Here is a 57,671-nt window from a genome sequence, read left to right as displayed (position 1 = left end):
TTCAGATTGCTGTATTTGGACCATTTAATCATGGTAAGTCAACTTTACTAAATGCGATGTTAGGAAATCGGACTTTACCCATTGATTTAATTCCCACAACGGGTGCAGCAATTACTGTTAAATATGGGACAACTGTGCGGAGTCGGATTATGTTAGTAGATGGTACAGAAATCTATCGCAGTGGTACAGAAGTTTTACAACAATTTGCAGTTTTAGATGGTAATAGACAGATGCGAAAAGATGTTGCGTCTGTTGAGGTTTTTTGTCCTCATCCTTTTTTAGAAACAGGAATTGAATTTGTTGATTTACCGGGAACTAATGATAGAGAAGCACAGGATAATTTAGTAAAAGATAGATTATTCGGTACAGATTTAGTTATTCAATTATTAGATGCACGAAAACTCATGACTTTAGGAGAAAGAGAAAATCTCCGCGATTGGTTATTACATAGAAATATTAAAACAGTTATTTTTGTAGTGAATTTTCTCAATTTACTCGAACCGGAAGAACAAAAACAAGTCCACAATCGGTTACTATTTGTCGCTGAAAGTTTCCGCGCTGATTTACCTCCTGGTTTCAGTAATTTATATCGAGTTGATGCTTTACCTGCTTTACGCGCAAGATTAAAAGGTGATGTTGCGCTTGCAAATAGTAGTGGTTTAGTTGCTTTTGAAACTGCTTTACAAAATTTAGTCGGGATTTTACAGCAAAATTCTGGTAATGTGCGTTTACCAAGATTGCAAACTATATCTTCTCAATTGCAAACTTTATTAGTTGATAAAATTAATAAGTCTGATCAAGAAATTAAAATATTTGATGATAAAGAAAAATCCAAACTAGAAATTAAACAAAAAGCCCAAAATCTAATTTATCAAGGTTTTAAAACCAGTATTGATGAATTAGAAAGTTGGTTATCTTTACCTAATTTAATTACAAAATATCAAGGTGATATTGCAGTCGCATTTGCGGAAAATAATTTACAATCTTGGCAAATAGGAACTTTAAAAAAAGACTTGACAGAATTACAAAACGCTGTCATAAAATGGCTATATCAAGCTTATGATTTTTTCAAATCAGAACGTCCAGAAGATTTAAAAATTCCCTTTCCCAATCCACCACAATTAACCTTACCTGTCAAACCAAATACTATTAATAGTAATGATCTAACTGACCCGGGTTCTGTAGCTGTTGGAGGTGGAATTGGATGGTTGTTGGGTGGTCCTGTGGGTGCTGCTGTGGTGGGGAGTATTTCTTATGTTTTAAGTAAAAATTTGCAAAAGCAGGATGAAAAATCAGTAAAAGAATCTTATCATCAACAGGTAGCAAAAATTTGTATTGATGCGGCTGAAAATTATTTATCTAGTTTTAGCAGTCAAGGTTTATCTATATTAGCTGCATATCAACGCAAAGCCGAAAAAATAATTTATTTTACAGCTAGTCAAGAACCAATGGAAATTACTCAACAAAGGGAATATCTACAAAGATTGCAAAATCAATTTAATCAGTTATTAGCAGAGTTAACAAAAGCAAATATTAACAGTAAATATCAACCTTATCAATATCAACCTAAACCTGCAAATCCTCAAATACCAAAACAACAAGTTTATACATATACACCTCCCAAACAAAATACTCCTCGAAATCCTCCCCCAAAGGTAGAAACTCCACGTCAACAAGTTAACACCCCACCACCAAACCCCGCAGAGTTAGAAGCAAAATTTCAAGCTTGGGAAATGGAACAAGAAATCGCAGAAATAAAAGCTAATATGAAATCATCTGGTTCAAGTCAAAAAGCACAAACTCCACCAAAAACTCCGCCGAAAACACCAGCACAAAAAGATAAAATTGCTGACGCTTATAGAGTGTTAGGATTACAACCTACTGCTGCTTTTACAGAAGTTAAAAAAGCTTATAAAACATTAGTCAAAAAATGGCATCCTGATTTATTTGTTAATCAACCACAAATGCAAAAACAAGTGCAAGAGAAAATGCGGTTAGTTAATGAAGCTTACAATATTTTAAATGATCATCATCATCAATAAGATCCCCGACTTATTGGAGAAGTCGGGGATCTAAATCTGACATTATCCGATTCTATTTCTGATCCTTTCTGGACTACCTGTAGGAATTGCAGCGATTAGTTTTTGTGTATATTCTTCTTTTGGTTCTAAATAAATACTGTCAGATGTCCCTGATTCCACTATTTTCCCTTGATTCATCACTAAAATGCGATCGCTCAAAAATTTGACTACACTTAAATCATGGGAAATAAAAATGTAAGTTAGTTGAAAATCCGCTTGTAATTCTTTCAATAAATTTAAAACTTGCGCTTGTACAGATACGTCTAAAGCTGAAACTGACTCATCACAAATAATAAACTTAGGATTTAAAGCCAAAGCGCGAGCAATACAAACCCGTTGACGCTGACCACCGGAAAACTGATGAGGATATTTTTTCATATCATCCGCACTTAAACCCACCCGTTCCAACAGTTCCACTACCCTAGCTTGTCGCTGTTGTTTCGACTTACCGACACCATGAATTAACAGCGGTTCTACAATCGCTTCCCCAATCTTAATCCGGGGGTTGAGGGAACTAAAAGGATTTTGGAAAATAATTTGCATTTCCCGTCGTAAGTGCTGCAAAGTTTTCCCAGTCAAGTGAGTAATATCCTGTCCATTAAATAATATTTTACCGCTCATCGGTTCGATTAATCGCAGCAATGTTCTACCTAAAGTAGTTTTACCGCAACCAGATTCTCCCACCAATCCCAAGGTTTCTCCCGGAAAAACATCAAAGGAAACCCCATTTACAGCCTTATGGTAACGTTTTGTGCTGCCAAATACCCCCCGGACTGGAAAACCGACTTCTAAGTTACTAACTGTCAACAGAGGTGTTTGTGAACTAATATTTGCTAATCTTGCGTTAGTCTCGTCCCTAGTAGTTTCTGCTGGTTGTGCAGGTTCTTTACTCTGAATTGTCACTTTTCCAAATTCATCTTCTGTCACACTCATGTAGTCAGAAACAGTCAGCAGTTTGTGGGGACGACGATTCAAACTAGGACGACAAGCTACAAGTCCTTTGGTATAAGGATGTTGGGGGTTATTGAAAATTTGTGCAGCAGCACCATATTCGACAATTTTACCTTTATACATCACTGCTACTTGGTCAGTAATTTCCGCAATTAACCCCAAATCATGGCTAATAAAAATCATTGCCATATTGCGACTCTGTTGCAGTTCATATAACAATGCTAGAATTGTCGCTTGCACAGTCACATCTAAAGCTGTAGTCGGTTCATCAGCAATTAACACAGATGGATTGCAAGAAATAGCCATGGCAATCATAACTCGTTGCAATTGTCCTCCAGATAGCTCATGGGGATATCTTTCCAACATAGCTTCTTTGTGTTCTTTCACCAACTGTGCTAATTTAAAGCTACCTGATGCAGATAAATTATGATCAAGATACTGTTCCTCAATTTGTTCATCACTAGCTAAAAGTTTAACTTCTTGTAAACCCGCGATCGCAATTCTTTTCGCTTCAATTGCATTTACATTCTGATGTCGCATAATAGCTTCTTGCAACTGAAACCCGATAGTATAAACCGGATTTAAAGAACTCATTGGTTCTTGAAAAATCATCGCAATATCACCACCTCGATAAAGCTGCATTTCTTGAGGTGATAATGCTAATAAATCCAGCGGTTGTCCACTTGTCCGAGAAAAGAAAATTTCCCCTCCACTAACTTTTCCTGGATATTGCAACAAACCCATGATTGCTAAAGCCGTAACCGACTTTCCACTTCCCGACTCTCCCACTATTCCCAAAGTCTCACCCTGATGTAGCTGAAAACTAATATCATCAATAGCTTTTACTTTACTGCTGTCACTGATAAATTCAACTTGTAGATTGCGAACCCCTAAAACTGTTTCTTTCATATTACCAATTACCAATTACCAATTACCAATTACCAATTACCAATTACCAAATTACAACTTAGGTAAGACATTCGGCAATAAATGTCCTGGAAGCTTAGATAAAGCTAAATTTTGTCCTTGAATTCCTAACTCATTGTGAAAAGCCCGAATTGTGCTAATAATATAGCTGATTGTTGTTTGATAATTTTCTGTTTGTCTATCAAATCCACTTAACGCTTGTAAATGATTTTCTAAAGCGGCTTCTAACTGTTGAGAAAGCATTTTTTTATCACCATTAAAAGACAGATTTATCACTAAATAATAATGGGCTAATCCTAAATTATTGTGTGTCATCCATAAATCAAAACTTAAAGGTAGACTACTAAGTGAGTGAGCCGTATTCACAGCTTCTTCATAAGCATTAATACATAATTTTACGAATTTTTGTTGATCTTCTTTTGTTGTTTGTGGCTGATTTGCTAGATGCCAGTAAGCGATACCCAGATTATTTTGAGTAGCAGCATAGGATTGAGGAACATCCACAGATGTTCGATATTTTAGGGCTTCATTATAAACCTGAATTGCTAACTGGAGATTTTCTATTGGTTGTTCATATTGGGAAAGATTCCAATAAGCCGTACCCATATTATTTTGAATCATCGCATATTTTAGGGGATCATTTGTCTGTTGATAGTGAACGACTGCTAACTTATAAGCATAAATCGCTTTGGTGAGATTTTCTACAGGTTGCTCGTACTGCCCTAGATGCCAATAAGCTGTACCTAAATTGTTCTGACAAGCAGCATATTTTAAAGGTTCTATTTCTTCTTGTCGGTAACGAATGGCTTCATCATAAGCAATAACTGCGGACTGCCAATTTTCTACAGGTTCAGCAAATTTTGCTAAGTCACCATAGGCAGTACCCAGGTTATTTTGAATCCGCGCATAAGTTTCTGGCTGAGTATCACCTGTAATTATCTTGAGTGCTAATTTATAAAAGTCTACCCCTTGTTGCATATAAATTTTTGCTTCTTCAGAATTATCAGGGATGCGGTGCAACATCCAGTAAAGTGTCCCCAAATCATTCAAAATATCTGGAAGTTGTGGAGAACTTTCATCATAATTAACTGCTTCCTGATAAGCTAGAATTGCTATCATCAAATTTTCCACAGTTGCTTGTCCTTGCTCAATCTGCAACCGATAGAAATTACCAAGATTCTGATAAGCTATCCCTAACTCTTCTCCCTTAGCTGTTTGAATATGTAACTGTTCAATTTCCCAGAGTAATTGTTGAATTTGATCACTATCATCAGCATTTATTGTTGCCTTAATTAATCCTTGCAACTCCTGGTTAATATGAGATAAGGAAGGGAAATGCTGATTAGTTGTTATTTGAGGAGATTGAACCGGAAATTCATCTGTTATTTGTGTTAAATCTGTGGTTGAAGTTAAAGGCAAATCAAACTTATTTGTTTGTTTGATGTCTTGAGAAACTTCCTCTTCATTAACAACTAAATGCTCTAAATTTTCTTGACCTAAATTATAGGAATCTGCAAATTTTTCTGGATAACCTCTATTATCTATAGTTGGTGTCGGTTCTCCTGCAAATACAAATACGCCGGTTCGACAATGCCAAAATTTTGCTGCTGATTGCTGAATCGCAGACAACCAAGGACGAGAAACCCAAAATAAAAGACTAGATTCTACAAAGTGACTAGATTCCTGACTTGATAAATGCTGTTCACCTAAACGGAGATAATTTAAAAATAAACGTTGTACTGCTACTGGTTCTTTAGTCAGCATTTCTACCCCGACAATCTGAAATCCCGGCATTGGTAAGGGACGGCCAGGATTATCTGTTGATCCTCCCACCTTCGGGGGTGGATAATTAGCTAACCATTGATTGATTTGCGCTATAGGATTAGGATCACTTAAATTTAGACGCAGAGTGACTAATCGCGGATAAGCTGGCGTGCTAAAATCTCCCACATTAGCTCGCTGATATATGACCTTACCCACTGGATAAGCTAGAGTGGAGTGTAACCGCGCTGCTATCCGATTTCTTAAATGTAAATTATCACATATAGCAAATAGGATTTGTCTACGTAAACCCAGACTCAGAGCAAGTTTTAGGCGTTGATATACTTGCCGATTCAAACTAATGTTTTCTGTATGTACAGTTTCATTCACGCTTGTATTTAGTTGAGTTTTAGCCCTATTTTCTGTATACATCCTGACTGAATAAATTAAATATTAATGTCACATCTTATAATTTGGATTTTCAGGGAGATGCTTTCTTTTTCAGGACGAATCAAGTTTTGTGGGCTAGAATATCAAAAAAAGACGATAATTATACTTGCATTTTTTTATTCTAGCAAAAAATCAGGCTCTTGATCAAAATAAGAACCTGAAATCAGGAAAGGCTATTAAAGGGCAGTTTTCCAATTAGCTAACATTAGAGACAGTGAAAGCGACAAAAATTACCCCTCCAATTAAAAGCATCGCTGCAATTCCTAAGATAATATAAGTACGCTTTTGGGAGTTTGTTGGTGGTTCAGCTTGATAAAGCTTGGGTTCTTTAGCAAAGTTATTGAGAAGACCACCCTCTTCGTTTGTGTAAGGCATGAAGTGATTCCTTATTATCTTTCTTGACTTAATGTTACATAAATTTTACATCACTCTCATAAAAATAGTTACATTAATCAAAGTTTTTGGGATTTTGGCTGCTGTCTTGACAAAATAGACAATTTATGTTTAATTTTGTGCTATTCTATTTCACCTGAATGCTAATTCAGGAAGAGAATTCATTCCTAATTAAGCGCGAAGTTCAGTTACATGACTATTTGCCATCAAATTTTTGTTACACTGTTCATAGTGATTTATATTTTTGAATCTCAATCAAAACATCATAATTATGCAAAGAATATCTATAGAAAATTTTGGACCCGTTAAAAAATTTGAGGCTGATGTTACAGATGTTATGCTGTTAATTGGACCCCAAGCAAGCGGTAAAAGTACAATTAGTAAATCTATTTTTATATTCAAATCTATTAAAGATGAAATACTTGATTATATATATGCTAACGATCTGACTTCTCCTAAACCTCTCTTAGATTTATTAAGTCATCTGGTAGTTAATTTTTTAGATAATTTCAATCTTTCATTGGATTGTGAATTATTTAGAGTCGCATATCAATATTCACCAACAAAACAAATAGCCATTTACAAAAATCAATCTAAATCTTTTGTTATTCCAAAAATAAAATTAAGTAATATTCTAGAAAACGAATTAAGTTTGCTAATTACAGAAATTTTAAATTACAAAATAATTTCCAAAGAACAACAGCATAAATTTAAATCATTAGAAGAATTACGAGAATTAGAATCAGACAGAAGATTGCAGTTTAAAAATTTTAAATCGCGCATTGATAATATATTTGAGGAAACACACTCTCCTGTATTTATTCCTGCTGGTAGAAGTTTGATGTCTACATTAACAAATCAACTACAAGATATCAACAATCCAAACATTTTAGACTACTTTACACAATCTTTTGTAAAGCGAATTAATTTATTGAAAACTTACTTTACAGATGATTTAAATACTCTTATTCAAAATAGAAATATTGCTGTTGATTTAGGTTCTAACTTACTAGATTTATTAAAAAAAATCCTCAAAGGTGAATATAGATTTAATGCTGATATTGATAAAGAAAGAATTTATTTTAAAAATAACCAATATGTTAAACTACAATATGCGTCTTCAGGACAACAAGAGTCTGTGTGGATTCTATTGCTGATATTTCGATATATTTTAGATGAAACGAGTGTATTTATGGTGTTTGAAGAACCGGAAGCACACCTTTATCCAGAAACCCAAAGTGATGTTGTCGAACTGATTGGTTTATTAGCAAATGTTTATAATAATCAAATAATTATAACTACTCATAGTCCTTATATTTTATCTGCTTTCAATAATCTTCTATATGCTTATCAAGTAGGTAAAAATAAAATTGGTGATGAAAAAGAAGCAGTAGAAAGTATTGTGAATAGTAAAAGTTGGATTGATCCAAATCGCATTTCAGCTTACTTTATTTCTGAAAATGGCTATGAATCAATTATTGATGAAGAATTAAAATTAATTCAAGCGGAAAAAATAGATAGCGCATCCAGTATAATTAACGACAAGTTTAATGATTTGTTCAACCTGGATGATTAACTATGTGTAACGATTTCTTTAGAAAAAGTGAATGTCAGGAATTTTGTGATTCAAGAAAAACCATAGTTGTCAAAGATTCTGGGAATAAACAAGAGTATAGAGTCACCAATAATAACGGTAAAGAGATTTGTAAGATTAAGGTTGATGGTTGCTTAATTAAAGAAGGTGAAAGATGTGATTACCTAATTTTAGCCTGTGAAGACAAATCAGCGTTTTTTGTAGAGTTAAAAGGACATGATTTAAAAAAAGCAATAGGACAAATAGATTCATCTTTAACTAACCTGATAACTGAAATAAAAGAATTCAAAATTTATGCACGCATTGTCTTAAATAGAAATCCAACTCCTGATATTAATAGTTCTGTAGAAATTAAACTTAAGAACCGTCTGAAAAAACATAATGGTAAAGATTCTGGTGATCTGATCAAGTATAAAAGCAAGGTCTTAGAAGAAAGTATGTAAATAGCGAAAAATCAGATCCCCGACTTCTTCAAGAAGTCAGGGATCTAAGTAAGTACAAATTAGCCCGTAATAGTCCCCGTTAAAGGAGAACTAGCACTAGCGTAATCCTTCATAGGCATTCTGCCGGCTAAATAAGCCATGCGACCGGCTACCGTTGCTAAATTCATCGCGTAAGCCATTGCTGGGGCATTCTCAGCCAGGGCGATCGCACTATTAATTAATAACGCATCCGCCCCCAATTCCATCGCCTCAGCAGCCTCAGAGGGCGCACCAATGCCGGCATCTACCACCACCGGAATATGGGCATTTTCAATAATAATCTGAATATTGGCAGTTGTTTGCAGTCCTTGTCCCGAACCAATAGGGGCAGCCAAAGGCATAACCGTGGCACAACCCACCTCTTCTAGTCGCTTGGCTAACATGGGATCAGCATTAATATAAGGCAATACAGCAAAACCCTCTTTTACCAACTGTTCCGCAGCTTGTAAAGTGCCAATGGGATCAGGTAGTAAATATTTAGCATCAGGTATTACTTCTAACTTAACAAAATTATTATCTTCCTGTCCCAATAACTTCGCCATTTCCCGTCCTAACCGTGCCACTCGCACCGCTTCTTCTGCGGTTTGACAGCCAGCGGTATTGGGTAACATCCAGATTTTACTCCAATCTAGTGCCTCTGCTAAACCTTCATGTCCTGGGGCGTTGGTTTGTACCCGTCGCACAGCTACCGTGACAATTTGACAACCACTAGCAGCGACACTTTGCTGCATTTCTCGGATATTGCGATATTTACCGGTTCCCGTCATTAACCGAGATTTGAAGCTTTTGCCGGCAATAATTAAGGGTGAATCTGGAACAATTAAATCTGATATTTCTGGGTTACGGTGTCCGTTAGTGGCAGGAGTCGCGTGAATTAACATTGGTGTAGTAGTAGATGACACAGTAGAAAAGCGAGAATAATGAAAATTAGCTAAAAGAGGATCTGCTTTTTGTTCACAAATCAAATCAGCAATTAATGTGGCTGTAATTGGTGCTAGTAAAATTCCATTACGGTGATGACCAGTAGCCAAGGTTAAGTTACTACAATAACTATGACCCAAAATAGGTAATTCATCGGGAGTAGCGGGACGAAATCCCCACCAAAGTTCTTGTAGAGGATAATTCTCTAGTTGGGGATATAGTCGTATAGCTGATTGTAATAAACTTTGAATGCCCCCAGGGGTATTATGGGCAGTAAATCCTACATCTTCGCTAGTTGCACCAATAATGATAGAGCGATCGCGGCGGGGAACAATATAAATATTTTCACCAAACAACACCCTGGTTAAAGGTAATTCAGTCACAAAGTCCGGGACTCGCACACTCAACATTTGTCCTTTGCGGGGACGCACTGGTAAAGGTAATAATTGATTCGTCCAAGCACCAGCAGTTAAAAGATAATGATCAGCGCGAAGTAACCCAGTATTAGTTTGTACACCAATAACTTTTCCCTGTTGTTGAGAAATCGCTTCTACGGTAATTCCATCTTGGAAAACAACACCCAAAGAGGTAGCCGCAGTTCGCAGAACTTTCATTAAAGCCCTGTTATCAACTTGCCCATCTTCAGGATACCACCAGCCACCAACCACATCTGCACCCAAACCTGTTTGATATTGGTTAATCGTATTTTTATCTAACCAGTTAGCGTTTTTGTGTTCCCGGTTTTCAGGTTGTTGATACAATGGTGCGAGGATACCGCAAGGCCAATAACCTGTATTGTTTAAATCTTTTTTGGCGGTTAATTTTGTTAATTTTTCCGTCCAGTCTAAATATAAATTACGCGATCGCCGACATAAAGACAACATCGCCTCATTAGTAATATTTTCCGCATCAGGCGCTAACATTCCCGCTGCGGCATGGCTGGCTGCGGCAGTAAAATCACGGCAAATTACAGTTACATTTGCACCCCGTAATTTAAGTTCAACACCGCAAGCCAACCCGATAATACCACCACCAATAATTAAAACATCATTAGTCATTAGTCATTAGTCAATTAGTTATTAGTAAATAACTAATAACTCATAAATGACTCAGAGGGGGTGGAAATTGGTCATTGGTCATGAGTTTTTTAATTTTGACCTTTGACCTCTAACTAAATTTTTCCCTAGTTACCACAAAGCCCGAATTGGTTCTTTGTTTTGATTGGTATTACTACCAGAATTTGAATTACGTTCTGTAGTAGAAGTTTCATTGGCAGAACTGGAACTATCATTGTTAGAACTGGAACTGTTCGTACTACCACTTGTTTCTTGTGTAGTATTAGCAGAATTGTTGGTAGTCTCTGTAGAACCATTACTTTGAGCTACACGGGTATTCCGAGGGTTTTCACTGGCAGAATTAGAATTGTTTCGGCTGGAAATTTCTGACTCATTACTACTAGTATTTTCCGAATCATTCCCATTCGTAGCACTATTAACATTAATATTAGCGGGAAGAACGCTAGATTCTTTGCGTCCTTGGGGAACATTAGCAGTTTGTTGTCCGCCCATAGGAAAATTAATTCCCAGTAACGTACCTAGCAAAATTGCTACGCCGCCAGCCATTAAAATCAAGGGTGTCCATCTACCCATCTTGTTTCTCTCCTTGTTAACCTTCTGGTATCTAAACTAATTGAGAACCTTGACCCCAAAACCCATAAAATCTAGTTACTTTGACATCACCTAAAACCTGAATTTGGCAAGTTAAACCCAGGCCGTTTGTAGGAGAATGGGAAGGAAGCGATTCCTAGATTGTGCTAGTTCCCTCCGGGACGCTTTGCGAACGCTATCGCTGTGTTTGCTTAGGCTAACTCACTGCGGACACCTCACTTTCTACTGTAACCGCATAAGTACCATAAGTGCCAATGCCTCGACAGTTGATCATCTCTCTGTCCCTTATCCCCAGCCTCTTCTTTACACTCAATTAATTTACTTGGCCTTACTAACTGAGGGATATTGAAATTACCGAAATAGCGTTTTGTTGTATATTGGCACATCGCCGCAAATTTGTCTCTCAGGTGTCAGTGTTGAACCAACGGTTCACCCAATTTTTATGACCACAACTCCCTCAAATCAACTTTGGATCTATGACACTACTCTCCGCGACGGAACTCAACGAGAAGGACTGTCAGTGTCCATAGAAGATAAGTTACGCATTGCTCACAAACTTGATGAATTGGGTATACCCTTTATTGAAGGTGGTTGGCCGGGAGCAAATCCCAAAGATGTCCAATTCTTCGAGCAACTTCAAACAAATCCCCTCAAACAAGCAGAAGTTGTCCCTTTTTGTTCCACCCGTCGTCCTCATACCAAAGCAGTAGATGAACCCATGCTCCAAGCGATTTTGGCGGCAGATACGCGCTGGGTGACAATTTTCGGTAAATCTTGGGATTTGCACGTTACAGCCGGACTCAAGACCAGTCTGGCGGAAAATCTAGCCATGATTGGCGACACAATCGAGTATTTGCGTTCTCAAGGACGGCGAGTAATTTACGATGCTGAACATTGGTTTGATGGTTATAAGCAAAATCCTGATTATGCTTTACAGACGTTGACAGCAGCAGTCACAGCAGGTGCAGAATGGTTAGTTTTATGTGATACCAATGGTGGGACTTTACCTCATGAAGTTTCGCAAATTGTGTCAGTTGTCAGTGGTCAGTTGTCAGTTGTGAGTCAGCGCGGTCTTGGGGGTTTCCCCCATGAGCGACTGACGAACCCCGAAGGGGTTAGTTGTCAAGAAAAAATTCCCCAAATAGGAATACATACTCATAATGATTCAGAAATGGCGGTGGCGAATGCCTTAGTGGCAGTTATGGCTGGAGCTAGAATGGTACAAGGAACAATCAACGGTTATGGGGAACGTTGCGGTAATGCAAATCTGTGTTCTGTGATTCCCAATTTACAGCTAAAGCTGGGTTATATTTGTATCGGTGAACACCAGCTAAATCAGCTTACAGAAGCTAGTCGGTTTGTCAGTGAAGTTGTTAATCTCGCACCTGACGAACACGCACCTTTTGTGGGACTTTCGGCTTTTGCTCATAAAGGGGGAATTCATGTCTCTGCGGTGGCACGGAATCCTCTAACCTATGAACATATTCAACCGGAATTGGTGGGAAATCACCGCCGGATTGTCATTTCTGAACAGTCTGGTTTAAGTAATGTCTTAGCTAAAGCTCGCAGTTGTGGGATTGAATTAGATAAGGATCATCCCCAAGCTAGACAAATTCTCCACCGCATGAAGGAATTGGAAAGTCAAGGCTATCAATTTGAAGCCGCAGAAGCTAGTTTTATTCTTTTGATGTATGAGGCTTTATCCTGTCGTCAGCAGTTTTTTGAAGTTCAAGGTTTTCAAGTCCATTGTGATTTGGTGGAAATGAAGGAATCTACTAATTCTTTAGCAACTGTGAAAGTCGCTGTTAATGGTAAAAATATTCTCGAAGCCGCAGAAGGTAATGGACCAGTAGCCGCTTTGGATGCCGCTTTGCGGAAGGCTTTAGTGAATTTTTATCCCCAAATTGCTGATTTTGAATTGACTGATTATAAGGTGAGAATTCTCAATGGAAATACGGGAACATCTGCTAAAACTCGCGCTTTGGTAGAATCAGGTAATGGTCAACAACGCTGGACTACTGTAGGAGTTTCTAGCAATATTTTGGAGGCTTCTTATCAAGCTGTAGTTGAAGGTTTGGAATATGGATTATTGCTGCATTTCCAAGCTGAAAAGGCGTTGAAAGTTTAGAGGTTGATAAATTTTGGTAGAGATGTTTAATGTCTCTACCTGATTCTGACAAATAATTACGAACTCATTTCTAACAACACTTTTAAAACTCCTTTAGTTTTGGCTTTCTCAAAAGCTGCTAAACTTTGAGAAAGTGGATAATGACTATCAATTAAAGATTGAACATCTACCTTTCCCGTCGCTAACAATTCCAATGCTGGAACAAAGGGACCACAACGAGAACCAATGAGGGTGATTTCATCTACCACTAAAGCAGAAGCATCTAAACTGAGATTTCCCGCATAGGTGCTTTTTAAGATTAATATACCACGAGGACGTAAAGCCCGACGAGCAATATTAAAACCTTCAGGATTTCCTGTACAATCAACAGAGATATCAAAGTATCTATCAGTGACGCTATCAGCGAAACCAGTTTTAATTCCTTTCGCTGCTAAATTTACTAATTTATCTTTATGTCTTCCAACTACTAATAATTCACAACCTGTTAAGGCTAAAGTTTGGGCTATTAATTGTCCCAGTTTACCATCTCCAACTACTAATACTCGGTCATCTTTACATATTTGTATTTGTTGTTGAATTTCCAAAGCTGCGGCTATGGGTTCAGTAAAAGTTGCGGCTGCTGTAGATACATTTTCAGGAACAAGATGCAAATTCTCAATAGGTAAAGATAGATATTCTGCAAATGCACCATGACGGTTAACAATTCCTAAAACTGTCCGATTTTCGCAATGTGTTGGTTGTCCCCGCCGACAAAAACGACAATCACCACAAGCAGCGTTAATTTCACCAACCACTCTTTGATTAATTAACTGTTTGGGACCTTGTTCAACAACACCAACAAATTCATGGCCGATAATGCCAGTATAAGGATAATAACCTTTAATTAATTCTAGGTCAGTATTACAAATTCCCGCCCGCAAAACCCGCACTAAAGCCTCTCCTGGTGGTGGTTCAGGAATAGGAATATTGGTACGTAATTGTAATTGATTATTTTCTAACCAAAGTCCTTTCATAATTTTTTCAGTTGTCAGTTGTCAGTTGTCAGTTGTCAGTTGTCAGTTGTCAGTTGTTAGTTGTCAGTTGTTAAAGTTTTGCACTTTCTAGAAATGGTGTAAATATCGGAACTATATCGGAATTACTCACAACCATTGTGGGAAAAGAGCGATCGCTATAATCCATTCCCGGCGATAATGGAAAAGACTCAGAATTGAGCGATACCCACGTCCCACCCGCAGCTTGGACAATGACCCAAGCGCCAGCAATATCCCATACCTTGGGTGTGGCTTCAATTCCCCCCAAAACCGCACCAGTTGCGACGGAAAGAAAGTTATAACTAGCAACTCCTAACATCCGAATTTTACAGGGGAAACCCGGTTGAATAATGTCGGTACTGCGAGAACAAAGGTTAAAAAAGTGGTTTTTGCTGGGAGCATCTTTACTGGTATGAATGGGATGATTATTTAAAAATGCTCCCGTTGGCGTTGTTAAGCCTGACGAACCCGCCCAAAATCCGTGAAAGGCTTGATTTAATGGTGGCGCGTAAACATAACCAAAAATGGGCGTTCCTCGGTAAAGTAACCCCAGAGAAATAGACCAAATCGGAATTCCTCTGGTAAAGTTGGTTGTACCATCCAAAGGATCAATTACCCAACACCATTCTGCATTCGGAAAAGTTTGATTACTTTCCTCGCTCAAAATGCCGTAACCGGAGAAAGTAGAAACAATAGCATCTCGAATTTCTTGATCTGCCCATTTATCTGATTTTGTTACCAAGCTACCATCAGCTTTTTGTGAAGCTTGGACTTTACCAAAATCCTGCATTAATTGTTTTCCCACTCTGATAGTAGTGGTTTCTGCAAACTCTAAAATCGTATTCCAAAAATCGTTCATTTGTTAGTTGTTATTAGTCGGTTGTCATTTGTCAACTATTAACCAATTTTATCACATTTCTCCTCAGCAAAAGCCTAAAATTTTTCACTTAAAAGCAGAGCGAATTTATATCATTAGACAGATAAAGACGTTTTCTCATCTACTCAATCCTCAGCATAAGATATATTTATGTATATATTCCTTTATGCTAACCTGGGGTAAAAACTTATAAAGAAATTGTTAAAAAGTCTAGTACAATAGCAAAATTAACCAATAAGTATTTTTTCCTATTGACATGATAGCGGCTCAATTTCCCTGGCTTACCGCAATTGTCCTATTTCCACTTTTAGCATCCTTTTTCATCCCTGTATTGCCTGATAAAGACGGCAAACTTGTCCGTTGGTATGCACTGGGTATAGGTATTGCTGACTTTATTTTGATGTGTTACGCCTTTTGGCAACATTACGATGCTAGTAATGCGAATTTTCAACTGGTAGAAAATTATGTCTGGATGTCTCAGATAGGACTAAACTGGGCAGTTTCTGTTGATGGTATTTCCGCCCCCTTGGTACTTTTGGCGGGATTTGTGACCACACTGGCGATTTTTTCAGCTTGGCAAGTTGACCGCAGACCAAAGCTGTTCTATTTTCTCATGCTTGTGTTGTATTCTGCACAGGTTGGGGTATTTGTTGCCCAAGACTTGCTGTTATTTTTCATTATGTGGGAAGTCGAATTAATCCCCGTATATTTACTAGTTTGTATTTGGGGTGGACAACGACGACGCTACGCAGCTACAAAATTCTTACTTTATACCGCAGCAGCTTCTATATTTATCTTGGTGGCAGCCTTAGCAATGGGGCTATATGGCGGCGGAAATGTCACTTTTGATATTGCAGAACTCGCACAAAAAGAATATCCCCTCACTCTGCAACTGCTACTATATGCTGGGTTGTTAATTGCCTTTGGCGTAAAATTGGCGATTTTCCCCTTGCATACTTGGCTACCTGATGCCCACGGTGAAGCATCTTCTCCCGTATCCATGATTTTGGCGGGTGTGTTGTTGAAAATGGGTGGATATGGACTAATTCGCCTGAATCTTGACCTACTTGCCGATGCTCATTTTTACTTTGCCCCCGTTCTCGTCATTCTCGGTGTTGTCAATATTATCTATGGTGCGTTAAATTCCTTTGCTCAAACGAATATGAAACGGCGTTTGGCTTATTCGTCCATTTCCCACATGGGTTTTGTATTAATAGGAATTGCCTCTTTCACCGATTTGGGTATCAACGGGGCAATGTTGCAAATGATCTCCCATGGTTTAATTGCTTCCGTGTTATTCTTTTTGGCTGGTGTAACTTATGACCGTTCCCGCACAATGGTCATGTCAGAAATGGGTGGGATTGGTCAAGCTATGCCCAAAGTATTTGCTCTATTTACAATGGGGGCAATGGCATCTTTGGCTTTACCGGGAATGAGTGGCTTTGTCGGTGAACTTTCGGTGTTTGTCGGGATAACTACTAGCGATGTTTATACTTCCACATTCTGCACCGTTACCGTTTTCCTAGCGGCTGTGGGAGTTATTCTCACACCTATTTATCTCCTTTCTATGCTGCGTCAAGTATTTTACGGTTCTGGTGCGGCACTGATCTGCGATATTAACAATGCTGGGTTGGAAAATCAAGAAGACGAAGGAACGGCTTGTTTTGGTACAGATTGCCTTTTACCAACGGAAACGGTATATACTGATGCCAGACCTCGTGAAGTGTTTATTGCTGCCTGTTTTCTGGTGCTGATTATTGGCATTGGTTTCTACCCCAAAGTAGCCATGCAAATGTATGATGCGAAAACTGTGGCTGTCAATGCTCATGTTCGCCAATCTTATACGATTATTTCCCAAACCAATCCTCGTGTTTATGCTAGTGGATTATTAAATCCGCAGATTCCAGCGACTGAGTTAACACCTGTTTTGGGAACTTTAAAATAGGTAACTGACGACTAACACAAAGTATGGAGAATATATCCTCTAGCGTTAGTTGGGGGATTTTTTCCTCTGCTTTTTGAATGGTTATCGCGTGACTGACTTTATCTCTAGGACAAAGAGAGTTAAGATACACAAGGTTTCCCAACTTTTTCTATAGAATTATTGCACTAATTAAACTCATGAATGCTGCTCCTTTAATTCGCTTCACATTTTTATCACTCATAGCAGTTTTGGGTCTGCTGTCACCTGCTTATGCTCAGGGGAAAAAGTTATCAAATCCTGTTAATCAAGCCAAACCCGCTAATCAAATCAAACCTACGGAACAACCAAAACCTATTAATACAGATCAGCCTAATACCCTCAGCCCCACAGGAATAAGTAATAATCTTTTAAGTATAGAGGGAGGCGATCGCTTGATCAAAGAATCAGCCCAAGCAGTTGCTAGTCAAGATTACCCTCTGGCTGCCAAAAAACTCCAAGAAGCCCGCCAAGTTTATAATCAATTATCAAGCTTTTATCAAGACCTAAATTCTAGTTTTGCGGGTATTGACATTCGTGCCGCTGATGCCCACCGTAAAAATGCTTTAGCAACTGCCCAAAAGCGAGATGAAGCCACCTATCAGTTAGCCTTAGTACATAGAGCGCAAAATCAGCCAGAATTAGCCATCCCTTTGCTAGTGCAAATCATTAAAAGTCAAAACCCCACCAGAGAATTAGGCACAAAAGCATACCAACAATTATTTGAATTAGGTTTTGTAGATGTCCCCTTTCCGCGTCAAGGTAAAAAATAATCGGCAAATGCTAACAGGCAACAGCCAACCGCGACATATCTGTTAATAATAGAGAAGTAAGTTTTTTCAGGAATTGCGATGATAAGTCCGCAACAGGTAGAGACAATGATCAAGGCACAAATGCCAGATGCCCAAGTGCAAGTACAAGACTTGACAGGTGGTGGTGATCACTATCAGGTAACAGTAGTTTCATCGCAGTTTGCAGATAAAGGAATGGTGCAACAACACCAACTAGTTTATGGCGCATTGCAACAAGCTATATCCAGCGAAGCGATTCATGCTTTAGCACTTAAAACCTACACTCCCGAAGCTTGGCAAGCAACAAACTAATTTTAGATTGAGGATTTTGCATTAAGAAAACAAAATCTAAGATCGTATCAACTCTTGAATTTCAGTAACATAAGGAAATAACTAATCATGACCCCAGAACTTAAAGAAAGAATTGATACTTTGGTAGAAGAAAACAAAATTATGGTTTTCATGAAAGGCAATAAATTAATGCCCCAATGTGGTTTTTCTAATAACGTTGTCCAAATTCTCAATACATTAGGAGTTCCCTTTGAAACCCTTGACATACTTGCAGATCAAGAAATTCGTCAAGGCATCAAAGAGTATTCCAACTGGCCAACAATTCCCCAAGTATACATTAATGGTCAATTCGTTGGCGGTTCTGATATTTTGATTGAAATGTACAACAAAGGTGAATTACAAGAATTGGTAGAAGTAACACTAGCTTCTTAATATCAACTAGAAGATCCCCGACTTCTTAAAGAAGTCGGGGATCTGATCCTTATTAATATTACATTATTGATTACTAATATTTTTTACCAAAACTATGAATAATAAAACAAAGATAGAAGATTGTGGTTATACGTTTATAGGTTCAGCCGTTGATAATTTAGTTCGCCATCTTGAAGGTCAATCATCCCTCCAATTATATCCTGAATTTCGAGAACGACGAGAGCGTGCCAATGAATTATTATTTGATTTAGTTGGTAAACAACCAGGCTTGTTTTATATTCGTCGTCAAGGAACTGCAAAAGAACCAGGAGAAGAGATTTGGGAACTAACTATAGCCACAGATCAAGAAAACTTTCAACTACCAAAAAAACTGAAAAAGCTAGGAAAAACTTTAGCATTTAAAGCTGCTATTCGTCAAGATGGACATGGCGGATTTAAAATTTTATCAGCTTATTTATTACATGAATTGCGGGGAAATATTGACGGCTATGCTTTACCCTATTGGTTGCGACTAAGCCCCAATCATCAACATCGTTTGGATATTCCCAAACCATTATTGGCAAAAATTAAAAATATGCCAATTTGCGGAAATCATGTCCCCACAGAAGATCAACTTAAAGCCTGGAAAGCATTTTTAAAAGTTGAAGAACGCATTGCTAAATCCCGGCAATTTTGTGTATCTTTCCGAATTTCTCATCATGGCTCAAATTCTCGACAAATCGCTTTAGAAGTTAAAGTTAATTCAGCTACCCTTAACGGTTCTGAAGAGAATATTTTAGGTGTAGAAAACTTTTGGGAACGGGTAAGAAAAGCCAAAAATCAAGAAGTTAACTTTTTAGATTCCGTACCCACAGACAGAAATCGTCGTCACAGTCGTCAATTAGGAACTATTGAAAAAATTGATCAAAAACATAATTTTATTCATGTTCGATTAGAACGAGAAATCATCGAATATATAGCCAAAGGTAATTATCAACTTCCCAAGAATGGTTACTTATTTTTTGATGCTGCTGGAGACATCAAACAAATTGAACGGAAAGAAAAAGCCTTAGAACAATTAAAACAAGGACGCACTCAAAACCCCTATTTAGGTAACTTTCTCTTTGACGCTTCCCAAGCCAGACCGATTATCAAAAGGATTAAACTTAACTCAAAAGACTTATTATTATCTTCTGCAAATGCTGGACAAAAAGCCGCAGTTGAAAAAGTCCTGTCCGCAGAAGATTTAGTGCTGATTCAAGGACCACCAGGTACAGGAAAAACTACCGTAATTGCGGAAATTTGCTATCAAGTAGCTTTGCGCGGGGGACGCACATTAATTACCTCACAAGCTAATTTAGCCGTTGATAACGCCCTCAGTCGCTTAGTTCACAATCCCGTTATTCGTGCTATTAGAAAGGGACGAGCCGAAAAAGTTGGGGAAGAAGGACAGCCATTTTTAGAAGATCAAGTAATTGGTACATGGCTACAAAATACCGCTACTGACTGTGAAAATAATCTCAGTCAACGTCACGAAAATATTAGAATTATCAATCAATTATTACTATTATCACCACGATTTACAGACTATTTTCTGGCAGAACAAGAAGTAAATCAGCAACAGAATGAACTCAAAAATGAAAAAGAAAATTTAGAAATATCTCATCAAAATCAAGAAATTGAATATAATCAAACTTTAGTAACTAAAAAAGAAATTGAATTATTAATTACTGGGTTAGAAAATATTCTCAAAAATGCCACAAATATAGATTGGGAATCTTCAGAAATCAACAGTTTTTTACCACAAATTAAACCTTATACAGAAAATAATCAAGAAGTACAGAATTTTCGAGAAAATGTGCGTCAAGCTATTAAATGTATTGAAGAACTTGGTTTTACTCGTCCGGGATTTGGTGGATTTGGGTTAGCAGTTTGGTTGCAGAAAAATATCACAACTCATATTTCTGCATTTAAGCCGGGATTAAAAGATGCTAATGATGTCGGTTTAGCTATTTCGGAAGTAGCAAAATTAGTTTATATTTTCCAGCAGCATTCTGTATCTTTGGAGAAATTAGAAACAGATCATCAAAATTGTCATAACCAAAACGATTTACGGACAACAATTCAAATTTGGGAAAATCGCAAACGGGAAATTGATTATATTGTTGAAGCAATTGTTGAATGGAAATCTACAGCTTACAATAACTTATATCAAGCATTGAAAGAATGTCAAGAATCTGATTTTGAATTAACAGAAAGTATGGTAGGTTTACCATTAGGTTTATTGATGTTTGCCAAAACATTAAAATTAACTATTGTTCCTAAAAACTATCAAATCAGTTTACCAGATTGGGGAGTATTAACAAAAGCCATATCTTATGAAATAGCGGGTAACTTTACCGATAAAAAAGGTAAAAAACATGATTTTAGTTATTTTTTACAAGAAAGTTTTAGTCAAATTCCTATAGTTTTATCAAAAATTGATCAAATTCAATGGCAAACAACCTATCAAAAATTCCAAAATTATCAACTCCTCAATCCTAAACAGCGAAAATTGCTAGTTGAAAACACTCAAGTCTTTTTAATTAGATTGGAAAAAACATACAGTAAGTCCTTTGAATGGAATAACATTGAAGCTACTCTTGCCCGCATTACCCAAGAATTACTAGATATTATCTTAGTTCATGCGCGTCAATGTGTTTTAAGAGTTAAAACTGAAGCTGAACAACAATTAGAAATTTTACAACAGCAATTTCAGGAACTTCCGGAAGATGAAATTTCATCAGCACAAATATCTGAAGCTAAATCTCAGGTAAAGAAAACTAAAGAAGCTGCTAATTTAAAACTTGCAGAAGTTATCAATAACTTACAAGCACTTCATAAACAGCAAAATATCCCCCTACCACTACGGATTTTAGCAGAAAAATATCTGACTAGACAACCAAATATTTGGGAAAAACCCCAGGAATTTTCCCAACAAGTCAAGTTTTGGGAAAATCGTATTAATGAAATGGAAACTCTGATTTTATCATTAGCACCTTTTACTGTTTTAGAAACAATTAAAGACTCTTTAAATCAAGAGTTCACAAATTTCCAAGCAGAAGCTGATATTTATCAACAAGAACTTGCAGAATTACAAATAAAAATATCTGATTTAGAACAGAAATCACAATTACAGTTATCAGCTAGTTTAATTAGCGAACGGAATTGGTGGCAGTCAATTTGGCAAACAATCCCAGATAAATTAAAACCAGAATTATCTAATAATGATTTATTAGATTTAGGATCTTTATGCAATATTCAAAATAAATTTAAATCATGGAAACGACAGCTAAAAAGTGAAGAAAATTATTTGCACAAATATCAAAATTTTGTGCAAGATTGGGTTGCAAAACTTCGTCAACCCTCAGAACAAGATAGTAAAGACCTAAGAGGGATTTATTTAGATAATGCTAACGTTGTTGGTATTACTTGTGTTCAAGCTGCAAATTATAATTTCTCAGAAGAATTTCAATCTTTTGATGTTGTGATTATTGATGAAGTTAGTAAATGCACTCCTCCAGAGTTACTAATTCCGGCTTTGAAAGGTAAAAAATTAGTCATGGTAGGAGATCATCGGCAATTACCACCTATGCTTGATACTAGCACTGTGGAAGAAGTTGCGAGAACAATGGGGAATACGAGGGAAGAATTACAATTTTTAGAAGAATCATTATTTAAAAGTCAGTTTGAAACCGCTGATAAAAGCATTAAAAAAATGCTGAATACTCAATATCGAATGCACCCGATGATTATGGGCGCAATTAATCAGTTTTATCATGGTAAATTGGAATGTGGGATTTTAGAACCTGACACAAAACGCGCTCATAATTTAGCAGGGGAAATCATTCAATCTTACCATCATCTCTGCTGGGTAAAAATGCCCAGAGAAAATGAATTTCAAGAAGAACGCAATGGAACTTCATTTTTGAATATTAAAGAAGTTGATGTGATTGAAAGTATCTGTCAGCAATTTGAGCAGGTTTGGGTGCATAAAGTAGCAAATGGAGAACCAAAAAAAGAAATAGCTGTAATTACATTTTATGGCGCTCAATTAAGAAAAATTGATGAACGCTTACAATCTGAACTTTTCCCTTCTTTGCAAATTAGAACAGGTACAGTGGATAGATTTCAAGGTATGGAAAGACCGGTGGTAATTGTCAGTATGGTAAGGAACAATCAGCAAGGAGATGTGGGATTTGCCAATAAACCAGAACGGGTGAATGTGGCTTTTTCCCGCGCACAAGAATTATTAGTAATTGTTGGTTGTCATGATTTATTTACAACTAAACCCGGTACAGTAGGTAATATGTATTCCGAAGTTGCCAAAACTGTTAATTCTCATGGAGGTTTTATTGATGTTTCCTGTTTCTGTAATTAAACCAATTGATGAAAATCTGAAATATATAGTTGAGAAAATTGAAACTGAAACTTCCGGTTTAACAGTTTTAGCAGCGCGTCAATTTGGCTATACTGTAATTCAAAATTCTTTAGAATTAACCATTAAAGAACCCCGCAAATTTAATGTTTTAGAAGAGTTTATTATTCGTGCTGCTATGGAGTTTAATCCTCCTCCTACAGCTAATGATTTAGCATCTATCTTAGGGCTGGATTCTGTATTTGTTAAAAGTACCATTGCTAATTTGCAATCTTTACAAACCCTAGCAGATACACCTCAAATTACTGTCACAGCAGAGGGGAGTTTATTTTATGCACAGGGTTCTGTCCCTAAACCTCCATACTCTGTGTCAATTTATGCGATTACTGATAATTTAGCAGGGAAAATTACATTTCAATATGAATCATTAGAAGATGTTGTAATTAAGCAGCCAGATTTAGCCGAATTTGTGAATATAGAAGCGAAAATTCCCGCAATTTCTAGTTTACAACTTGCAGATATTCAGGAAATTATTCAATCTTCTAATTTACCTCTTCATGTTCCAGCAGAAGGTAAATTTGTGACTGATTCTAAAGTCAAAGGGATTACACAAACTATGGATAAAAATATCTCTCTGTTTGTGATTTATGATGGAAATCAAGATAAATTAAATATTCAAATCAGAAGTGGTAAGGAAATTTTAGAAGTTGCTACACAGAAGATTGAAGAATTGTACAATTCAGAAAAGATATCTCTAGAGGAATTGTGTCAATTATCTCAAGAAACTATCAATTTACAGCGGGAAGAAATTATTAATCAGAACTGAAAGGTTAAATGTAAATTCAAAATTTATGTAAAAAATAATGTTTTATTAACCTGTCTTTAAACATAAAATGTTTTAATTATTTTCTAAGGTTGACGAATAAACAAAAAAATTCCCCTTGTTGATGTAAAACTAAGGGGGTTGATTTCATATCAATTGCAGTATTTCCCGAATTTCGTCCCCTATACCCCATTGACGAATGCAAAAATCGTGCTATAATCGTCAGCGGTAATAGGCTAATCAGCAAAATCAGATAGCACCTTTAGTAGTAGCCATGTTGTTTCTCAGGTTCCGGCTGAACCATTGCGAAGTTAGATACATCATGCAAATAACGGCTGGCTTCCTCTTCTAAGCGATGAATCCAATATGGTTCCATGATGTTACTATGTCGAAGTGCGGCAAGGTATCCATCCAAATACATCCGCATATCATCCATACGATAACCGCGATTCCATAATTCGACGAAGGCGTCGGTAAGTCTTTGGTAGTAGCGGATGGCTTGTGTGTCTTGGAGCATAACTGCTTTATTAATCTCTTTGCAATGAGAATTGTAGATGATGATTCACGCTTAATGAAGTATCACTTCCCTCTTCTGTATTAACTCATCAGTTAATATTTTCACCTTGGGTGAGACCCCCCAGCAGCTAAAAACTTAATTAGATCCTAACGCCAAAAAATTGGAAATATGGTGATTTTGTCAGGTATTTTTACGATTTTTTGTCAAAAATTTGATCTGATAGCTTGGACTTAGCTATCTATTTGTAACCACAAAGGGTAATTGATTTTTATCCAATTTTTTAGACGCTTCTCACCGGGAATACAAATCTAGCTATTAGTGCATAAATTTGTAAAATCAAGTTTGAGAATTTGTTAGCTGTTTCCGGGATAAATAACAACCTGTCTCTACCTTTGGTTGTAATCAGGTGTGATTTTTGTGCTACTCCCTTTGATAAATGATTGTTCTATTGAGTTTACCATATCTCTTCAGGAGTAGGACAGATTGCCAAAAATAAACTTTAATGATAGGGGTTAGGAGTCACCGAGTCAGGAGTCAGGAGGAATAAAAAGAAGAAGAAAAGAAGAGAAGAGAAGAAAGTAATAGGTTATATGGCTTTTTGAAGTAAATTTTGTAGCTGATTCTAGTTCATACCGCTACAAGTAATGGGGCAGTAATTTTATTTACCTATTGCCGTTGTAAAATGGATATAATGTAAACGTAATAAAAATTTAATAAGGCTACTAGCCTGGCTGCAAATAAAGTAAAAAATAAATTTTCTGCAAGGTTTTTTGAGGAAAATGTGAAGAATATGTCTATTGAAGTAACAAAAACTACAAAACCTTGACCATGAGATTGTTAATTTGAGATTCATCAACGCTAAGGGGTCTTACCACTGTGGGTTCGGTTTGTATAGAAATTGTTGAGGGGAATCCCCATCTGAGGTCGTTGTTGGGTTGGCACTTGCAACAACTAGAATACCGAGTTCATCAAGCTGCCAGTATTTATCAAGCAAAAGAAGTGTTTATCAGCCATCAACCCACTCTAGTCATTCTAGATGCGGATTTGTCAGATGGTGATGGGGTGGAGTTTTGCCGCTGGTTACATCGTCAACAACAGCCTTTAATTCTCATGTTATCTGCTCGTACTAATGAAGCCGATATTGTAGCAGGATTAAAAGCGGGGGCGGATGATTATTTGAGCAAACCTTTTGGAATGCAAGAATTTTTGGCTAGGGTTGAGGCAATTATCCGCCGTAACCGGACACCTACTGCACCAGCTTATTTAGATTATGGCAGTTTGCAAATTGATTTAGTCCAGCGTCGGGTGCGGTTTCAAGGGGAGTTTATTGATTTAACGCCCCAGGAATTCAGTTTATTGTACGTTTTAGCACAAGCTGGAGGAGTACCTTTAAGTAGATCGGAATTATTACGTCGTGCTTGGCCTGATGCTATTGATAATCCCCGCACTATTGATACTCATGTTTTATCGTTGCGGAAGAAGGTGGAACTTGATCCCCGTCAACCCAGTTTAATTCAAACTATCCGCAATGTTGGATACCGGTTTAACATGGAAATTTTGAATGTCAACATTCCGCAAACACACACAAAATTACCAAAAGAGAGATTTACTAATCAACTTCCTGTACTAACTACTCAAAGTTCTTGAAATGGTTAATGGGTAATTGATTAAGTCCATTCTGTTAGTGCTTGAGTTTCGGCTTGCTTGAGGCTGGCTGCTAAGTTGTCCCAGTCTGTATCAGCGGCAGGTTGATTGAGAACTATTTGACCTTGCTGAAGATGTAACAGGTGGGTACAAAATGCTTGAGCTAAATCAATTTGGCGATTTACCATTAAAATTGCCGAGGAATGGGGTTGATTTAGGTGAGTGAGTACACTTATTAAATGAGTGGATGTGGGAGTGTCTAAGGCTGATGTAGGCTCATCTAGGAGTAAAATCTGGGGTTCGGTAACTAGGGCGCGAGCGATCGCAATTAACTGTCTTTGTCCAGCAGCAAGTTGCACCTCGGTTCGTCCTAACCATTGTTCAGGAATTTGCAGTTTTTCTTGCCAATAACTGACTTTTTCCTGAATAGTTTGCTTAGGTACACCGCGCAGAATTAAAGGATAAGCTAAGGCTTCCCCAACTGTCATCCCCAGCAGCTTAGATTCTTGTTGGACAAGCATTACCTGTTGACGCAGTTGGATAACGGGAATTTGGCGATATTCCTGATTTTTGAGATAAATTTTCCCGCCGGTGGGTTCGTTTAGGCGGTTAATGAGGCGTAATAAGGAAGTTTTACCAGCACCAGATTCACCAATAATTACCAAGCGATCGCCTGGTGATACATCAAAGGTAATATCCTGTAAAATCGGGTATTGGTGTTGATGTTGTAAACGTTTATAAAAATTAACAGATTCTAGCCTGAGCATAGGGAATAGGTGAAAATTGTCAATTATCAACCATAGAACAAATCAGATAAAACGCACAATATCCCTGACTTCTTCAAGAACTCAGGGATCTGTATATTCCTATTTCAAAATATTTCTTAAAAGTCAGAAATTAAACTAGGAGAAGTAATTACAAAGACATCCATGTTTCCTATACCTGAATTTTGGGGTTTTATGGGAGTTGCAAAATGGAAAAATTCACGATCATTTACTAAAATTATTTCTCCAGGTTGCAAAACTTTGTTAAAAACTGGCTTTTCTTTTTTAGCAGTGTATAAATGGGTTTCTCCTCCTTGAATATTATCTCTATCTACAAAAAAGATGCCAATAAAATCACTACCATCTCGGTGAATACCTTCAGGAGCAGGATGTCCTAGATTGTTCGGTGAGCAGGTAATTCTAATTTGATGAACACCGATTTCTGTTTCTGGATGTAGTTTACAAGAATCATAGAATGCAAAAATCATATTCTTAAAAATCGCCAGTTGTATGAGTGCATCATCTAATTCTGCAAACTCTCTTTTAATATCTCCTAATAAGGGATTATATTTTCCACTTTGTAGTAGATATCCGTGAGGGAGTTTCACCAATTTATCTCCAGAAACTTTAAATCTGGATAATCTGCGTGAGCGATATTCACCTTTAACATAAGGGTCAATTGGTAAATCTTCAAAAAATGGCTTAAAACCTGCTGTATTAATGGAGTTTACTTTTCTGAGAGTGAACAGAAAAGCATATTCTAATTCCGTATAGAGTGAGACTTTTTGCATAGGATATTTCTCCTTGCATTGGTAAATACTACCATACTTATCTAAGTGGTAGGTTTGTTATATCTATTATATTCAAGTCGCATAAAAATATCGTAAATTTGACTACAAAAATTACAAAAAAAAAGGAAACTCCAGAAGAGGTGTTGGGCGGCTTTACTTTTCGTTACATATTACTGAGAAGCCGCTCCGCGTCTACGGTTTTTTTCTGTTCACCTACTTGTATGATTAAATTTTCATGAAAATCAAGGTACATTAAGGTGGTGTGCAACTTGTTATGAGAGGATAAATTGCCAAGACTTCATCACAGCTATTTATAAAAATGATTGATTGGTTATATAAATACCCAAAACTATATCCTGGTATTTTACTCAAACGCTACAAGCGGTTTTTTGCTGATATTCAATTACATTCTGGAGAGGTGATCACAGCACATTGTCCGAATACAGGTCCAATGACGGGAGTTTCTACCATTGGTAGTGCTGTACAAGTTTCCAAAAGTGATAATCTTCAACGCAAATTAGCTTATACCTTAGAGTTAATCCAGGTCAATGATCATGCAACAACTTGGGTAGGTGTAAACACTGCTTTACCTAATCGGGTGATTAAATTGGCTCTACAGCAGCATTTATTCCCAGAATTAAGTGAATATGACCAGGTTAAGGGTGAAGTAGTTTATGGAAAAGATCGGAAAAGTCGGGTGGATTTTTATTTAACGGGAAGTTCTCAACAGCGCCCAATTTATTTAGAGGTAAAAAATACAACTTGGTCACAGGGGAGTTTAGCGTTATTTCCTGACACCGAAACCACCAGAGGACAAAAGCATTTACGGGAATTAATGGAAGTTTTACCCCAAAGTCGATCCGTAATGCTGTATTTTATTAACCGAGGTGATTGTTTAGAGTTTGCACCTGGGGATAGTAAAGATCCTGTATATGGTCGGTTGCTACGGGAAGCAATTCAACTAGGTTTAGAAGTTCTTCCTTGTCGCTTTGATATATCTCCAGAAGGTATCCGTTATTTGGGTTTAGCAACAATGAAAAGCCAATGCAATGACCTTAAAGAGCCAGTTGACACTGTAATATCTTGATCAGAGTTCTCAATAACGGATATTTAAATGCGGTTAGAAACCTTGAGGAGTAGAGGGTGATTGAATGCGAGCATTTGTAACCGGGGGGACAGGCTTTATTGGTTCTCATATAGTGCGATCGCTGTTAGAGTCAAAATACCAAGTTACCGCTTTAGTTCGTCCTAGTAGTAACCTGGGTAATTTACAGGGTTTGGCTGTAGATATTGTCAAAGGTGATTTAAATAACCCAAATATCTGGAAACAGATGCAGGGTTGTCAATATCTTTTTCATGTCGCAGCCCATTATTCCCTGTGGCAAAAAGACCGAGAATTGCTTTATATTCATAATGTTGAAGGTACAAGCAACATCTTGGCCGCAGCCGAAAAAGCCGGGATTGAACGCACTGTTTATACTAGTTCCGTTGCAGCCATTGGTGTCGGTAAATTTGGTGAAATTGTGGATGAAACCTATCAAAGTCCGGTAGAGAAATTAGTAGGAGATTACAAAAAATCAAAGTTTCTGGCTGAACAAGTGGCAATATCCGCTGCTAATCAGGGTCAAGATATTGTGATCGTTAATCCTAGTAGCCCTATTGGTCCATTAGATATTAAACCCACTCCTACAGGTGATATTATTCTGCGGTTTTTACGGCGACAAATGCCTGCTTATGTAGATACAGGGTTAAATTTTATAGATGTGCGCGATGTAGCTAAGGGGCATTTATTAGCTTTAGAAAAGGGAAAATCAGGCGATCGCTATATTCTTGGTCATCAAAATCTTACCCTCAAACAACTCCTAGAGCAACTTTCCCAAATCACCAATTTACCCGCACCGCAAACATCTATACCAGCTTGGATACCCCTAACTGTAGCTTGGATAGACGAAAAAATCCTTGCCCCTCTAGGGAAAACTCCCACAGTTCCCATTGATGGAGTCCGCATGGCACAGCAACCAATGTATTATGATGCTTCTAAGGCTATCCGCGAATTAGGTTTACCTCAGTCCCCTCTGAATGTAGCCCTCAAGGATGCTGTGGATTGGTTTATAGCTCAAGGTTATGTAAATTAGGTGAAAGTGAAAGTTCATTATTTTACCTCTGATTTTGTAGGGGTTTAGCATTGCTAAACCCAAATAATGATTTTTGAATTCAACCTGTGGTGTAATTAAAAGAGGAGAACGATTAAATGGCAATTAATTTACAACAAGCAATAGATATTGGCAAGTATTTAGTTACACAACGGTTATTAGGACGGAAACGCTTTCCCCTGGTCTTGATGTTAGAACCGCTGTTTCGGTGTAATTTAGCTTGTACTGGTTGCGGTAAAATCCAGCATCCTGTAGAAATACTCAAGCAAAATCTTACCCCAGAACAGTGTTTTACGGCAGCGGAAGAATGTGGCGCACCAGTGGTTTCTATTCCCGGTGGAGAACCTTTACTACATCCCCAAATAAGTGAAATTGTTGAGGGTTTAATTAAACGCAAGAAATATATTTACTTGTGTACTAATGGTTTATTACTAGAAAAGAGTCTTGATAAGTTTAAGCCTTCTCCTTATCTAACTTTTAGTGTCCATTTAGATGGAATGCGGGAATGGCATGATAAATGTGTAGACAGAAAAGGCGTTTTTGATACTGCTATCCAAGCGATTCGCGCGGCTAAAGCTAAGGGTTTTCGTGTCGCTACCAACACAACCATTTTTGCGGGTTGCGATATCCAAGAAATGCAGGGATTCTTCGATTTTCTGGAAACATTGGGTACTGACGGGATGATGATTTCTCCTGGTTACAGTTACGAATGGGCGCCAGATCAAGATCATTTTCTGCAAAAAGAACAAACCCGCGCTTTATTTAGAGAAATTCTCTCACCTTACACATCTGGAAAGAAGAATTGGAACTTCAATCACAACCCTTTATTCTTAGATTTTCTCATTGGTGAGAAGGACTATGAATGCACTCCTTGGGGTAGTCCTAGTTACAGTGTTCTCGGTTGGCAAAAACCTTGTTATTTGTTGAATGAAGGTTACTATGCAACCTTTCAGGAGTTGTTGGATAAGACTGATTGGAGTCAATATGGCGGTGCTAGTGGTAATCCTAAATGTGCTGATTGTATGGTACATTGTGGTTATGAACCCACAGCAGCAATGGATGCTATGCAACCGAAAAATATTGCTCGTTCTCTAACTACTGTGTTTGGGAAGTAATAATCTGAAAATTGTCTGAATCAGGATGCTCAGGATTTGAGGATTTACAGGATTAAATACAGCATTTTCCGGCATTAATCTTGTAATCCAGTAAATCCTGATTCTGATGATGAAAACTTTCTGAATTATTTACACACCCACCGGAACTTTAGTTGCTGCTGGTTGTTTTTTACCATCTGGTTCTACTGCTTCTCCTTCAATAAATGAACGTAACATCCAAGCCATTTCTTCATGTTTTTCCATCAACTCAGTTAAAAAGTCAGCAGAACCTTGATCATGAAATTCTTGACTACACTGATCTATATGATTTCTTAAATTGCGAATAATCTGCTCATGATCTTCCACCAATTGAGTCACCATCTTGGTTGCTGTAGGAATTTTATCGCTATGTTCTTTGAGAGTTGCAAGACTTAAAAATCCTGCCATTGTACCTGTTGGATAACAGCCCAAAGTCCGAATCCTTTCAGCTATTTTATCAATATTTATTGTCAGTTTTTGATAGTGTTCTTCCCAAAGTTTATGCAAGGTACGAAACTGAGGCCCGACAACATCCCAATGATACTTTTTTGTTTTTACTAGCAATACATTGGCATCTGCTAAATCTTGATTTAACAAATTCATCACACCGTGACGCTGTTGTTCTGTTAAACCAATGTTTATGGTTCTACCGTTCCCCTTATGATCAAACATCCTTTTAATATATCCAAAACCATTGTTTTGAAAATATTAAAACCTCAAATCCAATCGGTGTAGGGGTTTCAGGGATATTTTACCGAAAATATCATAAAGGGAGCGGTAGAGCCATGTTTATTTTATGTATGGTCATTATTATTAACTCCGATTATTACGTAAACACCTTACATATTCTCAAAATACAGACATGATCCACATCAATCAAAGGTAAGATTAATGTTCAGTTACTTTTATATATTTAGGAATATGCTGATTATTTTCTTTTGTAATCAAGCCAAAGCTGAAAATCATCCATATTCCTAAATTCTCACGATAGCTTGCATCTTTTTTCTTTACTAACATTGCTTGTGGGTCTTCCTGATGCTAAAATATAAAATACACTACACTTTAATCAGGTGATTAAGATGACACAATCTACACCCCAAAGAGTTGTCCGTCATGGTCGAGTATTTCCCGAAATTCAGTGATTTACTGAGTTTTTAGCGATGAATGGTGAAGATAGGGTAAGTTTAGAGTTAATTTAATTAAGATTTTTTATTAATAAAAAGGTGGATTGCGGGTTATATCTAGAAACTATCCGTTTTTAGTATAGCTAACAATGGTTATTTCAGCTAATACCTAAATTCTTGGCAATTTGCTATTATTAAAAATAACTAGCTACAATGTAATTTATGTGTACTAGTATTACGCTGTTCTTTAGGAAACTCACAATATGCAGGATATAAATTTAGGACCATTAGGGGAAACGGAATTCACAAAATTGTGTCTTCAGGTTGACTTAACAATTCAGAAATCTCAAATGGATAGAACAGGATGGGATTTCCTTGTAGAGTTTCCGTGGAAGCCGGATAATATTTCTCCTCAAGATATTCTTCCAGCACCATTAGAGTGCAAAATTCAAGTTAAATCAACGAATGAGCAAAGGAAGAGAGAATCAATCACTCTATCTAATTTACATAGACTTATTAAGGCAAAAATACCAGCCTTTTATTGCTTTATTGAATTTGATGGAAAACCTGAACCGCAAGCTATTTATTTAGTTCATGTCGGAAAGGAGATAATCGAGAAAACTTTAAAGAGAATTAGAGAGCTAGAAAATAAAGAGAATGGATATCAGCTAAATAAGCACACGCTTGATATAACTTATGGAGATGCTGATCGTTTGGTAGATATAACTGGACAGAGTTTAAAACATGAAATTGAGAAACATATTCCAGAGGGTATGGAAAAGTATATTGAGAATAAAAATCAGCTATTAAAAACTCTAGGATTTGAAAATGGTAGATATGAGGGTACTTTCACTCTAGCTAGTGATGATCCTATTAGAGATATTTTAGATTTGTCTTTAGGAATTTGCAAAGAACTTGATATAGATAACTCAATTATTCATGATAAAAGATTTGGAATTTTGTCTAAAACTCCTTACATAGAGCGCGATGGAGGAATTTTATCCCTTAAGGTCAAACCACTAGAAGCAGAATTAAAATTCAAAGAGTATAAATTCTCTCCGGGTATATCCTTTCCTGCGAACTTATATATCTCTCCCTTTAATGAATTCATTCCAGAAGAACGTATAAAAATTAGAGTAGAATCTAGGTTTTTTGAATTTATTATTGAATCAAATCAAAACATAAACTTTTCGATTCGCTCTTACGCTGAAGGTAGTTCCCTGAAGGAATTAAAAAACTTTCTTCAGGTTATGACTATACTTGAAAAATCATCCAGTCCCATTATAGTAGAAATGAAGTCTGAGATTTCAAGTTCATACCCTATTAGTTTTAGTTTAGAAGATTTGCCTCAGTCGTTATTTGATCCAAGCATTTTTAATGATCCAGCATATAACTGGAGTAAAGTTCATGAGCTTGCAGAAATGGCTATAGAAATATGTAGAAAAATGGATATTCCAGAGAATGAAGTGCTGATCAATATTGAAGAATTGATAAGAAGTTTTAGGACATCTGGTAATATCCAATTACTCTATCAAGCACTGTCTGGAAATGTTGAATCAGTAAATCTTCTCTTTTCAGTTGAACCACCAGGGTATCAACAGGGTGCTAAGGCGGCAATTATTTTTTTTGTAACTTTCTATATTGGAAATTATATTATTGGTTGTTGTTTAGCACTTATTGGCTCTCTATCTATACTGGGTGAACAACCTAGTTTGACTGGTGAGAAGTTTCTTCGGGGAAGGCAGTTCATAGGAACTGATAAAACTATTCTTATTAAAGAAAAAGAATCAATTGATCTAGGTTTGAATGAGTTAAAAGAAGAGTTACAAAATGAAGAATTAGCATTTATTCATATAAAGTCATAAGGATAAAGAAGTAGGCAAAATTAATGCCCAGAAAAATTCGGGAGTTAAAAGCTGAGATAAACTTTGATCAATCTGGTAGAAAAAGCAGATGCGGCCAAGAGTCGAAATCTTTTAGAATTAGTAGAAAGAATGCTGGTTTACAAATTTTTATCCTATAGCCGTCAGGAGTTAGAAGCAATGTTTGGATTAACAGAATGGCAGCAAACCCGATTTTATCAAGAAATTGAGGAAGAAACGAAGTTAAAAACAGAGTTAGAAACTAAGTTAAAAACGATTCCTAGACTGTTAAGTGAGGGGCTAACTGTAGAACAAATTGCTCGGATATTTGAGTTAGATATCGAAGTAGTGAAAACTTGCAATCAAACAGCAAAGTAGTAAATAGACATTTGATGAATAAATCTAGGGGCGATTCAGCTTGATTAGCTATCGCCCACAGTATTATAGTAAAACCCTAACCTTTCACAGGTGTACCGCAGGGATAAGTCGCTGCTTTTTCCTGACTACCCTCACTTACAGGCTTGTCTTTAGCTGTTAAATAATCTTTTTGCAAAGTATCTAATAAAGCTTCACGTCCATCATACAGCCGCTTCAGGGGGCGTGGTGGACATTGATTCAGGACATAAGCTGTTACCAAAGGCAGAGCGATCGTACTATCGGTATAACAAACAATAGCGCTAGGTAACTCATCGGGGTCAATTTTCCCCCAACTCACAGCTTCAGCAGGAGTCGCCCCAGACAAACCACCAGTATCAGGACGGGCATCAGTAAACTGAATAAAGAAGTCATGTCCCCGTTCTTCCAATCCTAAAACCTCGTGAAGTTGCGGTTGTGTTTGTAATAAAAAGTTCTTAGGACTACCACCACCAATAATTACCGCTGCACTTGTACCGTCGTTTTCTCGCGCCCCATAGACGATAGCTGCGGTTTCATTGACATCAATGGACGGATCTATTACCAGCTTTGAACCTTCTAAAGCCAAAGCAGCCACATTCATCCCAATGGAACTATCTCCAGGAGAAGAAGTATAAATAGGTACGCCACATTCATAAGCTGTCGCCAATAAACAGGAATTTTTGACACCCAATTGCTTTTCGATTTCCCACACGCACTTACCCAGTAAATGATGAAATTCCGCTGTTCCCATGCGTTTTTGGAAAGGTTCAGCTTGGAGAACTTTACGAATAAAAGCGTCCGTTTCTAGCAGTACATCGTAACCAAAAATAATGTCATAAATTCTGATTGTTCCTTCTTCCCGTAATTTGACATCATCTAAAAAGGGACTACCCGCAAATAGTTCAAAACCCAAACCATAGTGCATATCATGGTAAAGATTCGCACCTGTGCAAATCATCCAGTCAATAAAACCATTGCGAATGAGGGGCGCAAGGGCGGAAACGCCAAAACCGGCTGGTGTCATCGCCCCGGACAGGCTAACTCCGACGGTGACACCCTCTTGAAACACTTCCTTAGTTAGCAGTTGACAGGCTTCCCGCAACCGGGCTGAGTTGTAAGCAGTAAAATAGGTATCAATCAAGTCAACCACGCTAACATTGTTAGACATGGGGATAGGTGCAATTTTTTTACCTGGCTTTTGTGACATTTTTGGGAAATCCTGAATAGTAAATATGCCGAATACAATGTTATCGTATTCAAATGTACGGAAGTTGCTAAAATGTTATGCAGCTATATAAATTAGCGGCAATGCTGAAGATAATACTTCGGAAGTCATCCAATTTTCTATTTCTATTTGAGCAAATCCAAAGGTATATCTCAACCAATATTTGCTATTATTAAACATAACTAACTTGTTATTAATTATGGCACAAGCGTTAGTGAGTCTCTCTGAAGGAATCGCATCCGAACCTGCACCATTGGAATTTACCACTGATGGTGTCATTAGGATAGGCAAAACTCGTGTAACACTAGATACGGTAATTGCTGTTTTTAAACAAGGAACAACAGCAGAGGAAATTGCTTACCGTTATCCATCCCTTAAACTTGCTGATGTCTATGCTACCATTGCCTTCTACCTCAATCATCAACAAGAAGTGGAAGTGTATCTACAGCAAAGACAGCAACAAGCACAGGAAATTCGCAGGATGAATGAGGCAAGATTTGACCCCCAAGGGTTGCGTGATAGATTGTTGGCTCGGAAAGCAGAACGGGAAGTATGTTGAAACTGCTTGCTGACGAAAATTTTGATAATACTATTGTGAGGGGATTGTTGCGACGTAACCCAAATATTGATATTGTCAGAGTCCAAGATGTTGGTCTTTTGGGTGAAGATGACCCAACTATCCTAGCATGGGCAGCCAAAGAAGACCGAGTGTTACTTACTCATGATGTCGCTACAATTACAAACTATGCCTATGAACGGATTACACAAGGTCAGCCCATGCCAGGAGTGATTGAAGTTATTACAGATACACGAATTGGGCAAGTAATAGAAGATATTTTGCTTCTGATAGAGTGCTGTTTAGAGGGAGAATTGGCAGGACAAATTTACTATCTTCCTCTGTGAAAATCACAATTAATTAGCTGTTAACTTAAGTTAGGTGGTTGAAATGTACGTAAATATTGAACAGTACAATCCCAATGAAGGGTCTTCTGGAAAAATAACTGAAAAAGACCTACATGAAATATTGGATATTCTCAATTCAGAACAATATATGCAGAGAGTATCCGCATCACAAGAACTTGATGATTCCGATCTAAAAGAAATACGGAGTGAACTCGATAATGAAGCTGAGGAAAAATTCTTGCAGGGTGAGATCAGTTCGTTCTTTAAGCGATTACTAGGTTGCGCTATCTCTGTTCTTTCGGTAATGTAAGGGATACGAGACGCGATCGCTCTTTTTGGTTTACAATAAGATTATCCCAGAGGATTAACTCGGAAACCGATGCCAACCCTCACAGATATTTCTACTTTTTATTAAGATCACAGCTAACAGAATTTATGTGATTTCTGGTCTATCATAACTAATGAATTTGTCGAAACGGAAAAATTATACTTCATGCTCTTAGTCTTAACAGTTATTTATCAACAGGATTTATGAAAAGCGACACACCAGAAGAATTACATCCAGATTCAGCAGATCAAGAGATTTCCCGGTTAATTGATGAGGTAATATCAACATCGCAAACTGATGAAAAATACCGTCAAAAAATGCAGCGACGGAAAGAAGTCCAAGATCAACGCATAGCTAAAGCCATACCGGAAAAAGGCTTAATTATCGTCAATACTGGTCATGGTAAGGGTAAAACTACTGCGGCTTTGGGAATGGTTTTGCGATCGCTCGGACATGGACATAAAGTAGCTATAGTGCAATTCATTAAAGGCGCATGGGAACCAGCAGAAAAACGCGCTTTTAGTCATTGGGAAAACCAACTCGAATTTCATGCAATGGGAGAAGGCTTTACATGGGAAACCCAAGATCGGGATCGGGATTTGGATAAAGCTGCTGCGGCTTGGGAAAAATCCCTAGAATTTATCAATAACCCAGATTTTAAATTAGTCCTCTTAGATGAAATTAATATTGCTCTGAAACTGGGTTATTTACAGGTTGAAGAAGTATTAGCAGGTTTAGCCCAAAAACCAGCGGACAAGCACGTAATTCTCACGGGAAGAGGCGCACCGCCGGCATTAATTGAAAGGGCTGATTTAGTCACCGAAATGACATTAGTTAAGCATCCTTTTAAGGATCAAGGTGTGAAAGCTCAAGCGGGAATTGAGTATTAAAAAAGAGGTATAGGTTACTTATACATACCGTTAGCTTCCTGTTTACACATATTCAACATTTCTCTATCATTAGCACTCAAAGAGCTTATTTGATCATAGTCTTGCAAACTTATTGAGTGAGCATAACTTGTTGATTCATCATCACTAATTTTAGGGATTGTACTTGTTGTAGAAACTTCTATCGCACCAACTTCACCAGGGGAACTTCTCACTGTCATTGCTAATTCTCCTGACTTAGCCAAAGTTCCTTGAAAACAACTAAATTCAGAGTGAGGAACATACAAAGCGCCAATAATTTTACTTTGCTGTTTTTGAAAGAGGATGTAACCTTGTCCTAATTGATTTGGTGTAGATGATTGTCCATAAAGATAAGTTCCATCTTGTTCTGGAAATTGGACTTGTCCTTTTTTTCCTAATTCTCTCGTATTTGTAGATAATGCTATGATATTTTCCGTCAATTTATCAGTAGAGATTTGACGAGAAATATTAACTGGTGATTTTTGAATGCTTTCCTCTTTTATTTCTTGGAGTCGTGATAAAAGAGAAGAATCGGAGTTAATCTGACTTTGATTAATAGGGACTACATAATTAGTAGCTAAGGCTGTTGATGAGAGAAGTTTGTAATGTTGTTGACTAGAATAACTAATACCTAAAACACCAGCCGAAACAATCAGTCCAACGATGGGAAATTTAAATTGGCTAGAAGTCATTAATTTGGAAATATGATTAAGCATCGGATTTTTCCTGTAATAAAGTTAACTATTGTTGTTTCCTGGATTCCTGCAATAATAACTAAATACTAATTACCTAAGATTCCCTCAAAAGTTTTATCTATATATTTAATTTAAAATTAAGCAAAAACTCCCTATTTATATAATTTTGGGGAATAATCTGAGATTATAATTATTTAGTAACTTTATACTTTACTTCAAAAAATCATCCAGTTGGGGGATGTAAAATTGAGATTGGCGATTTTTATACTTTGTCATTGTCATTGTGTACTTTTGGGAAATATCTAATCTATTGAATTTTGGTGTTGACCCATAGATACATACAACTTCTAATTCACAGATTTCGCAAAATAAATTAAAATAAAAAAATTGCCCCCTGTTTTAAAATCAGGAGGCTCATCACCAAGAGGGATGTTTTGAATTACACTGTTGCGTGTTCACATTCCTAGCTGGCAATGTATTCTTTAACATTAGCGCGGCGACGACGTAAATGTGCAAGAGCTTGATGCTCTAATTGACGAACTCGTTCCCGACTGAGGTTCAAACGTTCACCAACTTTCGCTAAAGAGAGTTCATTTCCATCTTCTAAGCCAAAGCGTAAGGCTACAACTTGGCGCTGTTGGGGTGTTAGTTCTGCAAGCAGGTTATTCAAGTCGTGACGCAAAAACTCCTGAGTCGTGTAATACTCTGGTGATGGCCCGTCATCTTCCAACATTTCTTGCAATTCGGTATCTTGGTTTTCACCGACGCGCACATCTAAAGAAACTGGTTGACGCGCCATATTCAGATATTCACGAATTTGAGCGGGTTCTAACTCTAGTTCTTTGGCGATTTCTGTAGGTGTGGGTGATCTTCCTAATGTTTGCGCTAATTCCCGTTGAACTTTTTTAATTTTGTTCAGTTTTTCGGTAATATGGATTGGTAGACGGATTGTCCGACCTTGTTGGGCGATCGCTCTGGTAATTGCCTGACGAATCCACCAATAAGCATAGGTTGAGAATTTGTAACCCCGCATGGGATCAAATTTCTCCACACCCCGTTCTAATCCCAAAGTTCCTTCCTGGATTAAATCCAGAAATTCCATATTCCGCTTTTGATATTTTTTCGCAATAGCTACAACCAAGCGCAAATTCGCTTCAATCATTTTTTGCTTGGCTCGCTTACCCTGCGTCATCAAATGATTTAGTTCTGTTTCTAATTGATTAACACGGGCAGCCCATTCTGATAAACTAGGTTCATGGTCAATTTCTTTGCGTAAAGCTTCTTTAGCTTCTAGCAACGCCATCATTTGCTGTACTTGTTTACCGTAGATAATTTCTTGTTCACGGCTTAACAAAGGTACACGGCCAATTTCTCGCAGATAAGTTCTTACCATATCAGCGGTAAATTTGGCATTGACATTCTCTGTATGATTTTTAACTGTAGCCATTGGTGCTTTTATCCTCTACTCTTTAAGCATAATCAATATTTTTTTTAACAAAGGCAATTCGTAAGCTGACAATATACACCATTGAACACGGAAAGCTACCATCAAAAATTACACTAATTAAGCCTTTATTAAGATGTTGCTAGTCTAAAAATGTGTCTCGTTACCCTCTCTTAATTTTGGAGTTTTAGCAGAAATACATTGGGTTGGTTGCTAGAATTCTTTTTTTAAGTTATCTAGTAGTCGGTTTAAAAACCGGAGTCAGTATGAGTTTACTTTGATTTTATGTTACGACAAACAGAGTCAATAGTAAAGTTCCCAGATGATAAATATTTCAGTAATCAAGGCAAAAAGTTGATCACTATTTTTCTTTAACTTCCAAAAACTGTGTTTATACACTCATGGTGACGCGAAAACTCCCTCTAAAGTTGCTTTCAAGTAGCCGGATAACCGAACTTGAGTTCCTTGGAAATGGAGGGATGTTACGAAGTTGTTAGTTGTTAGTTGTCATTTGTTAGTTGTCATTTGTTAGTTGTCATTTGTTAGTTGTCAGTTGTTAGTTGTTAGTTATTGATTTAAAACTAGAAGCCTAAGTCTGCTTTTGCTAGTTCAGCAGCGGTAAATACTTCCTCGTCTGTTTTTTCTTCCCAAGCGATCGCGCCAATTTCGGCGTAGAATGTGGAATCATAGGGACGAGTCCGCACAACCACTGGCATAGGAACAGCATGACCTAAAATTAAGGCCTGTTGTTTAGAGTCTAACTTAGCTAAGACTGAGCGTAAACCACCCGCACCAGATACACCCGTAAAAATAGCATCAATATCTTTTTCATCATTGAGCAAAGCGGTGATCCGAGTCCCGATCTGGGACATGACTTCATTATCTATGCCTGATGGACGTTGATCAACTACCAAAAGCGTGACAAAATATTTTCGCAGTTCTCTAGCAATAGTTCCAAAAATCGTACTTTGGACAACTCCTGGGTCAAGAAAGCGGTGCGCTTCCTCTATTGTAATCATTAATGGTGTCGGCCGATCTAAAGGATTTTTACTTTGGAGAAATTTATCAGCTTTTTTGACATAATGCTCATGTATCCGTCTGGTGATCATATTTGTCACCAACATATATGAAAGCATATTTGACTGGGAACCAAATTCAATAACTACGTTTTTTCCAGCTTCTAGACATTGGACGATGTTTTTAATATAATTTTGCGGACAAGCACTACGCATATACTTTAAACTATCTAAGCGAAAAAGTTTCCGCTGTAATGCCATAATTGAGCCTTTGTGTCCGCGTTTTTCGTCACAAAACATCTCAATATCTTCGTTACTCATATTTAGTAACTTAATAATCCAAGATTTACCCAACTCTGTAAAGAGGATATTGGCATTATCTAAAGCCGCTTCAGAAAGTCCTAAATCACGATTACACAATTTAATATCTTCAACTTCAACCTGTTCATAGCTGAGATATAGTTCTTGTGCGTCCCGAACACCTCGACGCTTTGTTGAATCTGGATCAAGTGTGTAAACCTCAACTTGTCCGGGAAATAACTGTTTTAAGCCTTTAACAGTGTTGACGTTTTTTCCTTCTGCGACTGCTTCCCAACCATATTCTGAGTGCATATCAAAAATCAAGTTGACAGCAGCATTCTTACGAATTACACCAGCTAAAATCAAGCGCGTCAGGAAAGATTTTCCAGTTCCCGATTTCCCAAAAATCCCGTTACTCCGTTCCACAAAGCGGTTTAAATCAATGCAAACCGGCACATCCATATCTAAGGGTTTACCGATAGAAAAGTTTTTGCGTTGAGGATCATCTTCCCAGCCAAAAACTTTCCGAAAATCCTCTTCCTTGGCTTCGTAAACTTGGCTAAAGTGACTAGGAATAGTTTTAACAGGTAATAATTCCATCGTCGTACTGGTTTGGGGTTGAAAGGATGCTAAACCCGTAGACGATGGTATGAAAGAATTGGGGGATTTACCATTACTAGAAAAGCCAGATGCTGGAGATTCAGGGGTAAACATCAGCATGGGTGCTAGGTTGATCATCCCATAAGTACCGCTACCGGCTAATACTTCGCGCAAGAAACTATCATCCCAATTGGGAGGACTAGCTGTAATGCGGTCATTTGCCATACCCAAGGATACATCTGTTAGCATACAGAAAAAGCGCGATCGCATTCCCTGTACCACGAGAAATTTACCTACCCGCATATCTTCTACAGAGATATCTGGGTGTAATCTGACTTCTAAACCTCCAGTCAGAGAACCTTCAATAACTGAACCTAATGGTAATCCCAAATTCATTTTTGTTCGTTGTTCGTTGTCAGTTGTCAGTTGTTCGTTGTCAGTTGTTAGGGAACAGGGAGGACAGAGAAAGAAATTCTTACCCATTACCCATTACCCATTACCCATTCTTTAGTCAATTTGAATACTTGTTGGTGAATTTCCTCCGGGTGGTGTGATTCCTGGTAATGGTTTTCTAAATTGTGAATAGATGCGATCGCGCCAAGCGAAAAATGCTTCATAATCAGGATTATTGGCTATGCTGGACAATCCTTTCCCTCTCAGAGATACTGGTAAATCCAAATAAGCACCATCGGGAAACTTCAAAAGCATTGATAAACTAGCAACTGTTAAATCAGCTAAAGTTGGTTCATCACCTGTTAAATAAGGACTACCTACCAACAATTGGGTAATAATATCCAAATCTTGTTTTAAGCTAGTAACAGCCGCATTTATCACATCTGGGGTCAAACCTACACCAAAACCCAGCGCTGACAGAAAATCACCAGGAACACCTTCGATAACACTTCTGAGAATATCTGGAGTGGAAACTGGTAACAACGACTTACGAAAACTCTGATCTTGACTAATAGCTGCAAATAGAGCCTTTCTACCTTTAACACCGATTGACTCATCAGCCCAATCTTCCAATAATAAAGTCAAAGCGCGTTTTTTGGGATCTATCGGTATCAGCAGACGATCTGGGTATTCTGAATCTAAATATTTAGCGATTTCTGTAGAATCAGCAATATATCTATTGCCATCTTTTAACACTGGAACTTGTTTTTGTCCAGTCAAGCGAAATAATTCTAGCTGGCCAATTCCTGGTGCAACTTCGATTTTGCGATACTCCAGTCCTTTATAATCTAGGAGTAAACGAACTTTTTCGGAAAATTGAGATAGTTCCCACTGATATAGTTCTAGCATATTGTATATTTTGCAACTTGTTTAGTTGTTAATTTTATAATTGTATCCTTAATTCTTAGCATTTTTCCTGTAAATTTATCATTTTCTGGGTTGAGTTGTTGCCCATCAAGTTGAAAGTTACTCGAATTTGTGTGATAATTAAACTTGGATTGTTATGCCTGTCAATTGATTGAGCATTTTTCCAGATACTTGAGATATTCAAAATAGTTCACAGCATAAAATTGTTGAAATTGTTGGATATTATCAATATTCCTACTTCTGACTACCGACTTCTAAATTCTTTGATAACTTTACCTAAATTTTTACAAAAAATCTTGTTCCTCAGTCAAGAACCTTTTTAGTTGGCAGAATGTGATAAATCTTGATATAACTTGTATGCAATCAATACAAACAGAATTTATGAACGCTAATTACAGCAAATTATTGACCAAAATTACCGCAATCATGGGATTAATGAGTATCGGTCTTTTGACTACTATCCCATCTCCAGCGAAAGAAGTCCGCAATCCCAATTCCAGACCAAGTATTTTCAACGAACCGCTCTACAATCGTGGTAAAAAGCCCAGTGAAACTGCACCAGTTACCACACCCAGACAGCCAGAAACAGAAGTTCCCACTGTTAAACCCACCCCAACAGCACCTCTAACCGAAACAAAACCAACTAAAAATTTAGTAGTTTTGGCCAATGAGAATGGATCTTTTACAATCCTTATTAAAGCTTTAGCAGCAGCAGGACTGACAGATACTTTACAGGGAGAGGGTCCTTTTACCATTTTTGCTCCCACAGATGCAGCATTTAAAGAATTACCAGCAGACGCATTAAGGGATTTATTGAAGCCAGAAAATAAGGAAGTATTGGTGAAAATTTTAACCTATCATGTAGTCCCAGGTAAGGTACTCTCCACTGAATTAAAATCTGGGGAAGTAAAAAGCGTAGAAGGGGGTGCTATTAATGTTAAAGTTGATCCAAAAGCAGGTGTAAGTGTCAATGATGCCAAGGTAACTCAGGCAGATATCCAAGGTAAGAATGGTGTTATTCATGCAATTGATAAAGTGATCCTGCCTCCTGATTTATAGATTTTTAGTATTTGATTGATCAAAATCCGTAAGTTAAAATCCCCGAATTTATCAAAAACTGGGGATTTTACTATGGGAAAAGACTCAGTTTAAACTGGACTTTTTTGAAGAAATAGCCATCAAACTAACGAGCTTTAGCAGTAGCCTTAGCTTCAGTTTGCTTCGCTTCTTGAACTAACTGCATCATCAACTGTTCCAGCTTTTGTGCTGTCTGTTCTTCTTGGTGTAAGTTTTGCTCTAACAACTGGACAACTTGGTTTTGTCCCATTTGTTCCGCTACCTTAATTAAACCACGATAACAAGCTATTTCCAATTGTTCAATCTTACTATGCCATTCTGCCAATCCTAAGTCGATAATTTTGGGATTATCGGCAGCTAAAAGGGCAAATTTTTGACCTTCACTAATTAAACCAACCGCAAGATCACAGGTAATTCGTTGTGGTTGCTCTCCTAAAATAGATAAAACCTGTTTCAGGTTTTCGATATGCTGTTCAGTTTCTGGAATATGTGGCTCAATCACAGCTTTCAATTTACTATTTTGACAACATTGCCACATCATTTGCTGGGCTTCTAAGAAGCGATTTTCAGCATCGTACATGATGTTCACTTCATAGATAAACTGCTGTTGTAAGCTGGTGATTTTTTTCGTCCCTGGACGCTCGCTAACTAAAACCATGATGATTCTCCTAATGGTATTTCGCTGCCTTTAACAGTCGTTCCATTAACCCTACGTCTAGTCCGACCAATTCTCTTCTTACTAAAGACAGAGTAAGGGTGTGAAGTTTAATTGTGATTACAGTGACAATATCAGACAAAAGTCTGAACTATGATTTATGTGATTAATTTGATTTAGATGATTTATAGATTTATTAGCCCAAAAATCATTATCCAAATCACAAGAATCACAAGAATCACAGTTTAGACTGCTGAAAGCTGCTGTATCCACTACTTAAGTGCTATTGAGGAAATTTCATTTTAAAGCTTCCTTCAACAAATCCCGATGTAAAAAAGCTCCATTTATTAAAGATTGAATTTTATGAGGTGACAAAGATTCACCATGATAATAATAATTAATCCAACTTTTACTAATTAAATGTATATCATCTGGTAAATCCTTTAAATCCCAACCAGGTATTTCTAAATCTTCCATTAATCGGTTAACTTTGGGATCATAACTCAATGCAAAACAACGTGAACCTTCACTTGCTGCCATAATTAAACTATGTAAACGCATTCCTATGGACATTTCCACACCGCGAAATACACCTTTTAAAATTTGTGGATCTTCGGAACAAATAACTCTACTCACATCTGGTAATTGAGTATGAATTTTTTCCGCAATTTCTAGATCTTCACTTTTTTGAAATGGCAATAATAAAATAAAAGCTTGGGTTTCTTTCTGCAAATTAACTAAAGCTTGAGTTAAATTTGTTAACCGCTTTTCTGTTAATTGAGGATGATTTCTTAAAGTAACTGCAATTCTGGGTTTTGGTAAATCTACTAATTCCGGGACTGGCTTCGATTCCAACGCCCAAACTGGGTCAGGGGCAAGGATATGGGGTATACTCCAATCTGATAATAACCGAGAACTGGAGCGATCGCGCACACTCACTTGAGTACAACCTGCAAAATTCCTCTTCGCTAACCAACGAGTTTGGAAATGCAACAAAGGACCTATACCCTGTCCCCAAGCCACAGTTTTCAAACCCATAACTTGAGCTAAAGCCATCAATCCGCCATAATAAAAAGGGCTAATCAGACTGGTAGCATCTTGAATTAAACTACCACCACCCCAAACAAAAGCATCACAAGAACGCAAAGCCTTTAAGACTGAGAAAATCGCCATGCGGTTGTAACATTCCACACCATAACGCCGATGAGTTTCTTCAGGATTTCCAGAAAGCACCACAGGAGTAACATCAAGTGGTAGCATTTGCAGAAGTGTGGCTAACAAAGCTTCATCACCACCATTACCCTTACCGTAATACCCAGACAATAAAACCCGCATTTTCCCCATTTTAAATTTTAGATTTTAGATTAATTATGCACACCCTTTCGATTCCCACCTGGATAATTCATATTTCTAGCGTCATTGAGTGGATAGCCGCAATTTGGCTAATTTGGATATACGGTGAACTTACAGAAAATCGGAGTTGGTGGGGATTATCCTTTGCTATGTTACCAGCTTTAATTAGCGCAATGTGTGCTTGTACTTGGCATTATTTCGACAATTCCGAATCATTAGAATGGTTAGTCACCCTACAAGCTACCATGACATTAGTTGGTAACTTTACTCTCTGGGTAGCAGCTTATCTAATTTGGCGTTCTACCAAGTCTACAAGCCCCATTGAGACACAATCTATCAAATCAGAACAATGATATCAAAAGAAACCCTTTTTGCCCTTTCTCTCTTTCCCTACTTGGGTTTCTTGTGGTTTATTAGCCGCAGTCCACAAATGCCACGTTTAGCCCTATATGGATTTTACGGCACATTGGTATTTGTCGCCATCACCATCCCCGCCGCCATTTACGCCAAAGTCCAGTACGGAGAACAACTAGCCAATGTAGACTGGTTACATGGCAGCGCAGAAGTCTTTTTAACCCTTGCTAACATCTTACTAGTCTTAGGTTTTCGCCAAGCAGTACAGGAATTAGGGAACAGGGAACAGGGAACAGGAAACAGGGAATAGAAAGAATTACCAATTACCAATTACCAATTACCAATTACCAATTACCAATTACCAATTACCAATTACCAATTACCAATTATGGAAGTAATCCCCGCAATTGATTTACTAGAAGGTCGCTGCGTGCGACTATACAAAGGAGACTACGAGCGATCGCAAGTATTCAGCGAAAACCCCGTTGAAGTAGCGAAAATGTGGGCAGACCAAGGCGCAACAAGACTACATTTAGTTGATTTAGACGGCGCAAAAGCTGGGAAAATCGTCAACTTAGCAGCTATTGAAGCCATTAGAAATAATCTTGATATACCCATTGAAGTTGGGGGCGGATTGCGCGATCGCTCAAGTGTTGTACAATTATTTAATCTGGGAGTAAATTGGGCAATTCTGGGAACTGTCGCCGTTGAACAACCCCAGCTAGTCCAAGAACTCTGTCAAGAATTTCCCGAAAAGATTATTATTGGCATAGATGCCCGTAACGGCTTAGTTGCAACTCGTGGTTGGTTAGAAACATCAACAGTATTAGCCACTCAACTAGCAGTACAAATGCAAGAACTAGGTGCAGCAGCCATCATTTACACTGATATCAACCGTGACGGCACACTAGAAGGCCCAAATTTAGACGCATTACGAGAACTCGCAGCGGCAATTTCCATACCCGTAATTGCTTCAGGTGGTGTAAGTTCTGTCACCGATTTATTAAGTTTATTAGCTTTAGAACCCCAAGGGGTAACAGGTGTGATAGTTGGTAAAGCCTTGTATACTGGTGATATTCTCCTCAAAGAAGGATTACAAGCTATTGGTCCGGGAAGACTGCAAGATATACCACCAGATTTCAGTATTTCTAGCATTGCTTAAAATGAATTAGCAATATAGGGAAACCTGTAGGGGCGCAGGGTCTGCGCCCTTGATTGTATTGATTATTGCTAGTATTGTATTAGGATTATATTTACTCAATAAATTAGTAATTTTATGCCAAGAAAAGACCAGGGTTGGGTGACATTTCAAACATCTGAAGAAGAACGCAAGATATTAGAAGAATTTTGTCAAAACTCCCAGCGGACTAAAACTGAGATTTTGCGAGAATTAGTGCGGGGACTTAATAAATATTCATCACCGTCCATATCATTATCAACTTCACAGGAAAAAGCAGAAACTAAGCATCCTGAATTTGAAATTGTTAGTCCCAAAAAAGCATTAAAAGTGAGTTCGCGTAATGTTCTCAAAGGAGTCGTGAAACGAGTCACAACTGGAAGTGTAAATACTGAAGTAACTTTAGAAATTATTCAGAAAGTTGAGTTAACTTCCATGATTACTAGAGTTTCCGCTGAGGAGTTAGAATTGTTTGAAGGGACAGAAGCTTATGCTGTGATTAAATCTAATGATATTGTGATTGCTAAAGATTAGAAATACTTAACTTAGATTCCCGACTTCTTTAAGAAGTCGGGAATCTTTTTGTTTACTAAGCTTCGATTTTTACACCTTTCCAGAAAGCAACATAACCTTCTATATTTTTAGCCTTTTCCTTGGTGCTAGGATAATACCAAGCAGCATCTTTATTAACTTGTCCATTGACTTCGACACTGTAGTAACTAGCGACCCCTTTCCAGGGACAAGTGGTATGAGTGCTGCTGTCTTGAAAATATTCTTTCTTGATAGAGTCAGCAGGGAAATAATGATTTCCTTCCACAACTACAGTATTATCGCTTTCGGCTAAAATAGCGCCATTCCAAATTGCTTTCATGATGTGAGTTTAAAAAAGTTCATAATTTATATTGTGACACCTAAACTGAGAATTTGTACTCATAAGTTCTGAAATATTTTTTCTACTGTAATTTATTTCCATTCACAAATCACAAATAATACATTAATCAATTAAGTTTTATTAAACATATAAAAACTAACAATGTTTTTAAATATAAACTATCTCACCCCCATAATTTTTGCTATCTTGTCTACTTCTATTAATCCTTGACGTTCTAATTCATAAGCAATAAAGGGATAGTTTTCTTTTAAATGGTCGAAAGAATAATCTTTTTTACAATACTTTATTAGCTGATCTGAACGCCCCAATTGACGCATTTCTTCATTAAGTTTGAGACATTCAATTGTATAAACTACTCTGCTTTTTAGTGGTTCTAAAAGATTAGGATTAGGTTTAATAAGCATAGAAGGAAAATCAATAATAAAACTATCTGCCGGTAAGAAAAAAGGATCTATAATCTCTGTTTTTATTCCTTTGATAGAGTTCATTTTTGAGCAAATAAGACGAAAATTATCCCATTCATAGGCTAGTTCAGGGTTAACCGTTTTAGGAATAAAATGATCAACTGCTGGGCTACCTGTGTCATAAGGAATCCATTGTGCTGAATATACACAAATATGATTACAAGCATCGTATAAATCACGCAATGATCTCCGCCAATAATCACGGTTTTTCCAATCTTTTGTTTTAGGATTAGGAACTTTATTTAAAAAATCTTTACCTTCTTTTCTAACTTTTTTATCAAAATCATCAGGTTCAGGTTGGGGTTTAATAGGAATCACAAATGTACTCCATGCTGTTCTGCAAAATAAATCCACCTTGGCCAAAATCTATCATCTTCTGATAAATACCTGGCCAAATCATTTGATACTCTTGCCACATCTTCCGAATTTGGATTATCTGACAATTGTAAAACTTTTGCTGCTTCTATAGCCTTTTCTGCTTCCAAAGAACGCGAATGACGCAATTTGAAAACATCAGACATTAACCAATAATCTACCACACCTTGACGGATAAAAGGAAGTTCTTCAATTTGGACTTCATTCCCTAATAAATCGCTTTTCACCAGTTCTAAACTAAATAGCTTATCAACTCTTGCATCAAATCTAGGTTCTACAGATGCCATAACTAAAGGAGAATGAGTAGCAACCATAATTTGCACTTGTAAATCAGATGCTAAATCATCTCTGGTATCTAACAAAGCAGGTAAAATAGCCCTTTGCCATTGGGGGTGAAGATGTGCTTCTAATTCATCTACTAAAATAACCATTCTCTTCTGTGGTTCTCTGCGGATAAGTTTTGATTGTATTTTATGTTCTTCATAAGCCCAAACTATCAAATAAGCCATTGTAATTATCCGCTGTACCCCTGCGGAAGCATGAATAATGGGAACAGTTCCATAAGGATGTTCTATGGTGGGAATTTCTCTAGCATCATAAGGAAGTCTGACAGGTTCTCCCGGTTTCAAAATTCCTAAATCACCCTGTTCTGGAGGAGATAAACGTTCTAATACTTTTACTAAGGTGTCAAATGGATATTTATCTGGTCTACTTTGCCATTGAATCCAATCTTGCAATAATCCATTAATAAAAGTATTGGCGTTTTCATCTTTTTGACCATTCCATAACTCATCTTTTGTAAACACAAAAGGAAGTGGTTTTTTATCAATATTTCTAATACGTGAAGGAGATGACAAATATTGTTTTGCTGTGTCCCATACTGCAAAAGAACCATCTACTCTGGCATAAATCAAAAGACCTGGAATAGTTGAACGATTTTTAATTTCATTCCATCTTTGAAGCTGCCAGTCATAAGAAATACTCTCTATATCAGACTCAGAATCTCCAGAAATTTCAAATGTAATTACAGGTTCATCTTCACTTGCAGTTTGCGTTGGATATGCTGGTAAATTTGCCCACTGTCCAGTTAAAGCCCACCAAGCACATTCTAGTAAAAAAGTTTTACCCAGTCCATTATCACCTGTAATTAAGCTCAGTCTTTCTGCTGGTTCAAAACAAAGTTTTTTTGCAGCCCCTACACCTTGTATTTCTAAATAAGTTAAAGTACCTTCTTCGGGTAGAATATCTGGAGGTTTACCAATAACAGTTTTTAATTCTTTCCAAGAGACTACTTTATCTTGAAAAAGCTGATTTCGATTAATTCCTTCAGGAATAGAAATATCAAACAATTGATTGATTTCTTGTTCATTTAACAAAAACTCATTTTTGAAATTTTGAATGATACTTTCTGGTGTTGTTTCAGATGACCATTCTTTTTCACGATATATCCAGACAGCTAAATGGAAAAGAGGAATTACTTGATTTTTATATAAACAAGACTTCAAAATTTCAATATAGTTATCTTTCCAACCCCAGGCATCTTCATCAATTTGATGTATTAATGCTGCTATAAAATGCTCTTTACTAAAGGGTTGCATTTTTTCAAGATACCCTACATATCTGTTAAGTTTTATCCATTTAGTTTTTGGCAACCCGAAATATCTATAAAAATATGCTGATTCCTTACAGGGTTTATAGTATTTTTCTACAAAATCTTCAATTTCAGAATGTAGAGATACTTCAATAGTATTCCCTACAGGTAATCGTAATTGCTTAAATTTTAGAAAAGTAATTCCCCAAAAAGAATCTACCTTTTCTAAATGTTTCAGAGACTCCTTAATTTGATCAATACTAATAAACATAAGTTTATCCGGTTCGCTTTTTTTAAATTAATCTGAATAAATCAGATGTTAAATTCTTTCACAAAATAGCAAAATACAAAATCCTGGGTAATTTTTAAAACTAGCTTACCTAGTTTATTACAAAAAAACACCCAACAAACACAATTTACCAAAACTAACGCAAAAACTCTCTAAAACTCTTCTTCCTTCGCTACCTTCGCTCCTTCGTGGTTCGTTTATTCAATCTAAATATATAATAGTGCCAGTGCGATCGCTCAGATATCATCATATCGCTGTTGATAGCTTGAATGCAAAACCACCTCCAATCATTCTCACAGACAACGGCGAAATTGTTACAATCTTAATATCTTCATCACAACTCAGACACGCAACAGCCATCTACCATGCTTCAGTACCCCCACTTAGAAAAAGCCTTAAAACATCATTTTGGTTATGATCAATTTCGCCCTGGACAACGGCAAATTATCGAAGATGCCTTAGAAAATCGTGATTTAATGGTAGTCATGCCTACAGGTGGGGGTAAATCTCTGTGCTTTCAATTACCGGCACTTTTGAAACCCGGTTTAACAGTGGTAGTGTCACCATTGATAGCCTTAATGCAAGATCAAGTAGAAGCACTACGAACTAATAACATTTCTGCCACATTTCTGAATAGTAGTCTTAATGCCTATAAAGTTCGCTCCCGTGAAGAAGCGATCATGAATGGTAAGATAAAATTACTTTATGTCGCCCCAGAACGCCTCGTTAGTGAACGATTTCTCCCGCTTTTAGACGTAGTTAAAGAAAAAGTCGGAATTTCCACCTTTGCCATAGATGAAGCCCATTGTGTCTCAGAATGGGGGCATGATTTCCGCCCAGAATATCGGCAATTAAGATTACTCAGAAAACGTTATCCTGATGTACCGACAATTGCTTTGACTGCTACCGCTACAGATAGAGTCAGGGCTGATATTATCGAACAATTAGGATTAAAACAACCCAGCATTCATATTGCTAGTTTTAACCGCCAAAATCTTCATTATGAAGTCCGTTCTAAAAGTAATCGTGCTTACGCCGAATTATTAGAAATAGTTAGAGAAAATGAAGGTTCAGGAATTATCTATTGTTTAACTCGCAAAAAAGTAGATGAAATAACTTTAAAACTCCAAAATGATAAAGTTTCAGTTTTACCTTATCATGCTGGTTTAAGTGATGATGAAAGATCAAAAAATCAAACTCGGTTTATTCGGGATGATGTGCGGGTAATGGTAGCCACAGTTGCCTTTGGTATGGGTATTAATAAACCTGATGTGCGGTTTGTGGTGCATTCCGATTTACCGCGAAATTTAGAAAGTTATTATCAGGAATCAGGACGAGCCGGCAGAGATGATGAACCTTCCAAATGTACATTATTTTTCAATTATGGTGATATTAAAACCATTGAATGGAGTATTAATCAAAAACCAGATCCCCAAGAACAATTAATAGCTAAACAGCAACTAAGACAGGTAATTGATTATGCAGAAGGTACAGACTGTAGACGCACAATTCAATTAAGTTATTTTGGGGAAAGATTTCCGGGAAATTGTGGAAATTGTGATAATTGTCTTTATCCTAAACCTGTCCAAGATTGGACAATTGAAGCCATGAAATTTCTATCTTGTGTGGCCAGGTGTAAAGAAAGATATGGAATGTTACATATTATTGATATATTAAGAGGCGCGAAAAATCAGAGAATTGTTGTTAATAAACATGATCAACTTTCTACCTATGGAATTGGCAAAGATAAAACAGTAGATGAATGGCGAATGTTAGGAAGATCACTTTTACATCAAGGGTTAATAGAACAAACCGCAGACGGTTATTCAATTTTAAAACTTAATGCTTTGAGTTGGGAAGTAATGCGAAAACAACGCCCAGTTTCCATTGCTGTTCCTATAGCCAAGAAAACTAATTGGGAAGAGGGAAATGTCAAAGCAGCAGATGTAGAAGTGCTAATGCAAAAATTGCGATCGCTTAGGAAAGAACTCGCAGACGAACAAGCAGTACCACCCTACGTCATCTTCCATGATTCTACCCTCAAGTTAATGGCACAAAGCCAACCAAAAACCTTAGATGAATTTGGCAATCTTTCCGGGGTTGGTAGTCATAAATTATCTCAATATGGCGAAAGATTCTTAGCAGAAATTCAAAAATACCGCCAAGAACAAGGATTACAAGAAAAGACGATTAATCGAGTTAGTTCCTCACCTCATTCTCACTCACCTTCTGATACAGAATTAACAACATTGGAATTATATAATCAGGGTTTGAGTATTGAAAACATCGCTAAACAACGCAACGTTAAAACTGCCACAATTATCAATCATCTTGCAAATTTAATTGAGAAAAAACAACCTGTAGATTTAAGTAAATTAGTCCCCTTAGAACGTCAGAAAAAAATCTGGAACGTTTTAGAAATTGTTGGTGATATTGCCCTCACACCCATTCGGGAAAATTTAGGTGAAAGCTACAGTTTTGACGAAATTCGTTTAGTTAGAGCAAAATGGCGCAGAGAAAAACAAAAAACCATTAAAGATGATATTGATTTTTAGTTTTTTGCCGATAAAGCCAGAGATAGCAGTTTTGGTAAAACCAAACAAATAGCCGTATTCAATATTGTTAAAAATAGACCATCAATTAAACTCATAAATAACTCTCCCTGTGATAACTACATCTTGATTTTGCATTCTAAACACCATTTTTGAATTTTTGAATGTCTTTGACTTGCATAAGTAAATTAAATACTTGCAACTTTTCTATTCCCTAGTTATGTATAGCAATCCTGTCTGATTTGTGAAAATTGATGTTTTTACCGAGAATTACAGCGGTTTCCGCTCTTATGAGGGACAAAGTTGAATCATGAAACTCTTGTAGTGCGGGCATCTTGCCCGCTAGATATGTACCTCATAACACCAGGAAGTGCTGTATGAATAGCGCAGAGAAGAAAATAAATATATTCACAAATAATTGAGGATTGCTATTATTCGCTAATATTCTCTTTAATTAGGAGAACATTGGGAACAAAAATTCGGACTAAATTTACAAGATTGACTACCAGTTAATCCGTAGGCTGTACAATACGGGAAACTGGTCATTTCCATTTTGGCGGATTTGCAGCTAGAAGCAAGGGCAAATGGTTGAGATTGTTGAGGTTTACGAACCAAAACCATAGATAGCAGCCTAGGCAAAGCCAAACAAGCCCCAGCATTGATGACGGTGAGCAATAATACATCCATCAAATCTATAGGGAATCACCCCCAAATGAAATTACATGAAAACAGTTTGACTAAAACTAAAATATATGGCAATGTCCTAAGACTCAACCATAGTATTTAGTTTATATAAAATCAGTTTAGCATAGATTTTTATATATGGAACGGTGATAATTCAGTAATTGTGATCAATTAATGTGTAAACTAAAGATTAAATAGTTGGTTATTAATTGAATTTAACATCAGCATTTATGACAAAAACCCAATCTGCAACTTCTTTCTTAGCTAACATTTCTGAGCGGGAAAGCCTGGCTTTACAGAGTTTAGTAGATTACACAAATGTGGAATCACTACCAGAAATTTGGACTTTAGCTGCCAGGAAATTTGGTAATATTGTTGCCCTGCATAACCCCCACTCCAAACCAGAAGTAAAAATTACCTATAGTCAGTTGTCAGGGCAAATTCAACAATTTGCCGCCGGTTTGCAAAAGTTAGGTATCAATATAAACAATAGCAAAACTCTTCCCTATGGTGAACGGGTTTCCCTCATTGCTGATAACAGTCCCCGCTGGTTTATTGCCGATCAAGGTATAATGACCGCTGGAGCGGTAAATGCAGTCCGTAGCGCTCAAGCAGAACGAGAAGAATTACTTTATATTATTTCCCATAGTGGCAGTACCGCATTAGTAATTGAGGATCTCAAAACTCTAAATAAGTTAGGAGAAAGCTTAAATGAATTACCGATTAAGCTGGTAGTTCTCCTTTCTGATGAAGTACCACCCACAGAACGCAATTTTCCAGTGGTGAACTTTTCCCAATTATTAGATATTGGTAGTAACAACACTTTAATAGCTACCAAACAAAGCAGCGAAAGTTTAGCAACCCTGATTTATACCTCCGGTACTACGGGAAAACCCAAGGGTGTAATGCTATCTCACAAAAATTTGCTGCACCAAGTTAAAAGTTTGGGGGTGGTTGTCCAACCAGAAAAAGGAGATATTGTTCTGAGTATTCTGCCCACATGGCATAGTTATGAACGCAGTGGCGAGTATTTCTTACTTTCCCAAGGCTGTACCCAAATATACACTAATTTGCGTTCTGTGAAAGGGGATTTAAAGAAATTTAAACCCAATTACATGATTGCTGTTCCTCGACTATGGGAATCAATTTATGAAGGAGTGCAAAAGCAATTCCGCGAACAACCAGCCAAAAAACAAAGTTTGGTCAAGTTCTTACTAGAAACGAGCCAGAAATATATTGAAGCACGGCGTATTTGCCAGGGATTGAGTTTAAATCACATTCACGCTTCATTTATTGAACGTTCCCAAGCCAAAATAACAGAATTGGGTTTATTATTATTCCATGCACTCGGTGAAAAATTAGTTTATACCAAAGTGCGAGAAGCTACTGGCGGCAACATCAAGCACGTTATTAGCGGTGGTGGGGCGCTACCTGCATATATAGATAACTTCTTTGAAATTGTTGGGGTGGAAATTTTACAAGGTTATGGTTTAACAGAAACCTCACCAGTAACTAATGCTCGTCGTCCTTGGCGAAATTTACGGGGTTCTTCAGGACAACCCATTCCCGGTACAGAAGTGAAAATTGTCAATCCTGAGACTCGTCAACCTCTACCAGTGGGAGAACGGGGTTTAGTCCTGCTCAAAGGGCCACAAATCATGCAGGGCTATTATCAAAATCCCGAAGCCACAACCAAAGCCATAGACACAGAAGGTTGGTTTGATAGCGGTGATTTAGGTTGGGTAACTCCTGAAAATGACCTAGTATTAACAGGTAGAGCAAAAGACACCATTGTCTTAACCAACGGTGAAAACATCGAACCCCAGCCCATAGAAGATGCTTGTTTAAGATCACCCTATATTGACCAAATCATGTTAGTAGGGCAAGATCAACGGAGTATTGGTGCTTTGATTGTTCCCAACCTAGAAGCCTTAGAAAAATGGGCAGAAACTCAAAATAATAGTCAAAAAATTGACTTAGAGAGTAAAATAGTCCAGGATTTGTTTCGTCAGGAATTAAATCGGGAAGTTCAAAACCGTCCCAGCTACCGAGCCGATGATCGTGTTGGACCGTTCAAACTCATTGAGGAACAATTCTCAATTGAAAATGGACTCATGACACAAACGCTCAAAATCCGTCGTCACGTTGTCATGGCACGATATTGCGATATTATCAACGCAATGTTTGCCAAATAATTCCCTAAATCGCAGATGATCTTTCAGAACTTAATGGAGATATAGGGAAGCAGCCCCGCAGAGGGGAATGGGAAGAAAATTCTTCTTTTTTTCTTTCTTTTTTCTCCTGACTCCTGACTCCTGACTCCTGACTCCTGACTTCCCCCAAACTACAAACTATTTAAGAGTGAACGGACAATTTTTATGGATGTTTCCAACCCTCAATTGCTTTTAAAACGCCCGATTAATGTCAAAGCCATAGTTACTAGTCTCTGGAAAGAGGAAGTACAACAGCAACTACAAGGTCAAATTAATCAAGTTGACCAACAACTGCAACAATTAGACGTTGAAGGACAAAGAGCAGTTAGCGCCATTCAAAAACAGAGTGTGCAACCACCAGGACCCCAAACACTCCAACAAATTGACAACATTCAACTGCAAGTCAATCAAAAGAAAAGTGAACTTCTAGAGCAGAAAAACCAAATGCTGCAAAACCTCCAGCAAGTACAATTATTGGAATTAGATCAAGAAGTCAATCAATTTCAAATGGAAAGCTTTTTCCGGATTGAACTAGGTGATAATTTGATTAGTAAAATGCAGGTGGAAGTTGTCCTCCGTGATGGTATTGTCGAAGAAATTCGCGGAGATATCTAACATTAGCACTGAAGTAGAAGTTTAGCATATCTCGTTCCCAGTCTCTGACTGGGAATGCTATCACAGAGGCTCTGCCTCTACAGTTATAAACACGGTTGGGACATGGACTTTTACGAAATTACGAAAAACCTAGATTTGTAGGGGTTTAGCAGTGCTGATATGTGTCAACTTAACGTAAAACCCATAGCCCACCTGGGAATGAATTCCCAGTCTCATAAGACCTCGCGGTAAGTGGGAAACGAGCGTGGCTTGGCTCCCAACAGAGGGAAGCGACACGAGGGATTTTAATCCCTGTGGTATG

Annotated in this window: 52 protein-coding genes and 1 pseudogene (1 of these 53 cut by a window edge); 28 read left to right on the top strand and 25 right to left on the bottom strand. The window is 37.4% G+C overall.

Features of this window, described 5'->3' with window-relative positions; translation table 11 throughout:
* Positions 1-2,042, top strand: partial view of a dynamin family protein gene (locus tag AN490_RS17610; RefSeq protein ID WP_300006096.1) — the 3' portion only. 136 nt of this gene lie to the left of the window's left edge; the window shows 2,042 of its 2,178 coding nt (coding positions 137-2,178); its start codon lies beyond the left edge, outside the window; its stop codon occupies positions 2,040-2,042.
* Positions 2,043-2,084: 42 nt separating this feature from the next.
* Here the strand turns inward: AN490_RS17610 and AN490_RS17605 are convergent, their stop codons facing one another.
* The 3 genes from AN490_RS17605 to AN490_RS17595 all read right to left on the bottom strand — a co-directional run bounded on the left by AN490_RS17605 (position 2,085) and on the right by AN490_RS17595 (position 6,545).
* Positions 2,085-3,941, bottom strand: a complete 1,857-nt coding sequence (locus AN490_RS17605) for an ABC transporter ATP-binding protein (RefSeq protein ID WP_300006093.1) — start codon at positions 3,939-3,941, stop codon at positions 2,085-2,087.
* A gap of 51 nt (positions 3,942-3,992) precedes the next feature.
* Positions 3,993-6,152, bottom strand: coding sequence for a tetratricopeptide repeat protein (locus tag AN490_RS17600; protein WP_300006090.1), 2,160 nt, complete (start codon positions 6,150-6,152; stop codon positions 3,993-3,995).
* 213 nt (positions 6,153-6,365) lie between these two features.
* Positions 6,366-6,545, bottom strand: coding sequence for a ssl1498 family light-harvesting-like protein (locus AN490_RS17595; protein WP_168631883.1), 180 nt, complete (start codon positions 6,543-6,545; stop codon positions 6,366-6,368).
* Positions 6,546-6,834: 289 nt separating this feature from the next.
* On the opposite strand from AN490_RS17595, the gene AN490_RS17590 reads away from it, so the two are divergent.
* Together AN490_RS17590 and AN490_RS17585 are read left to right on the top strand one after the other, a co-directional pair.
* A complete protein-coding gene (locus AN490_RS17590; protein WP_300006030.1) occupies positions 6,835-8,139 on the top strand; it encodes an AAA family ATPase in 1,305 nt (434 codons plus the stop codon).
* Between the two features lie 2 nt (positions 8,140-8,141).
* The gene (locus tag AN490_RS17585) at positions 8,142-8,600 is read left to right on the top strand and encodes a hypothetical protein (protein ID WP_300006027.1); all 459 of its coding nucleotides are present in this window, start codon (positions 8,142-8,144) and stop codon (positions 8,598-8,600) included.
* 59 nt (positions 8,601-8,659) lie between these two features.
* On the opposite strand, the gene thiO is transcribed toward AN490_RS17585, so the two are convergent.
* The 3 genes and pseudogenes from thiO to AN490_RS17570 form a co-directional block, all read right to left on the bottom strand.
* Positions 8,660-10,618, bottom strand: a complete 1,959-nt coding sequence (thiO, locus tag AN490_RS17580) for a glycine oxidase ThiO (protein ID WP_300006024.1) — start codon at positions 10,616-10,618, stop codon at positions 8,660-8,662.
* Between the two features lie 129 nt (positions 10,619-10,747).
* Positions 10,748-11,209 carry a hypothetical protein gene (locus AN490_RS17575; protein ID WP_300006021.1) on the bottom strand — a complete coding sequence of 154 codons (462 nt, stop codon included), beginning with the start codon at positions 11,207-11,209 and terminating at the stop codon, positions 10,748-10,750.
* Between the two features lie 31 nt (positions 11,210-11,240).
* A pseudogene (locus AN490_RS17570) lies at positions 11,241-11,571 on the bottom strand ((2Fe-2S)-binding protein).
* 98 nt (positions 11,572-11,669) lie between these two features.
* Here AN490_RS17570 and cimA point away from each other — a divergent pair.
* Positions 11,670-13,355: a citramalate synthase gene (cimA, locus tag AN490_RS17565; protein ID WP_300006018.1), complete on the top strand. Its 1,686-nt coding sequence runs from the start codon at positions 11,670-11,672 to the stop codon at positions 13,353-13,355.
* Positions 13,356-13,411: 56 nt separating this feature from the next.
* Here the strand turns inward: cimA and AN490_RS17560 are convergent, their stop codons facing one another.
* Both AN490_RS17560 and AN490_RS17555 read right to left on the bottom strand, forming a co-directional pair.
* Positions 13,412-14,368 carry an alcohol dehydrogenase catalytic domain-containing protein gene (locus AN490_RS17560; protein WP_300006015.1) on the bottom strand — a complete coding sequence of 319 codons (957 nt, stop codon included), beginning with the start codon at positions 14,366-14,368 and terminating at the stop codon, positions 13,412-13,414.
* Positions 14,369-14,438: 70 nt separating this feature from the next.
* Positions 14,439-15,245, bottom strand: a complete 807-nt coding sequence (locus AN490_RS17555) for an inositol monophosphatase family protein (RefSeq protein WP_015083321.1) — start codon at positions 15,243-15,245, stop codon at positions 14,439-14,441.
* A 274-nt stretch (positions 15,246-15,519) separates the two neighbouring features.
* On the opposite strand from AN490_RS17555, the gene AN490_RS17550 reads away from it, so the two are divergent.
* The 6 genes from AN490_RS17550 (at position 15,520) to AN490_RS17525 (ending at position 23,959) form a co-directional block, all read left to right on the top strand.
* Entirely contained in the window at positions 15,520-17,208 is a 1,689-nt protein-coding gene (locus AN490_RS17550) for an NAD(P)H-quinone oxidoreductase subunit 4 (RefSeq protein ID WP_300006010.1), read from the top strand.
* 176 nt (positions 17,209-17,384) lie between these two features.
* Entirely contained in the window at positions 17,385-17,996 is a 612-nt protein-coding gene (locus AN490_RS17545) for a hypothetical protein (RefSeq protein WP_300006007.1), read from the top strand.
* Between the two features lie 78 nt (positions 17,997-18,074).
* Positions 18,075-18,326: a BolA family protein gene (locus AN490_RS17540; protein ID WP_015083324.1), complete on the top strand. Its 252-nt coding sequence runs from the start codon at positions 18,075-18,077 to the stop codon at positions 18,324-18,326.
* Between the two features lie 87 nt (positions 18,327-18,413).
* Positions 18,414-18,737: a Grx4 family monothiol glutaredoxin gene (gene grxD, locus AN490_RS17535; protein ID WP_015083325.1), complete on the top strand. Its 324-nt coding sequence runs from the start codon at positions 18,414-18,416 to the stop codon at positions 18,735-18,737.
* Between the two features lie 94 nt (positions 18,738-18,831).
* Positions 18,832-23,136: an AAA domain-containing protein gene (locus AN490_RS17530; protein WP_300006003.1), complete on the top strand. Its 4,305-nt coding sequence runs from the start codon at positions 18,832-18,834 to the stop codon at positions 23,134-23,136.
* Positions 23,114-23,959, top strand: coding sequence for a hypothetical protein (locus AN490_RS17525; RefSeq protein ID WP_300006000.1), 846 nt, complete (start codon positions 23,114-23,116; stop codon positions 23,957-23,959). Before AN490_RS17530 ends, AN490_RS17525 begins: the two co-directional genes overlap by 23 nt.
* 259 nt (positions 23,960-24,218) lie before the next feature.
* On the opposite strand, the gene AN490_RS17520 is transcribed toward AN490_RS17525, so the two are convergent.
* Positions 24,219-24,473, bottom strand: coding sequence for a DUF6761 family protein (locus AN490_RS17520; protein WP_015083328.1), 255 nt, complete (start codon positions 24,471-24,473; stop codon positions 24,219-24,221).
* An 876-nt stretch (positions 24,474-25,349) separates the two neighbouring features.
* On the opposite strand from AN490_RS17520, the gene AN490_RS17515 reads away from it, so the two are divergent.
* Positions 25,350-26,120 carry a response regulator transcription factor gene (locus tag AN490_RS17515; protein ID WP_015083329.1) on the top strand — a complete coding sequence of 257 codons (771 nt, stop codon included), beginning with the start codon at positions 25,350-25,352 and terminating at the stop codon, positions 26,118-26,120.
* Positions 26,121-26,140: 20 nt separating this feature from the next.
* Here AN490_RS17515 and AN490_RS17510 read toward each other — a convergent pair whose 3' ends face one another.
* Together AN490_RS17510 and AN490_RS17505 are read right to left on the bottom strand one after the other, a co-directional pair.
* Entirely contained in the window at positions 26,141-26,884 is a 744-nt protein-coding gene (locus tag AN490_RS17510) for an ATP-binding cassette domain-containing protein (protein ID WP_300005991.1), read from the bottom strand.
* 116 nt (positions 26,885-27,000) lie between these two features.
* The gene (locus AN490_RS17505; RefSeq protein WP_300005988.1) at positions 27,001-27,672 is read right to left on the bottom strand and encodes a 2OG-Fe dioxygenase family protein; all 672 of its coding nucleotides are present in this window, start codon (positions 27,670-27,672) and stop codon (positions 27,001-27,003) included.
* Positions 27,673-27,991: 319 nt separating this feature from the next.
* Here AN490_RS17505 and sfsA point away from each other — a divergent pair, with 319 nt between their 5' ends.
* The 3 genes from sfsA (at position 27,992) to hpnH (ending at position 30,940) form a co-directional block, all read left to right on the top strand.
* The gene (sfsA, locus tag AN490_RS17500) at positions 27,992-28,759 is read left to right on the top strand and encodes a DNA/RNA nuclease SfsA (protein WP_015083331.1); all 768 of its coding nucleotides are present in this window, start codon (positions 27,992-27,994) and stop codon (positions 28,757-28,759) included.
* A gap of 64 nt (positions 28,760-28,823) precedes the next feature.
* Positions 28,824-29,807: a hopanoid-associated sugar epimerase gene (hpnA, locus tag AN490_RS17495; RefSeq protein WP_300005983.1), complete on the top strand. Its 984-nt coding sequence runs from the start codon at positions 28,824-28,826 to the stop codon at positions 29,805-29,807.
* Between the two features lie 116 nt (positions 29,808-29,923).
* A complete protein-coding gene (hpnH, locus tag AN490_RS17490) occupies positions 29,924-30,940 on the top strand; it encodes an adenosyl-hopene transferase HpnH (protein ID WP_300005980.1) in 1,017 nt (338 codons plus the stop codon).
* Between the two features lie 129 nt (positions 30,941-31,069).
* Here the strand turns inward: hpnH and AN490_RS17485 are convergent, their stop codons facing one another.
* Positions 31,070-31,630: a Dps family protein gene (locus AN490_RS17485; protein ID WP_300005977.1), complete on the bottom strand. Its 561-nt coding sequence runs from the start codon at positions 31,628-31,630 to the stop codon at positions 31,070-31,072.
* 216 nt (positions 31,631-31,846) lie between these two features.
* Entirely contained in the window at positions 31,847-31,975 is a 129-nt protein-coding gene (locus tag AN490_RS17480) for a hypothetical protein (protein ID WP_300005974.1), read from the bottom strand.
* A gap of 370 nt (positions 31,976-32,345) precedes the next feature.
* Between AN490_RS17480 and AN490_RS17475 the strand changes: the two genes are divergently transcribed.
* Both AN490_RS17475 and AN490_RS17470 read left to right on the top strand, forming a co-directional pair.
* Positions 32,346-33,947, top strand: a complete 1,602-nt coding sequence (locus AN490_RS17475) for a hypothetical protein (protein ID WP_300005972.1) — start codon at positions 32,346-32,348, stop codon at positions 33,945-33,947.
* A gap of 63 nt (positions 33,948-34,010) precedes the next feature.
* Complete coding sequence (locus tag AN490_RS17470) at positions 34,011-34,322, top strand: DUF2887 domain-containing protein (RefSeq protein WP_300005970.1); 312 nt, start codon at positions 34,011-34,013, stop codon at positions 34,320-34,322.
* Positions 34,323-34,398: 76 nt separating this feature from the next.
* Here the strand turns inward: AN490_RS17470 and speY are convergent, their stop codons facing one another.
* Positions 34,399-35,547 carry a deoxyhypusine synthase gene (speY, locus tag AN490_RS17465; RefSeq protein WP_300005967.1) on the bottom strand — a complete coding sequence of 383 codons (1,149 nt, stop codon included), beginning with the start codon at positions 35,545-35,547 and terminating at the stop codon, positions 34,399-34,401.
* A gap of 75 nt (positions 35,548-35,622) precedes the next feature.
* Positions 35,623-35,745, bottom strand: coding sequence for a hypothetical protein (locus AN490_RS17460; protein WP_257720878.1), 123 nt, complete (start codon positions 35,743-35,745; stop codon positions 35,623-35,625).
* Between the two features lie 19 nt (positions 35,746-35,764).
* Here AN490_RS17460 and AN490_RS17455 point away from each other — a divergent pair, with 19 nt between their 5' ends.
* From AN490_RS17455 to cobO, 4 genes are all read left to right on the top strand, one after another.
* Positions 35,765-36,124: a DUF433 domain-containing protein gene (locus tag AN490_RS17455; RefSeq protein ID WP_300005962.1), complete on the top strand. Its 360-nt coding sequence runs from the start codon at positions 35,765-35,767 to the stop codon at positions 36,122-36,124.
* Positions 36,118-36,468, top strand: a complete 351-nt coding sequence (locus AN490_RS17450; protein ID WP_300005959.1) for a DUF5615 family PIN-like protein — start codon at positions 36,118-36,120, stop codon at positions 36,466-36,468. The genes AN490_RS17455 and AN490_RS17450 overlap by 7 nt, the downstream gene beginning before the upstream one ends.
* Positions 36,469-36,511: 43 nt before the next feature.
* Positions 36,512-36,778, top strand: coding sequence for a hypothetical protein (locus AN490_RS17445; protein ID WP_300005956.1), 267 nt, complete (start codon positions 36,512-36,514; stop codon positions 36,776-36,778).
* A gap of 221 nt (positions 36,779-36,999) precedes the next feature.
* On the top strand, positions 37,000-37,686 hold the full coding sequence (gene cobO / locus AN490_RS17440; RefSeq protein ID WP_213719872.1) for a cob(I)yrinic acid a,c-diamide adenosyltransferase: 687 nt from the start codon (positions 37,000-37,002) through the stop codon (positions 37,684-37,686).
* A gap of 14 nt (positions 37,687-37,700) precedes the next feature.
* Here cobO and AN490_RS17435 read toward each other — a convergent pair whose 3' ends face one another.
* The 4 genes from AN490_RS17435 to AN490_RS17420 form a co-directional block, all read right to left on the bottom strand.
* A complete protein-coding gene (locus AN490_RS17435) occupies positions 37,701-38,420 on the bottom strand; it encodes a hypothetical protein (RefSeq protein ID WP_300005952.1) in 720 nt (239 codons plus the stop codon).
* A gap of 442 nt (positions 38,421-38,862) precedes the next feature.
* A complete protein-coding gene (locus AN490_RS17430; protein WP_300005949.1) occupies positions 38,863-39,846 on the bottom strand; it encodes an RNA polymerase sigma factor, RpoD/SigA family in 984 nt (327 codons plus the stop codon).
* Positions 39,847-40,424: 578 nt separating this feature from the next.
* Positions 40,425-42,155: an ATP-binding protein gene (locus AN490_RS17425; protein ID WP_015083344.1), complete on the bottom strand. Its 1,731-nt coding sequence runs from the start codon at positions 42,153-42,155 to the stop codon at positions 40,425-40,427.
* A gap of 111 nt (positions 42,156-42,266) precedes the next feature.
* Complete coding sequence (locus tag AN490_RS17420) at positions 42,267-43,061, bottom strand: glutathione S-transferase family protein (RefSeq protein ID WP_168653672.1); 795 nt, start codon at positions 43,059-43,061, stop codon at positions 42,267-42,269.
* A 399-nt stretch (positions 43,062-43,460) separates the two neighbouring features.
* On the opposite strand from AN490_RS17420, the gene AN490_RS17415 reads away from it, so the two are divergent.
* Positions 43,461-44,138, top strand: coding sequence for a fasciclin domain-containing protein (locus AN490_RS17415; RefSeq protein WP_300005944.1), 678 nt, complete (start codon positions 43,461-43,463; stop codon positions 44,136-44,138).
* Between the two features lie 124 nt (positions 44,139-44,262).
* Here the strand turns inward: AN490_RS17415 and AN490_RS17410 are convergent, their stop codons facing one another.
* The gene (locus AN490_RS17410; RefSeq protein WP_300005941.1) at positions 44,263-44,814 is read right to left on the bottom strand and encodes a DUF892 family protein; all 552 of its coding nucleotides are present in this window, start codon (positions 44,812-44,814) and stop codon (positions 44,263-44,265) included.
* A gap of 294 nt (positions 44,815-45,108) precedes the next feature.
* Complete coding sequence (gene csaB / locus AN490_RS17405; protein WP_300005938.1) at positions 45,109-46,155, bottom strand: polysaccharide pyruvyl transferase CsaB; 1,047 nt, start codon at positions 46,153-46,155, stop codon at positions 45,109-45,111.
* 26 nt (positions 46,156-46,181) lie between these two features.
* On the opposite strand from csaB, the gene AN490_RS17400 reads away from it, so the two are divergent.
* The 4 genes from AN490_RS17400 to AN490_RS17385 all read left to right on the top strand — a co-directional run bounded on the left by AN490_RS17400 (position 46,182) and on the right by AN490_RS17385 (position 48,229).
* Positions 46,182-46,517, top strand: a complete 336-nt coding sequence (locus tag AN490_RS17400) for a DUF2499 domain-containing protein (protein WP_300005935.1) — start codon at positions 46,182-46,184, stop codon at positions 46,515-46,517.
* Positions 46,514-46,828 carry a DUF3593 domain-containing protein gene (locus tag AN490_RS17395; RefSeq protein ID WP_015083350.1) on the top strand — a complete coding sequence of 105 codons (315 nt, stop codon included), beginning with the start codon at positions 46,514-46,516 and terminating at the stop codon, positions 46,826-46,828. The genes AN490_RS17400 and AN490_RS17395 overlap by 4 nt, the downstream gene beginning before the upstream one ends.
* 78 nt (positions 46,829-46,906) lie before the next feature.
* Positions 46,907-47,680, top strand: a complete 774-nt coding sequence (gene hisA, locus AN490_RS17390; RefSeq protein WP_300005932.1) for a 1-(5-phosphoribosyl)-5-[(5-phosphoribosylamino)methylideneamino]imidazole-4-carboxamide isomerase — start codon at positions 46,907-46,909, stop codon at positions 47,678-47,680.
* 114 nt (positions 47,681-47,794) lie between these two features.
* The gene (locus AN490_RS17385; RefSeq protein ID WP_300005929.1) at positions 47,795-48,229 is read left to right on the top strand and encodes a molybdopterin-binding protein; all 435 of its coding nucleotides are present in this window, start codon (positions 47,795-47,797) and stop codon (positions 48,227-48,229) included.
* 55 nt (positions 48,230-48,284) lie between these two features.
* On the opposite strand, the gene AN490_RS17380 is transcribed toward AN490_RS17385, so the two are convergent.
* From AN490_RS17380 to AN490_RS17370, 3 genes are all read right to left on the bottom strand, one after another.
* A complete protein-coding gene (locus AN490_RS17380; protein ID WP_300006174.1) occupies positions 48,285-48,569 on the bottom strand; it encodes a DUF427 domain-containing protein in 285 nt (94 codons plus the stop codon).
* Positions 48,570-48,745: 176 nt separating this feature from the next.
* Positions 48,746-49,369 (bottom strand): hypothetical protein, encoded by a 624-nt coding sequence (locus tag AN490_RS17375; RefSeq protein WP_300005926.1) that lies wholly within the window; start codon positions 49,367-49,369, stop codon positions 48,746-48,748.
* Positions 49,366-51,288, bottom strand: a complete 1,923-nt coding sequence (locus AN490_RS17370) for an AAA family ATPase (protein ID WP_300005923.1) — start codon at positions 51,286-51,288, stop codon at positions 49,366-49,368. The genes AN490_RS17375 and AN490_RS17370 overlap by 4 nt, the downstream gene beginning before the upstream one ends.
* Before the next feature lie 383 nt (positions 51,289-51,671).
* On the opposite strand from AN490_RS17370, the gene recQ reads away from it, so the two are divergent.
* Positions 51,672-53,861: a DNA helicase RecQ gene (gene recQ / locus AN490_RS17365; RefSeq protein WP_300005920.1), complete on the top strand. Its 2,190-nt coding sequence runs from the start codon at positions 51,672-51,674 to the stop codon at positions 53,859-53,861.
* Between the two features lie 447 nt (positions 53,862-54,308).
* On the opposite strand, the gene AN490_RS17360 is transcribed toward recQ, so the two are convergent.
* Positions 54,309-54,545: a hypothetical protein gene (locus AN490_RS17360; protein ID WP_300005917.1), complete on the bottom strand. Its 237-nt coding sequence runs from the start codon at positions 54,543-54,545 to the stop codon at positions 54,309-54,311.
* A 227-nt stretch (positions 54,546-54,772) separates the two neighbouring features.
* On the opposite strand from AN490_RS17360, the gene AN490_RS17355 reads away from it, so the two are divergent.
* Together AN490_RS17355 and AN490_RS17350 are read left to right on the top strand one after the other, a co-directional pair.
* Complete coding sequence (locus tag AN490_RS17355; protein ID WP_300005914.1) at positions 54,773-56,737, top strand: long-chain fatty acid--CoA ligase; 1,965 nt, start codon at positions 54,773-54,775, stop codon at positions 56,735-56,737.
* 183 nt (positions 56,738-56,920) lie between these two features.
* Complete coding sequence (locus tag AN490_RS17350; RefSeq protein ID WP_015083358.1) at positions 56,921-57,370, top strand: YlqD family protein; 450 nt, start codon at positions 56,921-56,923, stop codon at positions 57,368-57,370.
* Positions 57,371-57,671: the final 301 nt, after the last annotated feature.

Source organism: Anabaena sp. AL09, from assembly GCF_001672255.1.
GTDB classification, from domain to species: domain Bacteria; phylum Cyanobacteriota; class Cyanobacteriia; order Cyanobacteriales; family Nostocaceae; genus Dolichospermum; species Dolichospermum lemmermannii.
The sequence above is the reverse complement of the archived record's forward strand: the minus strand, read 5'-3'. Positions and strand labels throughout refer to the sequence as shown.

What these genes read in the sequence shown, in the direction of transcription:
- AN490_RS17445 (WP_300005956.1), top strand. Translation starts at nt 36,512, where the DNA reads ATGTACGTAAATATTGAACAGTACAATCCCAATGAAGGGTCTTCTGGA.
- AN490_RS17575 (WP_300006021.1), bottom strand. Translation starts at nt 11,209, where the DNA reads ATGGGTAGATGGACACCCTTGATTTTAATGGCTGGCGGCGTAGCAATT.
- cobO (WP_213719872.1), top strand. Translation starts at nt 37,000, where the DNA reads ATGAAAAGCGACACACCAGAAGAATTACATCCAGATTCAGCAGATCAA.
- AN490_RS17385 (WP_300005929.1), top strand. Translation starts at nt 47,795, where the DNA reads ATGCCAAGAAAAGACCAGGGTTGGGTGACATTTCAAACATCTGAAGAA.
- AN490_RS17505 (WP_300005988.1), bottom strand. Translation starts at nt 27,672, where the DNA reads ATGCAAAAAGTCTCACTCTATACGGAATTAGAATATGCTTTTCTGTTC.
- AN490_RS17410 (WP_300005941.1), bottom strand. Translation starts at nt 44,814, where the DNA reads ATGGTTTTAGTTAGCGAGCGTCCAGGGACGAAAAAAATCACCAGCTTA.
- AN490_RS17545 (WP_300006007.1), top strand. Translation starts at nt 17,385, where the DNA reads ATGAATGCTGCTCCTTTAATTCGCTTCACATTTTTATCACTCATAGCA.
- speY (WP_300005967.1), bottom strand. Translation starts at nt 35,547, where the DNA reads ATGTCACAAAAGCCAGGTAAAAAAATTGCACCTATCCCCATGTCTAAC.
- sfsA (WP_015083331.1), top strand. Translation starts at nt 27,992, where the DNA reads ATGATTGATTGGTTATATAAATACCCAAAACTATATCCTGGTATTTTA.
- AN490_RS17480 (WP_300005974.1), bottom strand. Translation starts at nt 31,975, where the DNA reads ATGTTAGTAAAGAAAAAAGATGCAAGCTATCGTGAGAATTTAGGAATA.
- cimA (WP_300006018.1), top strand. Translation starts at nt 11,670, where the DNA reads ATGACCACAACTCCCTCAAATCAACTTTGGATCTATGACACTACTCTC.
- AN490_RS17555 (WP_015083321.1), bottom strand. Translation starts at nt 15,245, where the DNA reads ATGAACGATTTTTGGAATACGATTTTAGAGTTTGCAGAAACCACTACT.
- AN490_RS17550 (WP_300006010.1), top strand. Translation starts at nt 15,520, where the DNA reads ATGATAGCGGCTCAATTTCCCTGGCTTACCGCAATTGTCCTATTTCCA.
- AN490_RS17400 (WP_300005935.1), top strand. Translation starts at nt 46,182, where the DNA reads ATGCACACCCTTTCGATTCCCACCTGGATAATTCATATTTCTAGCGTC.
- AN490_RS17355 (WP_300005914.1), top strand. Translation starts at nt 54,773, where the DNA reads ATGACAAAAACCCAATCTGCAACTTCTTTCTTAGCTAACATTTCTGAG.
- AN490_RS17420 (WP_168653672.1), bottom strand. Translation starts at nt 43,061, where the DNA reads ATGCTAGAACTATATCAGTGGGAACTATCTCAATTTTCCGAAAAAGTT.
- hisA (WP_300005932.1), top strand. Translation starts at nt 46,907, where the DNA reads ATGGAAGTAATCCCCGCAATTGATTTACTAGAAGGTCGCTGCGTGCGA.
- AN490_RS17430 (WP_300005949.1), bottom strand. Translation starts at nt 39,846, where the DNA reads ATGGCTACAGTTAAAAATCATACAGAGAATGTCAATGCCAAATTTACC.
- AN490_RS17560 (WP_300006015.1), bottom strand. Translation starts at nt 14,368, where the DNA reads ATGAAAGGACTTTGGTTAGAAAATAATCAATTACAATTACGTACCAAT.
- AN490_RS17370 (WP_300005923.1), bottom strand. Translation starts at nt 51,288, where the DNA reads ATGTTTATTAGTATTGATCAAATTAAGGAGTCTCTGAAACATTTAGAA.
- AN490_RS17475 (WP_300005972.1), top strand. Translation starts at nt 32,346, where the DNA reads ATGCAGGATATAAATTTAGGACCATTAGGGGAAACGGAATTCACAAAA.
- AN490_RS17600 (WP_300006090.1), bottom strand. Translation starts at nt 6,152, where the DNA reads ATGTATACAGAAAATAGGGCTAAAACTCAACTAAATACAAGCGTGAAT.
- grxD (WP_015083325.1), top strand. Translation starts at nt 18,414, where the DNA reads ATGACCCCAGAACTTAAAGAAAGAATTGATACTTTGGTAGAAGAAAAC.
- csaB (WP_300005938.1), bottom strand. Translation starts at nt 46,155, where the DNA reads ATGGGGAAAATGCGGGTTTTATTGTCTGGGTATTACGGTAAGGGTAAT.
- AN490_RS17360 (WP_300005917.1), bottom strand. Translation starts at nt 54,545, where the DNA reads ATGGATGTATTATTGCTCACCGTCATCAATGCTGGGGCTTGTTTGGCT.
- AN490_RS17350 (WP_015083358.1), top strand. Translation starts at nt 56,921, where the DNA reads ATGGATGTTTCCAACCCTCAATTGCTTTTAAAACGCCCGATTAATGTC.
- AN490_RS17595 (WP_168631883.1), bottom strand. Translation starts at nt 6,545, where the DNA reads ATGCCTTACACAAACGAAGAGGGTGGTCTTCTCAATAACTTTGCTAAA.
- AN490_RS17455 (WP_300005962.1), top strand. Translation starts at nt 35,765, where the DNA reads ATGGCACAAGCGTTAGTGAGTCTCTCTGAAGGAATCGCATCCGAACCT.
- AN490_RS17460 (WP_257720878.1), bottom strand. Translation starts at nt 35,745, where the DNA reads ATGTTTAATAATAGCAAATATTGGTTGAGATATACCTTTGGATTTGCT.
- AN490_RS17395 (WP_015083350.1), top strand. Translation starts at nt 46,514, where the DNA reads ATGATATCAAAAGAAACCCTTTTTGCCCTTTCTCTCTTTCCCTACTTG.
- hpnA (WP_300005983.1), top strand. Translation starts at nt 28,824, where the DNA reads ATGCGAGCATTTGTAACCGGGGGGACAGGCTTTATTGGTTCTCATATA.
- AN490_RS17425 (WP_015083344.1), bottom strand. Translation starts at nt 42,155, where the DNA reads ATGAATTTGGGATTACCATTAGGTTCAGTTATTGAAGGTTCTCTGACT.
- AN490_RS17590 (WP_300006030.1), top strand. Translation starts at nt 6,835, where the DNA reads ATGCAAAGAATATCTATAGAAAATTTTGGACCCGTTAAAAAATTTGAG.
- AN490_RS17585 (WP_300006027.1), top strand. Translation starts at nt 8,142, where the DNA reads ATGTGTAACGATTTCTTTAGAAAAAGTGAATGTCAGGAATTTTGTGAT.
- hpnH (WP_300005980.1), top strand. Translation starts at nt 29,924, where the DNA reads ATGGCAATTAATTTACAACAAGCAATAGATATTGGCAAGTATTTAGTT.
- AN490_RS17510 (WP_300005991.1), bottom strand. Translation starts at nt 26,884, where the DNA reads ATGCTCAGGCTAGAATCTGTTAATTTTTATAAACGTTTACAACATCAA.
- AN490_RS17435 (WP_300005952.1), bottom strand. Translation starts at nt 38,420, where the DNA reads ATGCTTAATCATATTTCCAAATTAATGACTTCTAGCCAATTTAAATTT.
- AN490_RS17520 (WP_015083328.1), bottom strand. Translation starts at nt 24,473, where the DNA reads ATGCTCCAAGACACACAAGCCATCCGCTACTACCAAAGACTTACCGAC.
- AN490_RS17525 (WP_300006000.1), top strand. Translation starts at nt 23,114, where the DNA reads ATGTTTCCTGTTTCTGTAATTAAACCAATTGATGAAAATCTGAAATAT.
- AN490_RS17450 (WP_300005959.1), top strand. Translation starts at nt 36,118, where the DNA reads ATGTTGAAACTGCTTGCTGACGAAAATTTTGATAATACTATTGTGAGG.
- AN490_RS17485 (WP_300005977.1), bottom strand. Translation starts at nt 31,630, where the DNA reads ATGTTTGATCATAAGGGGAACGGTAGAACCATAAACATTGGTTTAACA.
- thiO (WP_300006024.1), bottom strand. Translation starts at nt 10,618, where the DNA reads ATGACTAATGATGTTTTAATTATTGGTGGTGGTATTATCGGGTTGGCT.
- AN490_RS17605 (WP_300006093.1), bottom strand. Translation starts at nt 3,941, where the DNA reads ATGAAAGAAACAGTTTTAGGGGTTCGCAATCTACAAGTTGAATTTATC.
- AN490_RS17540 (WP_015083324.1), top strand. Translation starts at nt 18,075, where the DNA reads ATGATAAGTCCGCAACAGGTAGAGACAATGATCAAGGCACAAATGCCA.
- recQ (WP_300005920.1), top strand. Translation starts at nt 51,672, where the DNA reads ATGCTTCAGTACCCCCACTTAGAAAAAGCCTTAAAACATCATTTTGGT.
- AN490_RS17530 (WP_300006003.1), top strand. Translation starts at nt 18,832, where the DNA reads ATGAATAATAAAACAAAGATAGAAGATTGTGGTTATACGTTTATAGGT.
- AN490_RS17415 (WP_300005944.1), top strand. Translation starts at nt 43,461, where the DNA reads ATGAACGCTAATTACAGCAAATTATTGACCAAAATTACCGCAATCATG.